This is a genomic window from Streptococcus suis (assembly GCF_002960445.1).
Taxonomy (GTDB): Bacteria; Bacillota; Bacilli; order Lactobacillales; family Streptococcaceae; genus Streptococcus; species Streptococcus hyiners.
The window spans coordinates 230,687-288,197 of sequence record NZ_POJD01000142.1; the positions used below are offsets into that span (position 1 = coordinate 230,687).

Consider the following 57,511-nt stretch of genomic DNA (forward strand, 5'->3'; position numbering starts at 1 on the left):
GGTCAAAAAAGGTCAAGGTAGACAGTTTATTTTGAAACTGTTTCGCCTTCTGCTCAACAGTTGACTTTTGCTTAAAAGACTTGATATCATTAAGTTCATCACGCAAATCATCAAGAAAAAGTGGGTCAATGACCTTATGGATATTTTCGATTGAAGTATAGTGCATACCGCCAGAACGACGAGTTTCTGGGTTAAGGGTACTTTCAAAAACTGATCCAAAAATAGTCGGACTAATATCAGACCAGTCAAAATGTGAGCTGGCGTGTTCTAGTATAAGCTCACGCAAGTCTTCCGTAAAGTTGGGGATTTCAATCCCTTTTTCTGAGAACATACCGCCATTAACATAGGGAAAGGCACTCAGTTTATCATCAAGATAGGGGTCACGTTCCTCAATCGGTGTGTCCAGTACCTCAAAAAGCTGAATCAAGCCAGTTCGGAAAAAACGAGGTGGAAATTGAGCCAGATAATCATGGAAAGCCAGCTTATGTCCGAAAAGACCACTATCTTCTGCGTAAAAACAGAATACCAAACGGACAATCAACTGATTAATAGCGTGCAAACTTTCATGACTTTCCGGATTTTTGTATTGTTTCAGAAGACCGTCATAGATTTCTCCAACAATCACACCAGCCTGCATGGAAATAGCCATTTCACGTTCAAGATGTTCATTGGTCTTGTCAATCAAGAACTCCAAACGATAGCTTTCCTCAGCCAAATCTTCCAGTTTGATAACCGTCGCCTCAGCATTGGGCTGTTCCATATCATAAACATAAAATTCTTTGAAATTACAAGTCACAATCCAGCGTGGCCGCTTGGAATAGGGCAAACTTGCCGAATAACGTTGTGCCTGACGAAAAGGCGTTAAGTAGGTACCATCTGACTGTTTGATTGCCTTATTTAGGTCTTTATGTCTTCCTTTCTGCTCAATCAATACATTCGTTTTCTCTATATAACCATCAATAAAACTTGTATGGTCAAGCATAACCTTATCTTCAAAAGTAATATAGGTTGTAGGGTTTTCAATACCATAGACTGACCCTAACAAATCTAGCCAAAAGGACTGACTATCCTGTCGTTCATTACCACGACCAGACCAACGTTTAATAAATTCTTTAGCTTGTTTTTTCTGCTCCCTGATATTCATGATACGCTCCAAACCGTTAATCTCTTAACACTTATTATATCAGATTATAGACAAAAAAAAGAGACCTTTTACAGCCTCTCTTGTTCAAAAACTTATCCTAAAGATTATATACATAATCTTTTTTTCGGGGATTCCCCCGTTCCCTTTTCATTTGTGAATCTTATTCTTATCATCTACCCTAATTAAATATTAACCATTTTTCCCAAATTGTCAAGTTAAATTTCTGTTACAAAAATTCTTAATTCAAAGATGTAGGAGGTTCGGAGCTTGCTCTGATAATAAGGCTTATGTAAATAAGCCGAAAATAAGACCCCACCAAGAGTAATTCTTGGTGGGGTCTTGGTGGGGTTTCTAATGAAACCACCGATTTATAATCGCCTTAGGCAATGCTTAAACCCTGTAATACTGGGCTTCCGCAATCAAATTGCGATACTCTATTATTTAAGAGTAACTGAAGCGCCTGCTTCTTCCAATTTAGCTTTGATTTCTTCAGCTTGAGCTGTTGGAACACCTTCTTTAACAAGTGCTGGTGCACCGTCAACAAGTTCTTTAGCTTCTTTAAGACCAAGACCTGTGATTTCACGTACAACTTTGATAACGCCAACTTTTTTGTCGCCAGCAGATGTCAATTCAACGTCAAATGAGTCTTTAGCTTCTTCAGCAGCAGCACCAGCTGCAGCAACAGCTACAGGAGCAGCTGCAGTTACACCAAATTCTTCTTCGATAGCTTTAACAAGGTCGTTAAGCTCAAGGATAGTAGCTTCTTTAATTTCAGCAATAATGTTTTCAATGTTCAATGCCATTGTGATATTCCTCCAATTTAGGTTTTTTAAATAGTTTGTAGCACTAAGCAGCTACGCTCTGACACATTAAGCTGCGTCTTCTTTTTCTGCAACAGCTTTGACAGCATATGCAACGTTGCGAACTGGCGCTTGAAGTACAGAAAGCAACATAGAAAGCATGCCTTCGCGGTTTGGCAATGTAGCCAGTGCTTCGATTTCTTCTTTAGAAGAAACTTTGCCTTCTACAGCTCCACCTTTGATTTCAAGAGCGTTTGCAGTTTTTGCGAAATCGTAAATCGTTTTAGCTGGAGCAACTGCATCGTTTGAGAATGCAACTGCAGATGGACCTACAAACAATTCTGCAAGACCTTCAAGACCAGCTTGCTCAGCAGCACGACGCAAGATTGAGTTTTTGATAACTTTGTACTCAACTTCTGCACCACGCAAGTTACGACGAAGAACTGTATCTTGTTCTACTGTCAAACCACGAGCGTCTACAACAACGATAGATGTTGCAGCTTTCATTTGCTCAGCAACGGCATTTACTAATTCCGCTTTTTTAGCGATAATAGCTTCACTCATTTTTTTACCTCCGTTTTTATTTTGGGCTAGGCACAAAAAAATCGCACCTAAACCTAGACACGAAAGTACAAACACGTTTATCTCAATAATCGTTTTGTGCCTCGGTAGGATGTTTATGAGTCCAGCTCCCCTACTGTCTTAGGTCAGTTTTTTCAAACCTTAATCATCATAACACAGTATTTCATAGAATGCAAGACTTTTTTATTATTTTTTTTACTTTTTTTCCTGCTAGGCTAAAAACAACTGCCATTCCCTTGAGAATAGCAGTCTTATCTTATTTAATTTTATCTTCCTCATAGTCACCATTTGGACAGACAACTTGTTTACCACCTCCACGGACTTTTTTCTCGACGAGATAGTGGTCACATTTTGGACAGGCACGACCAACCGGCTTATCCCATGAGGTAAATTCACATTCTGGATAACGGTCACAACCATAAAATAAACGATTGCGTTTGCTCTTACGTTCAATGACCTGGCCTTGTTGACAAACTGGACAAGTCACGCCGATTTCTTTGGTAATTTGTTTGGTGTTGCGGCAATCGGGGAAATTGCTACATGCGTAGAATTTTCCAAAACGACCTAGTTTAATAACCATTTCATGTCCACAAACTTCACAATCAAATCCAGCTGGTTCATCTTTAATTTGGATTTTTTCCATCTGGTCTTCAGCTTTAGAAAGTTCCACTTTAAAGGGTTGATAGAAACCATCGATAACCTTCTGCCACTGCTCCTTACCGATTTCAACATCATCTAGTTTTTGCTCCATTTCAGCCGTAAAGGTGACATTGACAATGTCTGGGAAAAATTCGACAATGAGTTTATTGACAATCTCGCCCAACTCTGTCGGTTCAAACCGTTTAGCTGCAAGCTTAACATAATAGCGTTTCTGAATGGTTTCAATGGTTGGAGCATAGGTTGACGGACGCCCTACACCATTTTCTTCCAAAGTCTTAATCAAAGTAGCTTCAGAATAGCGAGCAGGTGGCTGCGTGAAATGTTGTTCAGGATTTGTTGATGTGCGTACAACTGTATCGCCTTGCTCCATATCTGGCAACATCTTATTCTTGTCAGAATCATTATAGACAGCCATGTAACCATCAAATTTAACTTGGCTACCATTGGCAGCAAAAATCACTCCATTTTGACCAAGACGAACACTCATGGTATCAAAGACCGCTGCTGCCATCTGACTAGCCACAAAACGATTCCAAATCAAGGTATAGAGACGAAGTTGGTCCTTATCCAGATACTTGGCAATGGATTCCGGTGTCAATTGAACATTTGAAGGGCGAATGGCTTCGTGGGCATCTTGGGCACCGGTTGCATTCTTGACCTTGCTTCCATGTTTCGAATACTTTTCCCCAAAACGTTCTGTGATAAACTCTGCTGCCTGTGCTTGTGCAACAGGGCTAATACGGGTCGAATCCGTACGCATATAGGTAATCAAACCTTGTGTACCACCTGTACCAAGACTAACCCCTTCATAGAGCTGTTGAGCAACCATCATTGTTTTACGAGTACGGAAGTTGATTTTATTGGCCGCATCCATCTGCATAGTCGAGGTTGTATAAGGAAGTGGTGCATTACGTTTACGTTCCTTACGCTCTACCTGTTCGACCAAGAAATCATCGCTATTTAAACGAGCCAGAATCTCCTTGACCTGTTCATTGTTTTCAACCTTAACTTTTTTCCCATCTAATCCATAAAAGCTAGCTTGAAATTTCTTTGTACCTTTTTTAAAAGTAGCATCAATTGTCCAATATTCCTCTGGTTTGAAATTGTTGATTTCATTTTCACGGTCAATAATCAGCTTGAGGGCAACGGATTGTACTCGCCCTGCTGACAAGCCTTTTTTGACTTTCTTCCAAAGAATGGGTGAGATTGAATATCCAACAATACGGTCTAAAACACGACGAGCCTGTTGGGCATCGACTAAATCATGATTAATAGCACGAGGTTCCTTGAAGGCATTTTTAACGGCATCCTTGGTGATTTCGTTGAAAACAACCCGGTTTTTATCCTTTTCGTCTAGTCCCAAAATATGAGCCAAATGCCAAGAAATCGCTTCTCCTTCACGGTCCGGGTCACTTGCCAGAAAGACTTGTTTGGCATTTTTTGCCTCTTTCTTCAAGGAATTGATAAGCGGACCTTTTCCGCGGATATTGATATATTCAGGTGCGTAGTTGTTATCGAAGTCAATGGACATACTGGATTTTTTCAAATCACGGATATGACCTACTGAAGCAACAACTCGGTAGTTTTTACCTAGATACTTCTCAATGGTCTTTGCCTTTGCAGGCGACTCTACAATAACAAGATTTTTCTTACTTACTGTTTTTTTCTTACTAACTGATTTTGTAGCCATTCTATTTCCTTACAAATATGTTTAACCTCACAAAGAATATACTATTTTTCAGTCAGTGTCAAGATTTTTATTTTCCTATAGGAGAACTTATTTTATAATTGATAGTCTGAAAGGATGTCCAAGCCTGATGTAATGCACTTTGCCCCTTCTTGAATCAAATGATGGCAACCATCTGATTTCCCATCCAAAATGGAACCAGGAATGGCAAATATTTCCCGCCCTTCTTCCAGGGCACGCTCACAAGTAATCAGGCTGCCCGATCGCATTTTTGCCTCGCAGACCACCAGTCCTTCCACCAAACCAGCTATAATGCGATTACGTTCTGGAAAATGGTATTTGAGTGGCTGAGCACCTGGTTCATATTCAGTCAAAACCAAATGATGTTTACCGATGTAGGTCTGTAATTCTCTATTTTCTTTGGGATAAATCTTATCCAAACCTGTTCCAATAACAGCAATGGTTTGTCCACCATTTTTCAGGCTAGCAATATGGGCAGCTGTATCAATTCCTCTAGCCAAACCACTAACAATGACAAAACGATTACTCAATTCCTTGATAATTTTCTGGACAGACTGAATGCCATTTTTGCTGGCATTTCGTGTCCCAACAACTGCTAGCTTGGATTTTTCTAGCAATTCTAAATCCCCTTGATAAAACAAAAGTACAGGTGGATTGTAAATTTGCTTCAATGCTAGTGGATAGACGTCATCCAAAATCGACAAAGAAGGAAACTTGTTAAATTCTTCCCGACAAGATTTGATATCCAAATTCTTATAGTTTTCCATAAATAACACTGGATTTTTACATTCAGACACTACAGCGACATTTCGTAAGGTCAATTTTTTACCATGTAAATCTTGATAGTCCAAAACTTTATTAATATTAAGATTGGTCAGACCTGCTTTTTTCCATTTAAACAATTCAAAATTATTCATTTTCTTCACCTCACTTACTCTATTCGCAAGGCAAAGAAAAAATTCTCCCGAAGAAGAATTATTTTTTAGGTATTTCTTTGATAACACGCGCAGGATTGCCCACTAAAACGACATTATCACCAAAAGACTTGGTCACAACGGAACCAGCACCAACAACCACGTTGTTGCCCAAGGTCACGCCAGGTAAGATTGTCACACCACCACCAGCCCAGAAATTATCACCAATGGTAATAGGATCTCCATATTCCAAACCAGAATTCCGTTCATCAGGATCCAGTGGATGAAGAGGAGTTAGCAACTGTACATTTGGACCAAGCATGGCATTTTTGCCAATGGTGATGGGACAGACATCCAACATGGTACAGTTGAAATTAGCGTAAAAATCCTCTCCGACATGAATATTACTTCCGTAGTCACAGTAGAAATTTGGCTCCATATAGATACGTTGGCCTGTAGTTCCAAACCAGCTCTTCAATTGCTCCGAACGAACCTTACCATCAAGTTCATCGTTAAATCGTTTCATATTTTGACGAGCTAAAATCCGCATCTGAACCAATTCTGGATCACCAGCCTGATAAAACTGACCTGTAATCATTTTTTCTCTTTCTGTCGACATACCCCTACTCCTATTTTTTAATGATTAGATTGATGGCTTGAGCAAGACGCGCTTCTTGTTCTTCAGGGTTTTCAGACGGATGAGCAATACAGTCTTGGACCTTCTGAGCAATGACCATTCCCATCATACTATTGATACTGGAACGAACAGCACTCAACTGAGTTACGATATCAATACATTCCTGATCTTCTTCAATCATTTTCTGAATGCCACGGAGCTGACCTTCGGCCCGTTTCAAACGGTTAATCATCTTTTTCTTATCAGTATTCATACCCTATATGGTACTGCTTGAAGTGAAAATTGTCAATTTTTTACCTTGACATCTCTCGAATTCCTTGATATATTTTAGATACCCCTAAGGGTATAAAGGAGTAACAATGTTTAAACAATTATTTTCAGGAATGTTTTCAAATACTGACAGTCTTCCGATAACTGATGTAAAACAAGCAATAAAATCTACGAATGCTGTTTTGCTAGATGTTCGCGAAGTCGACGAATTTGCTAGTGGTCATATTCCACAAGCCATCAACCAGCCCTTAAGTCAACTTGACCAATTTAAAGGTGACAAAACCAAGAACTATCTGATCATCTGTCAATCTGGCATGCGTAGCCAACGGGCGACAGAATATCTAAAATCTCAAGGCTATCAAGCAATCAACGTTAAAGGCGGTATGAATTGCCTGGACAGGAGGAATAGCATGAAAATAATTATTGTAGGTGGTGTCGCTGCTGGTATGTCAGCAGCTACTCGCTTGCGTCGTCTGATGGAAAATGCTGAAATCATCGTTTTTGAGAAAGGACCCTATGTTTCCTTTGCCAACTGCGGTTTACCTTATTACATTTCTGGAGAAATAGCAGAGCATGACAGTTTATTGCTTCAAACGCCAGAAAGTTTGAAACAACGCTTCAATCTAGATGTCCGCCCCTTCCATGAAGTCATTAGTATTGATACTGAGCAGCAAACTGTAACAGTCAAAACGCCTACTGGTGAGTTGATTGAAAGCTACGACAAACTTATCCTATCACCCGGCGCCAAGCCTGTCATTCCAAATCTATCTGGTATTGAAGAAGCTGAAAATCTTTTTACACTTCGTAATGTACCTGATTTGGACAAGATTATGAATAAACTAGACCAGATCAAGTCTGGTCATGCTGTGGTAATTGGTGCAGGTTTTATCGGTCTAGAGATGGCTGAAAACTTAGCTTTAAAAGGCTTGAAGGTCACTCTTATCGAACAGGCTCCCCATGTTTTGCCAACATTTGACCTAGAGATGGCTCGATATGTGGAAGCAGAGTTAACAAGTAAGGGTGTCAATGTTATCACTGGGCAGTCTGTCACTGCTTTTCATGAAAAAGGACAGGTTCTAGAATTGTCTAATGGACAAACCTTATCATCTGATGTGACCATTCTCTCAGTTGGAGTTGCCCCAGATAGTCAACTGGCTAAAAATGCTGGGATTGAGTTAGGACTACGAGGAGGTATCCTTGTTGACCAAAACTACCAAACTAGTCAGAAGAATATTTATGCTGTTGGTGATGCTATTGTCGTCAAGCAAGAAATTACTGGTCAAGATGCCTTGATTTCACTGGCTTCTCCTGCCAACCGACAAGGCAGACAGGTGGCGGATGTTATCGCTGGACTTGATAGAAAAAACAAAGGTTCTATTGGAACAGCTATCGTTAAAGTCTTTGACCTGGCTGCTGCCTCAACAGGATTGAGCGAAGGTACTGTCCAATCACTCGGATATGAGCATGCCGTCGTTCATACGACTGGAAAAGACCATGCAGGTTATTATCCTGGTGCGTCTGATATTGTTTTAAAACTTATATTCTCTCCAACTGACGGCAAAATTTTCGGTGCCCAGGCAGTCGGTCAAAAAGGAGTAGATAAGCGGATAGACGTCCTTGCCACTGCTATCAAGGCTGGACTAACGATTTTTGATTTGCCAGAGCTAGAATTGACCTACGCCCCGCCATTTGGTTCAGCCAAAGACCCAGTCAATATGATTGGATATGCTGCCATGAACATCGCAGAAGGGATTAGCCAAAACATCCAGTGGCACCAACTAGACGACGAGTTAGCTACTGGTAAAGTTTTATTAGATGTCCGCAATCCTGGTGAAATCACAAACGGGCAGTTCAAGGAATTCATTCATATTCCTTTAGACCAACTCCGTGAGAGAATTGGAGAACTGGATGCTTCAAAAGAATACATTGTCAGCTGCCATAGTGGACTTCGTTCTTATATTGCCGAACGTATCTTGAAAGAAAAGGGTTTTGACGTTAAAAACCTAGACGGAGCCTATTCACTCTATAAGATGGCATTGCCTGAAAATATAATCCATCCATAAGCAACTAACCTTCTGTGATTTTAGATCCAGAAGGTTTTTTCTTGACTTTTAATAAACAATACCTTACAATCTAGTTATCATTACTAGATATGAGAAAGTTGATAATCTATGAAACATTCCATCCCCTACTGGCATGAATTACCTGATTTAGATTTGTATTTGGACCAAGTTCTGCTCTATGTTAATCAAGTAGTCAATTCTCAGGAAATCCTTGAACAGAAGAGTTTATACTCAATGAAAATCAACAGTAGCCTAGGAAACGAAGCCGATGATAGAACTGGGGTTCATCAAGGCAAGTTGACAACGGATAATGTTGATTTTCGAAGAGTATTGACTGCTGCCATGATCAATAACTATGTCAAACACAAGCAGCTCGAAAAACCTGTTAAGAAAAAATACCAGAAGCAGCAAGTGGCGCGCTTGATTGCCCTCACTATCTTAAAAAATGTCTTTTCCATTCAAGAAATCAGTCAGACCTTACAACTTCTTCTCCAATCAAGTCATTCAGAAACACTCTACAACCATTTTGTTGACTGTATGCGAAACGAGGAAAATGAAGAAACGCCTGAAATCATTCACTACGCTTGTCAATCCGTCAAACTCTACTACAAAACCCGTCAACTCACTGTTGAATTAGAAAGGAAATTTCATGAATCCTAGTTTGAAATTAAGTCTAAAACTTTCCTTTGGTGAAGAAGTCGCAAATAGTGTGACACATGCAGTTGGGGCCTTGCTTATGTTAGTCTTGCTTCCCATTACAGCCATTCATTCTTTTCAAGACTATAACGTGACCGCTGTAATCGGCATGTCCATTTTCGTCATCAGCCTTTTCCTCATGTTCCTATCCTCTTCCATCTACCACTCCATGCCCTATGCTTCTACTCACAAGTACATCCTGAGGATTATCGACCATAGCATGATTTACATTGCCATCGCTGGGAGCTACACACCTGTTGCCCTTTCCTTGGTCGGTGGTTGGTTGGGGTATCTAATTGTTGGTCTACAATGGGGATTAACTATTTTTGGTATTCTATACAAAATATTTGCCAAAAAAATCAATGAGAAATTCAGCCTCTTTCTCTATCTCTTTATGGGCTGGTTGGTTGTCTTTATCTTGCCAGCCATTCTTCAAAAGACTGGACTTGTTTTCGGCATTCTTATGCTGGCTGGTGGATTATCTTATACTATTGGAGCCCTCTTCTACGCCAAGAAAAAGCCCTACTTCCACATGATTTGGCATCTCTTTATTCTACTGGCTTCCGCACTACAATATATGGCCATTGTCTATTTTATGCTATAAGAAAACAGCTTCTAGATTGTTCTAGAGGCTGTTTTTACTACATTAAACTAACTATCATACCAAGCAAGTAAAGGACTGACACGATGCCCAAAAATACCAAATGCGCCTTTCGGCTCATGACCACATAACCTACAAATTCACGAATGAAGGCATTAAGGCTAAAGTAAAATTTGGTTTTGGCGCCATAGCCGATACACTTGATTTTCAATTGTCGGGCCAATAGCAGAGCTCTGAAAACGTGATAGTAATTGGTTACAAGGGCAAATCGGCTGCCTGGTTTCATCAAGGCATAGGAGTATTTCAAATTTTCTTCTGTATTGGTCGATTGGTTTTCAATAATGATATCTCCCGCAGGGATACCCTGTTCCATAGCATAATTTGCCATTGCCTGTCCTTCTGCTATGATTTCATCAGGACCTTGTCCGCCTGACATGATGAGCTTGCTGCCAGGATGTTTCTGGTAAACCGCTATGCCTTTGTCAATCCTCGAAGCCAAAAGTGGCGTCACCTTGTCACCAATCAAACCAGCTCCAAGAACCACCACATAATCAAGTTTTCCAGGGAAAAGATTGACCGTCGCTCCCGGAAATAAAGAAGAGCAAACAATCCGATGGAAGCTAATAAAAGCCAGAAAAATACCGTCACGACGATTTCCCTCCTGCTAGCATTGACTTGATGGGCTCAAAGGTCTTTCGGTGAATGGATGTGATACCTAGCTTGTTCAAGCCTTCCAAATGCTCTGCTGTTCCGTAACCTGCATTCTTGCCAAAACCATAGCCAGAAAACTCCTTGTCATAGTCCGCCATCATCTTGTCCCGCGTCACCTTGGCAACGATTGAGGCTGCTGCGATAGACAGGCTATTGGCATCTCCCTTGATGATGGAAGTTTGCGGTATGGGCGTATCCAACTTCATGGCATCGATGAGCAGGTGGTCAGGTTTCTGGCTTAATTTACCCAAAGCCTCCAGCATGGCTAACTTGGTTGCCTCGTAGATGTTGACCCGATCGATGACAGCTGCATCTTTTATTCCCACACCGACTGCCACCGCCCGCTCCATGACCTCTTGGTAGATGGCTTCATGCTTGGACTTAGGGATTTTCTTGGAGTCGTTGAGGTGGCGGATTTTACAACCCTTGGGCAAGATTACCGCCGCTGCCACTACAGGACCTGCTAGAGGCCCTCGGCCGACTTCGTCGATACCAGCGATGAACTCCACCCCATTTTCATAAAGGGCTTTTTCGTAAGATAGCATAGCTTCTAAGCGGGCATCTTCTGCCGCTTCTTTTTCCAGCTCCTTTTGGCGTTTCTTAATAGCAGCCTGAACCCATGCTCGCTCATCCTGAGATAGTTGGTCCCAGACTGGACTGTCCAGACTGTCTACCTGGGCCAGCAGAGCAGTCACTTCCTTAATCGTTGCCATCTAAGTCACTCACCTTGTCCAATGTATAAGTACCCAAGCGACCGTCCCGAACCTCCTTGACAAAGAGATTGTAAAAACGGTCATAATCATCACGGAAACCTAGTTTTCTTGTCCAGTCCATGATGAGTTCAGGCGTTTCCTGCTCCAAATCCATACCCTTAAACCGCTCTTCTAGGCGTTCTGGATAGTTTGCCTTGAAATAGTCCAGACCAAAAATGGTCACTTCATCCATTGGCAAGAGTTGGTCCTTGATAGCCCCAGTCAGAGCCAACTTGAGACCGACTTCTTGGTCTTCAAACTTAGGCCAGAGAATCCCTGGTGTATCAAGGATTTCGAGGTCTTTGTTGGACTTGAGCCACTGTTGGCCTTTGGTTACACCTGGTTTGTTACCGACAACGGCAATCTTCTTCCCAGCCAGACGGTTCATGAGGGTGGATTTGCCTGCATTTGGAATACCGATAATCATGGTCCGCAAGGTTTCTTTTTGAATACCTCTCTCTCGGAGGCGTTCAATCTTGTCTTTCATCAGACTCTTGGCTGCGTCGGTCACCTTTTTCACCGTCGCTTGTTCCTTTGAGTTGATTGCAAGGGTGCGAATTCCTTGACCTTCAAAGTAGCTCTGCCATTCTTTTGTACGAACAGGATCTGCCAAATCAACCTTATTTAAAATCATAAGCTTGGGCTTATCACCAACAATTTTGGTCAACATGGGGTTTTGGCTGGATAGGGGCAGACGGGCATCGACCAAAATAGTCACGAAATCAACGTGCTTGATATTCTCCTGTACCTGCCTGCGAGCCTTGGACATGTGGCCCGGAAACCATTGAATTGTTGCCATGGGATTAAAACTCCTTTACTTTGGGCTTTTATGAGCCTAACTTGATATTTTTTATAAGAATTGGGCAGTTATTGGGCAAAATCAAGCTTATTAAAATAAGTTGTGATTGCTTGAACTGATTTTTCTTGAGTCCCAACTTCAAGATGTGTATATCCATTAGTTGTCTCTACTTCAACGTGTCCAACTCTTAATTGAATTTCTTTTAATGGTACATCATTATTATTTCTCAAAGCTGAAATATGAATATGACGGAAACTGTGTGGTACAACGTTTTTGTTCCATTTAAAACCATACCGAGCTTCACAGTTTTTTCGTAAATCTTTATTGATTCGTGTCAGAATAGCTCGAAAACTTTGCGAGGTGATTGGTGAACCATACTCTGTCTTAAAAAGATAATCATTTTCCCAAAATGCCTCGGATGGATGGGTTGTCATATGTGTTTGAAAATCTTTATTACGAATGGAAACTCGTTGAACTGCCTCCATAACAAAATCTGGAAGTAAGATTGTCCGCTCACCAGCCGTAGTTTTTGTTGAATCATCATAAAAATCTTCAACTTTCAGGTCATGCGATTGTAGTGACTTTGAAATTTCAACACTTTGTTTATCAAAATCAAAATCTGTCTCACGCAACGCAGAGGCTTCTCCAATTCGACAGCCTGAACCTACCAGAAAAATTGCTAGATCAAAGTAATTTTTATTCCTTCGCTTATTTAGTTCTGAAAACAGAACTTGGACTTCTGCTTCTGTCAAAAACTTTGCTTCTTTACGTTCTTTGCGTTCTTTCTTATCTGAAATTGAAGCATAAAGTTTAATAACTCTGGATGGAGAATAGGGAATAACAGAATGCAGGACTGCATAATCAAAAATTTTATTCAAGGTTGATTTAATATGTTGCATCGTTGAATGACTAGCATTATATTTAACTCGATATTCTTCTAAACTATTTCTTATTAAAAGTGGAGTAATAACTTCTAAAAGTATGTCGTTAGGAAGCATCTCGGAAAGTCTGTTTAATACCAATCTTTCACGTTTAACGGTGTTAGGTTTGACAGTTGTAGACCAAGTTGAAAACCAATGTTCAATTAACTCTCCAAACGTAGTTATTTTTTTCGATTTATATTTTGATTCTAATTCATTGACGATTCTGTCAATTTTGTCCAACAATTCACGTTCTGCTTGTCGAATAGCCTTTGGACTATTCTGTTTAAAGGAAACGGAAGCTCTTTTAATCTTATTTGTAATCGGATCTGTATAACGTTCTATCACAACATAGGTTTCATTTCCATTTTTATCTACTCTCGTTTCTAAATACATATTATTCCTTTCTTTAAAAACGATAAAATAGATAGCTAACCAAACTATTTTACCATTTTTTTCTTTTTTTTGCTTTATCGTTTTATTTTCGTTCGATGTTTATATCTTAGAAATTCTTCAAAGCGATCAATTTTAACAAACATTGTCTTATGTGAAGGATTAATAACGGCATCACGAAATTTTTTACTTGCTCTCATTTCACGTAGCCATCTATTCAAGGTATGTATTGATAATCCAGACCAAATTTTTAAAAGAGTTTGCTTATCAGCCCATCCACTGCCGTTACTGTATTTCATCTCATACAGATTTTTATTATTTTTTGAATTCATATTAAAATCCACTTTCTTTTCTCAAAAGCAATTATGCCACAATCGTATGAAAATCTTGATAAAAAATTTTTTTATTCAAATTTGTAGCAACAAATAGTCTTTCATAATATATGGATTGAATTCTCAATAACTTTAATTATTCATAATAGTTTTTATCGAATTTCATGGGTGATAGTCCAACATTCTTGGAATTTATATATAGAAAAAAATATTTTTAATAAAGCGAAACACATTGATTACACAATAAACTAATATATTATTGTCCTCACAATTTGAAGATAATCGTCTCTTCTCCTGCTACACATAAAACGCTCTAGTAATCAAACTGGAGCGTTTTTGTATTATCATATAAAAGAATAACTGTAATTTATTGATCATTCATTTGAAAAAGCAAGATTAATAAAATCAAGTTGAAATATTAACTAATTTTGTTTTCAAGTAGAAGCAGTTAAGATGATAAAATAGATTTTTTATTTCCTTCCAGAAAATTATCAAATCCCAAAGCTTGAATTGCTGAAATCGCAACATACCAGTTACCATTACAATAATGTGTAAAAATAACTTTCAGAGCATTTAGGAAATGTTGAATATCCTTTTCCATATTTGAAAACGAGAAAGAAGTTATCGATGGGTCATAAGCTGGATAAGTCATTTCAATAATGACAAGCGCATCTGATTCTTCTGTTTCATCAAATACCTTTACCACGATATTGGAACCATCATTTTCTAATTGTAATTCATAGTAATCATCTGTTACGTACGGTATCAAAGAAAAATCTGTTCTTCTCCCATTTTCTGCAGCTTCTTCTTCTGCAGAAAATATTTCGTGTTTTATATGCTTAATGAGTACCTCATTAGATTCTAATAATTTTTTCATACATTACTTTCCTTTCTTTAAATTTCTTAAATCCTCGCTATATTTAGTTATTTTTATCCACTCATAAACTGAACCTCACTTCCTATTTTGACTATATTATGCCACTTTCACGTGAAAATAAAAAAACGTGCAGAACATACTTGCAAGCGAGCGAACATTATCTACTCGTTTTTTTATTTTTTTCAAAAAATGACATAATACTATTGAATAAAATTGATGTAATAGAGATTGGAGGTGGAATACTGTATCATTTGATTATCAACACTGGACTCGGTGAAAAATGAAATTTCAAATGCACAGACTTCTCTTGTTATTGGGTGTCATTGACCATAATGAGAATGTGAAAAAATAGTGAAATAAATGGTTATTCTACGAATGAAATGAGTACAGAATAACCATTTATCAAAAAATATAGTACAGAAAAAAGTGTTTAATACAAAGTAAATTACGAAAGTTCGATATAAAAATAACCAGTTCAATGACTTAACGATAATTTTTGAGATATTCAACGGTGCTACTGAAGAATATTGAAAACGATAGTCCAAAAGGACAGCCTCAACGAAAATTATCGGAGCATACCCAGCTCGTAATTAAAAAGGGTGGGAGGCAATTTAACAGTAACAAGCATTTTTAAGAAAGAAAGGAGAAAGAGAATGCCAAGAAAAAGGAATTCTTTGAAACATGATATATTCGTCTCAGCAACTAAAAATGTTACAAACAATACATCTCGAACTTCATACAAACGTTCTGCTACTCGTTTTTCTAAATGGGCTAAGGTTAATGGAATAAAGAAAATTTCTGATATTACAGAAGAAGTTCTTCAAAAATATCATGATGATCTTCAACAAGATCCAAAACAGTACACTCCCGCAACTATTCATACATACCTCGCTCCAATCGCAAAAGCTTCCGGAATCAACCTCAATCGCATCAAAAAACAAAAACGAACAAGCGATAAAATAGTTAGAGGACGAAAACATGAGGCTAATGAACAAGGGAAAAAACAAGAATTGAACTCTCGCTTCTCTCGCCTTTTAAACTTTCAGAAAGTCGTTGGAATTCGTCGTAACGAACTCAAACACCTTACTGGTTCAGATTTTAAAGAAGATGAATATGGCAATTGTTATGTTTATGTTAAAAGGGGAAAAGGGGGAAAGAAACAGATGCAATATATATTGCCTAAAGACGCTGAAATAGTAAGGAAAACTTTTCAAGGAATCGGGAAAAACGAATTAGTATTCAAAGAAGAAGAGATGAATAACCAGATTAATTTACATGCGCTACGTGCTCAACATTCAAGAGATAGCTACTTCTTCTACCTTAAAAAGATTCAACAAAACCCAAAAATGAAACACACACTTTCAAATTTCCTAATCAAAAAATGGGAAGAAGGACATCAGAAATTAAAAAATGAATCACCAAGTCAATACGAAAAACAGCGTAGAAACTTCATTTATGACCTACGCGACGAACTTTATGTTCTGCGTGGGTCAAATAAATCAAAAGCTATTTCCTCTGGAATGCCAATCGAATATAACCGTTTAGCGCTAATGGCTGTATCTGTTTTAAATTTATCACATTGGCGTTTATCTGTTACTGTAACAAATTACATTTTGTAACAATTTTTTTGATTTATTGTTTCTGACATAATGTATTTGTAGAATATTGAAGTAATGGAGGACATAATATGAGGAATCAAAATAATCTACAAAACATAAACCGAAACACTATTTTCGCAAGAGGAAAAATTATTGAAATTAACGATAAAGATTGCGCACCATCATTTATCTTATTCATTCGAAATGGTGCAGGTCGTAAACATACATATTTAACACTCAGATATGATCCAAATATTTTATATCCAATTAAAGGTACGAATGTTTACATCGAAGGACATTTGAACAATGTTATTAATTCGAATAAATTTAAGAATCAACATTATTTTGCTGATAATCTAACTGTAGTGCAAACGGAAATATCAAATTATTTCAACCTATCAAAGTCGAATGGATTTGCATTCCCAAAGCATTTTGCAAAATTTTTTGTTTATGGAACTGTTATTAATATGAATGTTAATAACAATTCCATCTGGATTGAACTTAAAATTAAAGATGAAAATGATAATGAAGTCAAAATTCAGTACAGCAAAAAAATGAGAGTCAGTGACATAAAATTTAAGGTTGGTGACAAAGTATATGTCTATGCATTACCAATATCCACAGAAAAATTATTAAATGAGGAAATAGTGAACTTTGAAACATTAGTGGCAGAAGATATTGTAATCGAGCAATAAAAAAATAGAAAAAAGTGGAGACTTCGAACGATTGAAGTTTCCACTTTCTTTTGTTAATTTTCGATACTTCGCAATTTTTTAAAAGCATTTTTGTATTGCATATTAGCATATTTTACTATCTCTTCAAAATCCTCCTCACTTATCCCGTTTCCTTCAATTTTATTCGAGATTCCAAATGGTTTATTTAATATATCCACTATTTCATGCCAATAATTTGCAGTCAATTCATCTTCTGGTAGTTGTTCTTCAATTAAGTCACGACGTATTTGTTTAAAAGCCTCATCTAGTTTTTCAATTGAGCAATCGAGGCAGTGAGGTTGTATGTAATCTCTCATGGCAATTTTACAATCCTCAACATTGTTCGTGTGTGAAAATTTTTTCAGAATATCATTCATATCGTTATAAAAATTAGAAGGTAGCTCATTTTTCTTTCTCATAGAACTCTTTCCTATCCTTTATTTAGTCCATTCAATTGAGTGTATTTCTTGTATTTTATCACAATCATCTAAAATACAATACAAATTATTTTACTTATTGCTTTTTTGTCCAAATTTGTTATAATTTTGTTAATCTATAATTTAACAAAGAAGGTTTTTATGTTTTCAAAAGAACGTCTGAAAAATCGAAGAAATGAAAAAAAGTTATCACAATCCGAAATTGCTTCTAAAATTGGAGTTAATAGAACTGCGTTTCATAATTGGGAAAATGGAAAGAGCGTCCCTAACAAAAAAAACCTCATTGCCCTCGCTGCTATCCTTGATGTCCCTGTCACTTATTTTGAATCTGAATACTATATCGTCAATAACTATCTTCAGTTATCTCCTGATAATCAGATAAAGGCAGAAGACTTTGTAGAGGAGCTTCTTCTTTCCCAACAAACCTCTAAAGTAACTCCACTCTTCTCAGTCCAAGTGCTATCAGATATCCAACTCTCAGCTGGTCTCGGAGAAGGATTCTTTGACGAGTTTGAAACTGAAACAGTCTACTCAGATGAGGAACAATACGGTTACGACTTTGCAGCTTGGATTGAGGGAGATTCTATGGAGCCTGTCTATAAGAGTGGTGAAGTCGCGCTTATTCGCTCGAACGGATTCGATTATGATGGAGCTGTCTATGCATTATCATGGAATGACTCAGTTTATATCAAAAAACTCTACCGCGAAGAATATGGGTTCAGAATGGTTTCCCTGAATAAGGACTATCCTGAAAAGTTCATCCCTTATGAAGATGAGCCGAAAATTGTTGGTCTAGTTGTAGGTCACTTTATGCCTGTCGAGGGAGTATAGTCATGAAATTGAAAGATATTTTAGAACTTGGAACATACGGTTTCAATCCTGATTGTAAAGTTGAAATTTTCAATATGGACAACTTTGAAGAGCGGCTAGAAAATGAAGGATTCGATGAAATTCTTATTCCTCAAAATGAGGATGCAAAAATCTATCCTTACGCTTTTTTAATAGAGGATTCTATTTTGATCGCAATGACTGAGGAGGATGACAATTCCAATGAATGTTAAAGAAATGATTTACATAAAGGATGAACGCATTATCTTCACTCCTGATAAGTTCGAATACGACATCACTGATTACATCGGTGAACTTATCGAAGAGCTAGAGAAACTCAAACGGAGATAATCTTATGGGCTATATTGACTACTCTATAGAACCTCAAAGTGACATAGCCTTCCTCGATATGAAGTCCTTCTACGCTTCGGTAGAATGTGTGGATAGAGGTTTGCATCCACTCTACACATCATTATGTGTCATGAGCCGAGCAGATAACTCAGCAGGATTAATACTAGCTTCTTCTCCCATGTTTAAGAAAGTATTTGGAAAAGCAAATGTAGGGCGTTCCTACGACTTGCCATTTGATATAAACACTCGTAAATTCAGCTATCAGAATGCATGGAAGCAGGACATTGAGGTAACACCGAAGTATAAATCTTTCATCGAACACTGGGCAAAGCGTACACTCATCGTTCCTCCTCGAATGGACAGATATATTGAGAAGAATCTAGAGATTCAACATATCTTTCAAGACTATGCTGCTCCAGATGACATTCTCCCCTATTCAATTGATGAAGGTTTTATCGACCTTACTAGCTCACTTTCTTACTTTATTTCTGATAAGTCAATGTCAAGGAAAGATAAGTTAGATAATGTTTCCGCTATGATTCAGAGAGATATTTACCGTAAAACAGGTATTATCTCAACTGTAGGCATGAGCAATTCCAACCCCCTGCTAGCTAAACTAGCTCTAGATAATGAAGCTAAGAAAACTGCTACAATGAGGGCTAACTGGTCATACCAAGATGTAGAAACCAAAGTATGGTCCATACCAAAATTATCAGACTTTTGGGGGATTGGCAATAAAACAGAGATTCATTTACAAAAACTTGGTATTCATTCAATCAAAGAACTGGCCAATTTCAATCCCGATATTCTCAAAAAAGAATTCGGTAAAGTCGGAGTTCAGCTTTGGTTTCACGCAAATGGAGTTGACGAGAGCAACGTCCATGACCCCTATAAACCAAAATCACGAGGATTGGGTAATTCTCAAGTACTTCCTAGAGATTACAGAACCCAAAGAGAAATTGAAATCGTATTAGCTGAAATGGCTGACCAAGTTGCTAACCGTCTTCGCTCGGCACATAAAAAAGCTACTGTCGTTTCTATTCATATTGGCTATTCTAGAACTGAGATGAAAAAATCAATTAATGCTCAGAAAAAAATTGACCCAGCAAATCTTCCAAAAACAATGGTTGGTCATGTACTTGAATTATTCCGAAAGAAATACACCTCTGGTGCAGTGAGGCAAATCGGTGTGTCTTATGGTGGCTTTGTAGATGAAAACTTTACTCTACTGTCACTTTTTGATGATGTAGAACAAATTGAAAAAGAAAATAGACTTCAGACAGCAATTGATGTTGTCAGAGAACAGTTTGGCTTTTTAGCTATTCAAAAAGGAACCGTCCTAACCGAAGGTTCCAGAAATATAGAACGCAGTAAACTTATCGGCGGTCATTCCGCTGGTGGATTGGAGGGATTAAAATGATTGATCGTTCATACTTGCCATTTCAGTCAGCAAGAGAGTACCAGGATACTAAGATGCAAAAATGGATGGGATTTTTCCTATCTGAGCATACATCTGCTCTTTCTGATGATGCAAACAAAGTAACGTATATGTCTGATTTATCACTAGAGAAGAAATTATTACTCCTCAGTCAAGTGTACACTGGGCAATTGCACACACGCATTCATGTCGTTGAAAAAAACAAGCGAGTTTCCTACACTGGGACAATACCAAGTCTGAACAAAGATTTCATTTTGATAAAAACTACAACAGGTCACATCAATTTGAAATTGAACGACATAATTAGTATTGAACTTGTAGAGGAGGTGCTCTATGAATCAGCTTGAGTTTCAGCGTAATCACCTTCAAATGGACTATTACAGCGAGAGCTACCAAGATTTTGAACGTGACTTCTACCGCTACTCCAATATGAATATTCCATTGACCTTCCTGACTGATGATATCATCAAAACAATGGCGACTTCTCGTAAGAATTACTTTGTCCTAAATAAGGAAAAGGCAAGAGATAACCGTGATCACTTCTTCATATTTGAGGTAAGTACCGTAGATGAGAATCCGCTAATCTACCATTATACATATAAGAAAACTACAACATATTTAGCAGAAAAATAGGAGCAGTTCGATTTACTGTTCTTATTTATATGCTTTCATAAATTTCTTCAAGCTCAATGAGGATAATGCCGAAGACAACCGAGATCACTACATTCAATTCAATATTGAGCCTATCGAGAACAATAAGCTCATCAGAAAATATGTTTACCTAAAGACCGTTTACTCAATAAACTAAAAAGGAGCCATACACTCCTTTTCATATTGACGAAAATATCTATTTATTTACCAAAGAAAAGTCAAAAACTGGATTTTTGCTAAAATACGGTTCAACCATTTCTTCCCATCTAGCTCTAGAAAATTTAATGGATTTTAAAGGTGATAAACCATAATTTCCGAGAGCATAACCATCGTTTACTTCAACAACTAATGTACGACCATCCTTAGTAACACCAATATCTAAACCATAAGCCCTAGGTGCACTACCCCAAGCAGCAACCGCTTTGTCAATAACACTGGCATCGTACTGGGCATGATAGTCACCTGTATATGGACGAACATCCAGTACCTCTCCATTAAGTATAAAACAGCGCCACTCTGCAACAAATTCTACAATATCACTAATCCAAATAGGATAGTCAAATGGTAATCCAATACCAACCAAATCTCGGGTCCCATTAACTACTCTTCCTGTAAAAACCTTTGAACCAGCTTTGGGCTTAATAAATTTGCCCCAATTATCAGGAATATTGACAATCTCTCCCATAAGTCCCTCTCGGATAGTGCGACCATAAAATTCAGAAAGCTCCTCTGGGTAGTCAATAACTGGTATATCTATTCCCATCCAAGACAACAATAATCTCGTCTCAGCAATATAGTCAATAATGAGATCTTCACGGGTTAAAGTTTCTAATTCACTAAAATCACTATATAACACTACTTCTTCTCCTAATAAATGAGCGCCTACTTGAGCATTATACTTATTAATAGATACTTCACTTAATCTACTGCTATCTTTTATATAAACAACCATTTCTACACCTTTTTATCACTAGTGCAACACCAATATTCAAAAAAATAAAATATATTTTATTTTTTTGAATAGATTGCTCCCATAATATCATCAAAATAATCAACTGTATTCAGTAATAGTTCAATAATCTGCGATTTTGTCAATCTCATACCTCGCCTATCACGAGCATCTTCAATGAGCAATTCCAATTTCTCAAGATTCTTATCATCTAAACTAATCATAATACGATTTTTATCTGTAGCCACATCTATCACCTCTCATTCATATTAACACAAGTGTTACACCTCTGTCAACTATACGTTCTGAAAAACTTTAATTTATAAATTGAGTGAGTTACTATCTGATTGCCACGTCAAGCAGAAACGGCTTAAAGCTTGAGCTTCTACTGTAAAATTAAAAAGACAACTTTCACACCATTCCTCAAGTAATTTGTCACAATAAAGACAAAGCTACTCTACAAACTAAAAAGGAGTCTTATGCTCCTTTTAGTTTGTACCACTTTCAATACCAAGCTCTCATGCCATTCTCTGGTGGATTACCTTTTTCTAAACCGTCTATAATACCAGAGATAGCCTGATCTGCATAAAATCTTCTGGTGTACCCCTCAGAAACATATTCTTCAAAATCATTACCGCCTTCCTCAGCAATCATATCATTGAGAGATTTTATCAGGCTATTTCTTTCCTCGGCAGTAACATACCGTTCAAAGTCCCTATCAGCTAACTTAACTAGATAGATACTCTCATTTTTTAAATTTAATTCAATGACACCTGGCTCTGATATAAAATCACCTTCAGGATAATAATGATAAGTATAGGTGCCATTTTCTGATGTAACAAGTTCAAATTTTACCATATTCTCTCCCACTAACTTGCTATTGCTCGGTCTTCAATATCAAACCTACCTTTTTGAAGCAGGTCATTTCCCTAAATTAAGTGCCTCATCTTTTGGTATCTGTACTACTTTAGAAAAGTTACCATTGATACTAGGTCTCCTCTTTAAATCAAATATATTTCAAAATATTACTCCGACTCATCATATTCTCTATGATTGCAAAATTTTTTGCTATAAATCTAGACAGATTTATAGCAGATAAACTGACATTTTCATGAATATTTAATGTACCTCCTTGTATGATAATAAATGTGTTATCAAACATAAAGATTCTATAAAGCAATACCTCTTGTACACGATTCATTCGAAAAAATGTATATAGTTACAATATATTATAACATGAAATCCCTTACAAAAATATGAAAATGGCAGGAATACAATAGTTGTACTCCCACCAATAATTTTTATCTTCGTTCCTTACTATTTATTGTCGTTTTTACGAAAGTCAGATAGTTCCTCAAAATCCTTTAATTCAAAAACAAATGCCTTATCTTCAGGAATGTGAATCCCCTCTACCCTATAACACTTATCAGATTTCCATTCACTCATGATTGTTAAGAGTGTTTCTTTTAAATTTTTATGACCTACCTGAACAATACCTTTTTGCTCCCCAACAGGTTTTGAAAAAGAAAATGCTCCCCTAGTTTTTGCCCGACAAACTTGTATACCCATTACCTTTGTATCCTTATTAAAAGCAACAAGTACATGTGCAGGGTATTCTAAAGCTTGGACAATTCCTTTACTAAATGTAACAAAGTTCTCGTTCACCGTCATGCTATAATCTGATGAGTAACGTATTACGAATTATTTCTTCAAATCTGTAATCAACATTCCAAATACGAAGCTATCTGTCCATTCACCCTTATTCCAATAATCCTTTATGAAATGTGCTTCCTGTCTCATCCCAAGGTTTTGACATAATTTTTTAGAGGCTATGTTTCTAGCATCTAAATTTGCTTGAATTCTATGAATATTATATTCAGCAAATAATTTTTTTATTACGGCTTCAACCGATTCATTTGCATAACCTTTCCCAGAAAATTTTGGGTTAAATACAAATCCAATCTCTACAGTTTGTTTCATGCCTGTATACCAAACGGATATATCACCAATAACCTTTTTATCCAATACTACAGCAAGATTTAAGCTCGAGTTCTCCTCTAATTTGTTATTTTTAGTTTTCTTTTCGAACTCTTCTTTATCTTTAGTATTCCATTCATCTTCTAAAAGGTATCTACATACATCTGCATCAGTATAAATCTCAAAAGTATCTTCGATATCATCTGATCTAAACGGTCGTATATTTAATCGCTTTGTGTTCAATATCATTTATCTTCTCCTGCTGTTTTCCCATTAATTTTCTACATCTTAATTATACTAAAATTCTGCGCTATTATATCATACCCTCAAAGTCTTTTACCAATCACAAAAAGCCATATCAAATCTTTCAAAAGTACTTTGTTTTCCGCAATTAGTGCAGTTTGTTTTTGTTAAAAAAATTGTTGTCATTCTACTTTTCCTCTTCATCATTAATAAGTAAGCAACTTGCTCTCACTTATTATATTCGCAATGCAAAATAAATTTTGGAATTTTTTTCAAAAAAAGTTAAATTGTATTGTATCAATTTCAGAACTCACACTTCAATCGACCATTAAGGCGATATTAGAGGTGGGTACGTTTCTATTCCCAAAAACTCCTTGTCAATGGAAACAAACACGTACCCACAGGGTAAATGGAAATAGATTTTGATAATTCCTGCTATCACTTCTACTCACTCCAAAAAATTTCTCACTCTAATACTTCCCCCATACGACAAAAAGCCTTGCAATCAAGGCTTTTCATTATCCCTTTCGTTCAAAGGTTTCTAGGCTTTTACGAGCAGAGCAACACACTCAACTTGTTCATCATTGTCCAAACCTATATTTAAATCTTCATCGATGATAGGAAGTTTAAATGTAATTGATTTTAGCCATTGTCCATTCGGTTGCTTTTCTTCGTAAATTTGAATTTCAGAAATCAAAGCTGTAATTAACTGTCTACGCTCTAATTTATCAATATACGCTTATATTAAAACAAATTTTCCAGTCTTAAAAATGACTGTTTCCAAACCTTTTCAAACCATAAACGTGCCTGTTCCCATTTTTCTCCCTCTCCCCAACCACTATGAATCAAATGAATTTCCGTCTTATTTTCTTTTTCTGCAAAGAATGTAATACATACATGAGTCAGTGGTTTTGCAACATTCATTACATCCGCATATTGTACCGGACCTTTCCAATTGAAGCATAATAGTTTATTCAATTCAAATGCTGTTACTTTGCACCCTAAAGTACTATTATTTTCATTATCATTTTTATCCCAAAAAAGTTCATATTTCCCACCAACCCAAGGTTCTATTTCTGATTTTTCTGTTAGCCAAGTTATAATCTCTTCATTCTTAGTGAATAAACAAAATGCTCTTTCTGATGAACAGTTTAAGAGTGCCTTGCAATGGATTATTTTATTCATAATTTCTCCTTTCGCTTATATTCATTTTAATCTTTCCACCCACAATTATCCCACGCAATAAAAGTATATATCTCAAATGATTGCCCTCCTTAAATTTTACATTGCTTTCGTCTTAATTCTAATTTTTCTCTCTGAATAATCAACAACATTATACCATTTTTAAGCCATTTTTTCTATTGTCAAATTTCCTATTTTCTCCCACATGCAGCACGGATAAAAAGGAACCTAAATGATATATACAAAATTTCTGTTTTCACTATTTCCGTTCCGCTTTCACTACCTTAAACAATTTATCTTGAAATGTATCTTTGCTCTTTTTGTCAAAATATATCTCTGTTATAAAGGTTTTTCCGTTTATCTTTTTTGTTATAACACCATCAGGCTTTTGATGTTGTTCTTTCTGTAAAATGCCTTAACGCATCCATGATAGCTTCTTCTTTCTCAGGTGTACATTGTGGAATAACTTGTTTTTCTTTTTTTGACTTATTATAATTTTCTCTCAACTCTATTCCACATTTCTTTTTAATCTGGGCAATATAGAGTGCTGAAACTTTCAAACCAAATTTTTCTAATATATATTCCTTAATCTGAGCATAAGTAGCTTTGCTCTCCGCACTTGTCAAATCAAGTTCATCTAGCTCTACTTCAACACTTATATGCTTATCGACATTAAGTTTGGACAATAATGCTACCGTCTCGACGTGGATTGAGGTTATAGAAAAAGAAACATACAGCTTTATACCAAAGTGGAGTATTGCTCCAAGTACATATAAATTACATAAAATTCAATTGCGGATATTAATTTAATTATCGATAGCAAAAGAATAATTTGTTAGAGAGGATTTGACAATATTGAAACTTTGGTTATTGAATAAATTTCAGATAACAATTAGATAGAATATAAAAATAACACTGTTCTTATTTAAATAGAATCATATTTTTTATGTTGTCATTTCTATAATATCTCTTTAGATTACAAATGCCTATACCAAAAATTTAATTATATCATACCGAAATATCTCAGTGCATCTTTGATTGTTTCTTCTTTTTCTTTTGGACAATTTGTGACATGTTGGTCGCCATCTGCTTTTCTAGATATATTATAATTTTCTCGTTCAATTAAATCATACTTGCGTTTTACTTGTGCAATGTACAGACTTGAAACTTTAAAACCAAACATTTTCAAAACATATTCTTTTATCTCTGGATATGTTGCGTTTTTTTTATTAATGGACCTAAAATCTTCCTCATCAATTTCAATGTTTATATGATGCTCAACATAAAGTTTGGACAATAGTGCAACAGTCTCAAGATTATTAATTATCTGATGGGAAAAAGGCCATCAGAAATTGAAAATCGAACCAATTAAGCAATACGAAAGAAAGCGTAGAATTTTATTTATGATCTACGTAATGAATTATATATTCTACGCAGCACAAACAAATCCAAAGCATTAGCGTCAGGAATGCCAATTTTTTATAATCGCTTGGCTTTAATGGCTGTCTCTGTACTTAATTTTCGCTTTGGCGTTTGACAGTAACTGTAACGAATTACATTTTATAATGAGAAACAAATAATAATTTAGAATAATTTGATGATTTACTTAAAATCGGCAAGAATACTCTTTACGATGTCATATTCTGTCATAATATTATTTGAGAAAAGAAAAGAGTTAACAATGATTTATAGAAATTCAGAAAAATACACTAGGAATGACCAAATAATAAAACAATGTTTTCAAGAAAATCCAGGATTTTTAGGTATAGATGGAATTGACATAAAATTTGAGACGGAAGTGACAAACGTAGATAGTATTACGACTACAACTATTGCTGAGAACTTTTTTGAATTAGATATCAATTCATCTTATAATAAAGATGGCAGAATAAAAGAAATTGAAATACTATCTCCAACTTTTGGGAAAATCATTTTTAGTTTTAATAACCCAAATTTTGATATGAAATGTAATTGTTTCGTTCGACTAATTGTAGGTGATTTGAATGTAAAAACTTCTACAATGAAACAAATAATGTCAAGATTGAAAAACGTATTAACCTGTATTACTCTCTTTTCAAATATTGACATTATCCATCCAACAGAAGAAGATATCATAATTCAAGGAATTGAGATTGCTTACACCTTTTCTACATTAGAAAAAATTTCATATCAGACAAGACTACTTCTACTAAGAATCTTCTCAAAAGTTGAACAACCAAATAAATCAAGGTATGTGGGAATAGATGACGATCCATTTGAACATCACATCATTTCAGCAAAGTTAGGATACAACTATTCGATAGTTTTATATGATAAAACAGCCAAGGCACAATCGGACAATCATTTAGAGAATATTAAAAATCATGGTTATAGAATTTATAGACTTGAATTTGTAATAAAAAAAGGGAAAATTACGGAGTTGCTTGGTTCACGAATCCTATCAAACATTACTGACGAGACCATAAAAAATTTTTTTAAAGAACAGATCAATCTAGCTGTCAACAATCTCATTCTTGAAATAAAAAAATCAGTACAATTAACTGACCGGACATTGAATTACTATTTTAATGAGTTTGGCAATCGTTATTATATTCATCGTTTCTTCTCTGGTATTCTAACTCCTGCACTAGAAAAATCCATGTCAATTGCCTTAGATGAGGAAATTTTTTGTCATTTAAAACTACCGTTTATCAAATCTCATAAAAATAAAAGTAGGATTAGAAGACAATTGATTAATGAGTGCATTATTCAAAGTAAGGACAAGAAGTACATACTTTCAAAAATGATAACGTGGCAAACTTTAATAATATTAAAAATTATGGACCAATTCATTTATTGTGACAAAATTCAATCAACAACTCCTAAGCAAAATTTCAGTGAAATGGGAATGAAAATGATTTCTCTACAACCATTTGGCAGCAAAACTAGGATAGCTATCTATAACGACCTTCTCTCTTCGAGAACTAAAAGCACTACCATTGAAAAAATAATACTTGATCGATGGAAAAAAATAGATTATAAAAAGTATATAATTAATAAATTTATTGATTAGGTTAAGTATGATGTATTGCAATTTACAATACATCTTTTATTTTAATCTCCAATTGGGCAGAATTTTGGGCAAATTTTGATTATCATTGCACATTATTGCATAGCAAAGAAAAATATCATAAAAAATAGAATTGTATTAAAAATTATAAAAAGCCTTATTAATCAAGGCTTTACATGGTTAGCAACTCTATTTTATCGTCAATTTACTTTGTCTCTCACACCATGGTAATTATTCAACCATTGAATAATTGCCATGTAAAACCTCCTTTGTATTACTTCATTGAAAAAAGCCGTCAAACGGCTTGTTTTGTCCTATTATAGCAAAATTAAGACAGTTTGTCATATTCATTGATAAATGAATATGAATAGTTGCTTATTAGGGGAACAAAAATAAAAATACCTACAATCTTCGTTTACATACTTAATTGTAGGTATTTAAATTCTAAAATCTATTGATTAAAACAATTCTTTATAAAAAGCGATGGTTTCTTCCAATGTTGGCATGAATGGGTTACCCGGTGCGCAGGCATCAATCAAGGCATTCTTAGATAGGTATTCAAAGTCAAACTCTTCTTCCTTGATGTCCAACTCTGTCAATTTCTTAGGAATACCAACTTTAGCCGACAATTCTTCAATTTGTGCAATAGCGTAGTCTGCACATTCCTCATCAGATTTACCTGCAATATCAAGTCCCAGTGCTTTAGCAACATCACGGAAGGCTGCAGGCACACGTTTGGCATTCTCACGTTCGATGATTGGCAAAATCATAGCGCAGCAAACACCATGCGGCAGGTCATAAACAGCACCCAACTGGTGAGCCATTGAATGAACATAGCCTAAGCCAGCATTATTGAAACTCATACCTCCAAGGAAAATAGCATGAACCATAGCTTCTCGAGCTTCGATATCCTGTCCATTCTCAACTGCACGAGGTAAGTACTCTTTGATAAGCTCAATCGCACCCATAGAGAGTTTCTTAGTCACGCCATAAGCACCCGGTGTTACCAAAGCTTCAATAGCATGAGTTAGAGCATCCATACCTGTCGCTGCTGTCAGAGCCGCTGGTTTAGAGAGCATCAGTTCAGGGTCATTGACTGACATGACAGCCAAGCTATTTTTGTCTACCATAACCATTTTTACCTTGCGTTCTTCATCGGTAATAACATAGTTAATGGTAATTTCAGCAGAGGTGCCCGCTGTTGTGTTGATAGCCACAACAGGCAAGCCAAGTTTTTCAGACTTATGAAGACCTTCATAGTCCTGTGGTTTGCCACCATTGGTTGCCATGATAGAAATACAGCTTGCCGCATCTTGAGGCGATCCGCCACCAACTGAGATGATGAAATCACAGTCATTTTCTTGAAGAGTAGCTAGTCCATCATAAACATTTTTACAGGTTGGGTTTGGATCAACCTGACTGAATACTACATAGTTTACTCCTGCTTCATCCAGAGGCTTGGTTACCTTAGGAAGAATATCGCTAGTGCGGATAAATTCATCCGTCACAAGCAGAGCCTTCTTGTAGCCCAAATCCTTAACGTAACCACCGATTTCATTGACACAACCGCGACCAATCAAGTTGACCGCTGGGACGTAAAATGTTGCCATAGACAACCTCCTGTAAGATTTATAGTAGTTAATGACTTTATTTTTCTTTATGTTATTATACTATAAATCTTGGATATATTCAACTATTATGTGACGTTTTTAACAAAATAAAATGATATAAAAACTCCTAATCTTGCTTGCAATCATATTAAATTTCATTCTGATTTACTCAGCTGGCAATTTGAAATATCCCTGTCCAGTTTGCAAAGGCTTCCTTACGCATTTTTTCAATTTCTACTCGGAAAGCTTGGGCAAGACTGGCACGATTGAAGGATGGAGCTATTTTGTGTCTATCTGTCATCACTTTTTGAACTAGAATTTCTACCTCTTCCCCATCCCTAATTCCTATATTCCAAAGTTCTTGTAGAACACTTGTATGAAACTGTTTCTCGTATTCTTTCATGGCCTCAATGGTCCAGTAATATTCACTACTTTCATCTTTTAACCATTTCCAAACAACATCAGCTTGCTTGGACTTTGGCTTTTCTACTTCACAGGCCTGACACAGCAATAACTGGTTGGATAAGCTTTCTACATGAAACCATTTCCCTGAAACAATCGGAACATTTTTTACTCCACAAGTGCTGTGGCAGCGCCAGCAAAAAGGGCTTAATGTTTCAGTATTCTTTAAAATACCTAAGTCCAGCAATTGGTCCGACCAATATTCTACAACTGACAAGAGGTTGGTCGTTTTCTTATTCCAAATAAACATGTTCATATCTACCTTTCTACATTCTTTCAAGCATCTGGGCTTGAACTAAACTAGCTTGTATCATTGCTAATTCTACAAGACAAGCAAGATTGGTTAGGTCTACATTTTCAAACATTCGGTGAGAGATAAATAACTTTGGTTGTAATCTCGTGAGCGGTTTTGCCCAGGCTTGAACACAGACATCAAACTGTTTGACCGACTGAAAATAAACTTGACTAACCAACATATAGGCTCGGCTATTTAACAAATAAGCATAATCCTGCATTAAATCACGACAAAATGAGGCTAGCCATACTGCTGCATACTTTTCTTCATCCTCTAGATAATGATTTAATAGCTGAAAAGTTAGCAGACTACCTCTGCTCATTTCAGGACTAACTACTTGAAACTTGCTTTCCTTGCTCATCAAGGGATGCAAATGGAAATGTTCTGCATAGACTTCCCATTCTCTGTAAATATCTGCCCAAGTAATCTCAAGATTATTTTTCATTTTTACACGCTCCAACTAGGATTTGATACCATCATAACACCATTTTTTATTTTTGTCAAACATGTTAAACAATATTTGTCAAAAAAATAGTCTTATGGTATAATATGTTAAACAAAGCGAGGTACAAGCATGATTTTGGGTGATATCTTAAAAGAATTTCGAACTAAAAACAAACTATCTATGGATAGGTTTGCAGAACTTTCTGGTTTAACAAAGGGATATATTTCTATGTTAGAAAAAAATCAGCATCCTAAAACAAAAAAAGCTCTTCTTCCTACCATGGAAACACTGGAGAAGGTTGCAAAAGGCATGAACATAGCTGTTTCTGATTTGGTTCAGAAGCTTGATGACGACCAAGCTATAGCCCTGACGCTTACCCCTGCCCAATTTGGACAATTTAAGCAATCTATTTCTCAGCAAGCACAGGTTTTAGATCAGACACTAGAGGGTGAATTTCATGACAGGTGGATTGCTTTCGGGCAAGAACAAGTAGCAGCAATGCAAACCTCTAATTCTAAATCAGCAACTGTACTTCATCTAGATGACTACCGTGAACGAACGGAATTGGCTGTTCCTGGCAAGGTTTCAGCTGGTACTGGCTACTGGCAGGATACAGACTTTGACAACCTAGTATCCTTTTATAGCGAGGATATCCCTGATAGTCGGCAATACGATACCATCGCTCAGGTTGTCGGAGATTCCATGGCACCTAGTATTCAGGATGGGGACTACCTCTTTATTCGTCTGACACCAGACATTCCTCTGAACTCAATTGGAATTTTCTCAGTTAATGGGGAAAATTTTGTTAAAAAATACAAGGGTTCTTACTTACAATCCCTCAACCCTGACTATGAGGATATTGATTTAAACCAGGAAGATGACATCCGTCCTATCGGTAGAGTAATTGATGTCTATAGTCAATCCTAACATATAGGAAAGCCAAACATAACAATAGCGAAAAGGAGGCCTTTCAGCCTCCCTTTTGTCTTTTAAATTGGAAAAGTCCATTACCAAAGTTGCACGACAAATAGTTAATGATTAAGTAATTATTCTGCTACCCTTATGTCTTTGATTGTCCTCTTATTTTGTTGTCTAAGTGTGGAGATTGCTTATTATGATGAAAATCACTAGAGGTTTTCTGATTTTCTTGGTTGCTAGCCAAGGATCTATCTTGACCATACAGTATTTACGACACGAATAAGGATTAGCCTACTTTTGATTGAACTGGGTAGCAAGGCTAAGTGTGAGTGAATGCTAAGCATTTTGCCAACAGATGCCTTCAGGCACCAAAGTAGGGATAACGGACTTTTCCCCTATTAGCCATCGTCCTTTGGAGAAAATGGCTAGTAGTTAGCTTGATTAAATGAACGCTTGAATACTCCTTTCAACCAGGATAGATGGCGTTCAACATCTCAACTTCATTATCTGATTTCTTCTAAGAATAGTATACCACTTTTAGAAAACGCTATCAAACAATTATGTGCTCGAATGTTATTTTTTATTGCTCCATTTTTTTAACATATGCTTCCCACATCTTCTGCTGGGGTTTGGCAAAGGGATAGATAGGAAAGTCTTCTACGGAAACCCATTTTAATTCTTTGGTTCCTAGAAGTTTGGTTGTTTCTGCAACTCCTTCGACCAATTCTATCTGCCATTTGCGGTGACTGAAAATGTGCTGAACGGTATCAAATTCTTGCTTCTGCCAATCAACAGCCATATCATAATATTCTGTAAAGCTCTGTCGTATATCTAGCTGAACAACTTCTTCTGCAACTTCAAAGAGCGAAACTTGTTTGTCAACGACTGCCCCTTTTTCCAAAAGCGGAAAGGACCAAAAACCTGATAAGAGTCCCGCTTCATTATTTTTTTCCAATAAAAATTGATTATCTTTATTGCGGATAATAAAGCCTTGATAGGCAACTGGAACTGGCTTTTTCTTTGGTGCTTTGATAGGGTATTTGTCCATGGTGCCATTTAAATAAGCTGCGCTAAAGTCTTTGACTGGACTGTCCTGGGGGCGTGGGTTGACTGGTGATTCTATATCAGAACCCAAATCCATCAGGGCTTGGTTGAAATCTCCGGGTCTATCTGGGTCAATCAAAATCTCCATCATGGCTTGAAAAATCTTGCGATTAGTCGGTAAGCCTATGTCATAATCCACTTCAAATAGACGACTGAGAACACGCATAACGTTGCCATCTACTGCTGGCTCTGGCAAATTAAAGGCTATACTTGAAATGGCTCCTGCAGTATAGGGGCCTATGCCTTTCAAACTGGAAATTTCCGCATGCGTGGTCGGAAATTGCCCTGCAAAGTCGTCCACCATTTGTTGAGCTGCCTGTTGCATATTGCGAACACGGGAATAATAACCCAGTCCTTCCCATAGTTTGAGAATGACCTCCTCTGGAGCTTTAGCCAAATCAGCAATAGTCGGCAAGTGATGAAGAAAACGTTCGTAGTAAGGAATAACAGTATCCACCCGTGTCTGTTGGAGCATGATTTCGGACACCCAAATTGCATACGGATCCCTGGTTCTTCTCCACGGTAAATCTCTTTTATTGGCATCATACCAGTCCAAAAGTGCCTTACGAAAAGCTTGAACCTTTTCTTTCGGCCACATATCAATTCCATATTCTTTCAAATCTAACATGAATCTAGTATAACACAAAGAAAAGGGAGTGAGAAAGAACTCATCTGATAAAAAGAGTTCGTCAACAAGTCCTTATTTCCAGTTGTTGATACGAACTCTGAGAAATGGCGTTGGACTTTTTATACGAAAACTCAAAAGAATGCAAAAACTCTCTCCCTATGATATAATCAAAGCGAAAAATTTTTTATGTTAGGCTACTAGCTCGTCCCTAGTAGTCTTTTTCTGTGCTAAAAATTCAGGATACGTTATCTGCTCTTGTAAGAGGATATAAGCTATTTTTAATAATTGATGTGCGAGTGCAATTGTTGCTTTTTGTGAACCACGCCGACTTTGAATCTGACAAAATCGTTCAGCTAGAGGACTACCTTTTTGGTTCCTGGCGGCGAAAGCGGCTTGGCATAAACATTTCTTCAAATAAGAATTTCCGTGTCGAATCTTGGTACTTCGTTTTTTGCCCGCACTCTCATTATTACCTGGACAAAGTCCAGCCCAAGAAGCTAAATGTCCAGCAGTAGGAAACTGACTCATGTCAACACCAACCTCAGAAATAATAACGGAGGCTGTAATGACATCAATGCCTGGGATGGAATCCAATATTTCTACATGGTTTTCATATTGTGATAGATAGACATTCATTCGCTCTTCCAACAACCCAATCTGCTTCTGATAAAAATCATAAATCTCCAATGACTGCTTTAACATAAAGCGGTGATGGTCAGAAAAATAGCCATCCAAGGCTTCCATAAGCTGCGGTACTTTCTTCTTCAAGCTGGTGTAAACTGATTGATGGACAATGCGAGGTGTGATAGGCGTCCCATCAACCAGTAGCTGAAGGAGATTGCGACCAGATAGTCCCATTATATCTTCGATATAGGTTGTTAGCTTGATACCACCTGATTGAAGAATTTTATGGATACGGTTTGTTTCTCGATTGCGACTTTCCACATAATGTTTTCGTTGTCTGGTCAACTCCCTCAATTCTTGAATGGTTTCATCGGGAACGAAACTCCGAGGAAGCAGACCAATTCGTGTTAATTTGGCAATCCAGTGAGCATCCTTCTTGTCGGTTTTCTGACCTGGAATAGCCTTCATGTGGGCTGGTTGAGCGAGTATCAACTTGAAGTCATCACATAGAGCATGCCAGACAGGTCGCCAATAAACACCTGTACTTTCCATACCAACAGCTTCCACATGAAATTGACTGAGAAAATCGTGGCAAGCACGTAGGCCTTTAGTCGTTGTATCAAACGTAGCCATCTCACGCTTTGGACGAGTTGAGGTGAGTGGTCCGTGTAGGATACAGACAACGATATTGGCTTGATGGACATCAATACCTGCACAAGATTGATAGAGAACATCCATGATAATTCCCTCCTTCTAAAAATTAGAGAGCTTATCTACCGAATTTTTGTCGTATTTTTATACTCATGCCTATCGCATATTTTGGGGTGCTCGTCAGTAGAGTGGATCAGTTTTGCCCTCGATTATTAGAATCATTAAGTCGTCAACCACAAAGCCCTCACTAAGATTATACACCTAGTGAGGGCTTTATGTTCGTTTTCATTATTCTGTGGGTGAGGGCGGAGCCATCATGGATGTATTGCCCAGCCTCCTAAATAATATCAACTAAGGATCCTATATTTGTTAATCAAACTAGATAAGGCTTTCCATACTCATCTTTCTAGCTATTTTGCATTTGGTAATAGATACCTTGTTTAGTCATTAAATCAACATGCTTTCCTTGTTCAACAATTTTTCCATCCACCATAACTAAAATCAAGTCAGCTGATTGAATGGTTGACAATCGGTGGGCAATGATGAAACTGGTCCGCCCTTCCATCAACTTGCCAAAGGCTTCTTGTACCAAGAGTTCCGTCCGTGTATCAATGGATGAGGTTGCTTCATCTAATATCAGGATTTTAGGGATTTTAACAAAGACACGCGCAATGGACAAGAGCTGACGTTGGCCTTGTGATAAGGATGCACCTCCGTCTGTCAATACCGTATCATACCCATCTGGCAACTGGCGAATAAAGAAGTCTGCATTGGCTGCCTGAGCGGCTTCAATGACCAATTCTCTTGTGGCATTGGGATAGCCATAGGCAATATTGTCATGAATGGTTCCAGATCTTATCCAAGTTTCCTGTAAGACCATGCCGATCTGTCTACGAAGGTCCTCTCGACTATACTGGCTAATCGGAACACCGTCCAAAACAATCTGACCAGCCGTCACATCATAGAAGCGCATAAGTAGGTTAATCATAGTTGATTTCCCAGCTCCTGTTGGTCCAACAATGGCAATTTTTTGACCGGATTTGACATCAATATTCAGGTCTTCAATCAAAGATTGCTCATCTCTATAAGTGAAAGACACATTTTCAAAGGAAATAGCTCCCTTTAACTCCTCTGAATCGATTTTCCGCTCTGCCTGATCGTCAATACTAGCTTGAGCCAAGATAACAAACAGCCTGTCTGCACAAGCTAAAGCGCTTTGCAATTCCGAAAGGACCGAAGAAATATCATTAAAGGGCTTACTGTACTGACTAGCATAATTGAGAAAAGTTGTCAGCGAGCCAACGGTAAAATTGCCAGCCATAATCCTCATGGCCCCCAGACCAGCTAGCAAGGCATAGATGAGTGCATTGACAAAGCGGGTACTTGGATTGACCGTTGATGAGGAAAAAATGGCTTTTTGAGAATAGGTCGCATACTGGTCATTGACTGCTTGAAAATGTGCTGTAAATTGCTCCTGAGCATTGAAAGACTGAATCAAGGTCAACTGACTGATGGATTCCTCAAGCAACTGGGACTGTTGACCACGCGCCTGAGTTTGCTTTCTATAATAACCATAGGACTTCTTGGCGATATAGCGTGCTATAATCAGCGAAAGCGGGGTCAAGGCTACGACGACCAACATCATGGTCATATCTAGCCTAGCCATTGTAAAAATGGTTAGGAATATGGTTAACAGACCAATGAAAAATTGGTTAAAAATCATTAGCAAGCCATTGGTCAACTGCTCACTATCACTAGAAAAACGAGCGACCAAGTCACCAACAGACTGACGGTCTAAATAAGATAAGGGCAGCTGATGCAACTTAATATAAACCTGCTCACGCAAATCTGCAACCATTCCATAGACCAAGCGATTGGTTAGGAGTGGGAGATACCATTGTGCCAGCGTATTAAGCAAGATAACCATGACCATTTTTCCTAGAATACCAAGCAAGACCTGGCCATCTGCTATCAATACTGCATCAACTGCCTGACCTATCAAAATCGGTAGATAGACTGTCAGAAGCACTTGCGCTAAACTTCCCACCAACATTAAGGACATTCGGAGAGGCTGTTTGAAAACCAATTTGACCAGTGCCTTCAAACTAGATTGTTTCATGGCTGCCCTCCTCCCTATGTTGAGATTGGTCGATTTCTTGGTAAATAGCAGAGCTTCTTAGCAAATCTTCATGTCGACCAAGTCCAACTTGGTGACCTTGATCCAAAACCAAAATCTGATCTGCCCTACGCAAACTATTGGTTCTTTGTGACACCATAATCAAGGTCTGTTCAGGAAATTCTTGACGAATTGCTGCCAATAAGCGACTTTCCGTCAAATAATCCAGAGCGGATGTTGCATCGTCCAAAATCAATATTGGAGCCTTCTGTAAAATAGCACGCGCAATGGTCAAGCGTTGTCTTTGTCCGCCAGAAAAATTCTTCCCAAAAGCTTCTACAGGACTATCCAGACCACCTTTTTCCTCAACGAAAGATTTAGCCTGTGCAATTTCCAATGCAGACCAGAAGTCGCTATCCGCCACAGTGTCTAATCCCAATGAGAGATTGGAACGAACAGTTCCAGCAAAGAGTTGCGCCTGTTGAGGGATGATAGTAATTTGTTCTCGCCATTCTTTTAAGTTCTTAGGACTTTTCCCATCAATATAAAGAGAAAGTTGATTGGTCGGCATAGCATAAAGTGCTTGCAGCAAATCCACTAAGGTCGATTTACCAGACCCCGTACCACCGATTATTCCCATAAACTGACCCTTAGACAGTTCAAAGGTTATATCCAATAGAGCCTTCTCTGCAGATTTAGGATAAGCGAAAGAAAGATGGTTGACTGAAAAAATCAGCTCTTTATCCTTACTAAGTCCTTCTGGCAAATCAGCTTCCACATCCTCAGATTCTTGATCAAAAACCTCTTGGATACGCTGGGCTGAAATATAGGTCTGATTAAGGGTAGAAACAACCATAATCATCTTAACCAGTTCAACTAGAATTTGCAAAAGATAGTTGATGAGGGCAACCAACATCCCTTGTTCAAGTAAGTTTTGCGAAACTGCACCATTTCCCTGCCAGATGAGAATGAGCAAGGTGGTATTAACAACAAGAAAAGTCAGGGGAGATAGGAGGCTAGACCAAAAACCAGCCTGCAACTGGTGTTTCTTGTAGGTCTGATTGATGCCCTGGAAAGTCTTGATTTCACGCGCTTTTTGTCCGAATGCACGAATAACCCTCCAACCCATAACCGTTTCTCCTACCTGCCCTACCAGACTATCTACATCCTTGCGGATGGATTGATACATGCGGCTAGTAATAATGGAAATTCCTGTCACTATGATAAGTAAGAGGATAATCATTCCTAGAAAATAGACAGACAAACTAGGACTAATGTAGAAGGCCATCATCAGCGAACCAAATACAACAATCGGCGCCCGTAAAAATAAGCGTAAAAATGTATTGATTCCTGTCTGAATTTGCAAGGTATCACTGGTCAGTCTGGTCAATAGACTTGAAGACGAAAGAATATCCCGACTAGATTTTGGAAGCGAAAGAACCTTCTGGTACAAGTCATTGGTCAAAGCTTTTGTCACTCCAACTGCCGCCTTAGCTGAGAAATACTGGGCAGTAAGTGAAACGAGAATACCGACACAAGCTAGACCAACCAATAATAAAAGCATGGCAACCAGGTCCCCCTGATTGCCATTTGGAATGATTGTATCAACAATGAAAGCGATAATTAAAGGGACTAGGAGCTCAAAACTAGCTTCTAATAGTTTAAAAACCGGACCTAGAATCGCTTCCTTCTGATAGGGTTTAAAATATCTAAAAAATCTTTTCATCCGTTTATTCAGCAGCAATTGCTTGTGCAGCTGTGATGATACCAAGCTTGTAAACATCTTCTGAACTGCATCCACGTGAAAGATCGTTCACAGGCTTATTCAAACCTTGCAAGACCGGACCTACCGCTTCGTAACCACCAAGACGCTCAACTACTTTGTAAGTAATGTTGCCTGCTTCAATAGCTGGGAAGACAAAGACATTGGCTTGACCTGCTACTGGACTTCCAGGTGCTTTCAAACGTGCTGTATCAGGAACCAAGGCAGCATCCATCTGCAGTTCACCGTCAATCAAGAGGTCCGGACGAAGTTCTTGAGCCAAGCGAGTTGCTTCTACAACCTTGTCAACGCGCGGACCTGAACCTGAACCTTTTGTTGAGTATGAAATCATAGCTACTTTTGGATCGATACCAAATGTTTTAGCAGTTTCTGCTGATTGGATTGCAATCTCTGCCAAGGTTTCTGCATCTGGTTCAATGTTGATTGCACAGTCACCAAAGACAAACTTGTGCTGGTCTTTAACCATCAAGAAGACACCTGAAGTACGTTTTACACCTGGTTTTGTCTTAATAATTTGAAGGGCAGGACGTACAGTATCTGCTGTTGAGTGGATAGCACCTGACACCATACCTTCTGCTAATCCCATTTGCACCAACATAACACCAAAGTAGTTGACATCACGCAAAATTTCATCTGCCTGCGCCTCATCAACCTTGCCTTTACGAAGAGTAACAAATTCATGTTTCATGGCATCAAAGTTTCCGTAGTTATTAGGGTCAATAACTGTGATACCAGGGTTTGAGAAACCAAAATCTGTCAACAAAGTATGGACAGCTTCCGGCACACCGAGGATAATTGGCTCTACCAAACCTTCAAATTTCAAACGAGCTGCTGCACGCACGACGCGCTCATCTGTACCTTCTGGGAAAACGATACGTAGTTTTTTACCTACGATTTTTTGCTTCATTTCACCAAATAAATTCCGAATTTCCATCTAAATTCTCCTTAAAATTTTATTTATTAGTTAACATTTTGATAACAGCCTGAAAATCGTCTGGAAGACCTGCTTCCAAGTCAATCCTTTGGGCTGAGAAAGGATTGTCAAAGGCCAAGTTGTGACAATGCAAGGCCTGACGTTGAATACCACACTCTAAACTGCCACCATACATATCATCTCCCAATAAAGGAAAACCAATATGTGAAAAATGAACACGAATCTGGTGGGTTCGACCTGTGTGCAACTGAATATCCACTAGATGAATATTGCCCCAAGACTGAACAAGTCGATAGGAAGTATGGGCATATTTACCCGTCTTGGTCACACAGCGTGTGATGATACTATCTTCTGGACGACCAATTGGAGCAATGATATCTCCCTCAGCTTCCAAAACCCCCTCTCCCTTAACCAGAGCATAATAGCGTTTGTGAATGAGCTTGGCCTGCAACTGCTTGTCCAGTCGAGCATGGGCATAGCCATGCTTAGCAAAGAGCATGACCCCCGAAGTATCCCTATCTAGGCGCGTGACAATATGAACCTGTTTGTTTTCATAAGCCTGATCGACCAGATAGCCCTTGACAAAATTGGCAATGGTAGAAGAATGGAGTGCTGAGGGTATCGAAGCATATCCAACTGGCTTATTGATAGCAAGAAAGTGGGCATCTTCATAGATAATATCCAGCGGAAAAGAAATCGGTTTCAAACTTCCAGTCAAATCCTCCTCAGCTGGTATGTCAATTGTAACCCTATCTCCAATATCAAGCAAGTAAGTTGCATTACGTTCTATATCATTAACCCAAATATTGCCACCTGTGTACTTGATTTTTGCCAACAAACCCTTGGAAACACCGTGTTTCTTCAGAAAGGTTTTAATCTTGGTATGCTGGTCAGCTATAAATTCAAACCGCATTACTCCACCTCTCCAATGAAGGCATCTTTGACCCGATTCCAGAAACTGGTGTGGCTAGGGGTAGCAAGAAAATGAATTTTATGCTGGTCAATCTGGTACTCTATCTTTTCGATATTATCATAAACATAGGTCTTATTATCAACGGCAATAGAATAGCGGTCACTATGTTTGGGCTCAATGACTATCTTGTCTTTTTTGGGAACCACAATAGAAGAACCCAAGGTCCGATAAACGCGGTTATTTAGACTGGCTACTTCTGCAATCTGCAAGGCCTCAATGGTCGGATGCAAGACAGCTCCACCTAAGGATTTATTGTAGGCCGTCGAACCAGTTGGAGTAGATACTGAGATGCCATCTCCCCTAAAGCGTTCAAACGGTACATTGTTGATAATGACGTCTGCCACCATGGTTTTGGATAAACGCTTGATAGTCGCCTCATTCAGAGCACGCGCCTCCACTACACGACCATCTGCCAACTTGACTTTAACATTTAAAATCGGATAGGATACCTTGGCACCTGTATCAAGCTTGAGGTTCTCGATCAGTTTGTCCACCTCAAAGTCACGGTAATCCGTATAAAATCCTAGATGGCCTGTATGAATACCGACAAAACGCACACGGTCAATCAACTTTTCATACTTATGAAAGGCCGACAGGAGCATACCATCACCACCGATTGAAATCACAATATCAGGATTTTTAGGTGTCAGTATGAAATTTGCTTCTTTCAATTTTGTCCAAAGTTCTTTGGAAACTGCCTCACTCTTTGGATTTCGGCTAGCGAGCAGAGCGATTTTTTTTCTACCTGTATTCTTCATCTGTGTCATCACTATTTCCGACACCGTCATTCAGCTTCCTATGTGCAGGATCGAATAAGGCCTGGGCCTCCTGAATGTCGTTACGGATTTTTCGCATCTCCTCATCTAATTCATAGGCAATCTTTGCTGTCACTTCCAAGCGTTTCTTGATTTCTTCAGGAAAATTTCCTTTGTACTTGTAATTTAGGGAATGCTCAATGGTCGCCCAGAAGTTCATAGAAAGAGTACGGATTTGGATTTCTGCAAGAACCGTTTCATTGCCATTTATGGTGTCCACGGGGTATGAAATAACTACATGATAGGACCGGTAGCCAGAAGCCTTTCGGTAGTTAATATAATCCCTTTCGTGGACAATTTGCATATCCTTGCGCTTGCGTAAAATCGCCAAGACTTCCTCAATATCATCCACAAATTGAACCATAATTCGAAGCCCAGCAATATCCTGCATATCTTGAGCAAGATTTTCTAACTTAATCTGTCGTAGGGCCATCTTTTCCTTAATGGATTCAATAGGCTTTACCCGACCAGTCACGAACTCTATAGGAGAGTGCCGATTGGCTTTCCGGTACTGCTTGCGAATACCACGCAGTTTGATCTTCAACTCACCTACTGTCTGGATATAGGGGTCTAAAAATTCTTCCCAGTTAAAGTCCATACTGCCCCTTTCTTGTCAAAATTTTTAAATTGTATTAGAATAACACAAAGACTATTCTATTATAACACATTGAAAGGGTTTACTGCATGAAAAACCACCTTGAAATTGAGTATAAAACCTTATTAACCAAATCCGAGTACCTACGCCTTCTCTCTGATTTTTCAGACGTAAGCCCTGTTCTTCAAACCAACCACTATATTGACACTCCTGATTTAGATATGAAGAACCACCGTTTTTCACTCCGTATACGGACTTTTAAAGAAATAGCAGAGCTGACCCTAAAAATTCCCCAGGAAATTGGCAATCAAGAGTACAATCAAGTTCTAGACATCCAGACTGCTCATCAGTTAATCGAAAACTTCCAACTGCCCGCAGGACACATTGCCGACATCATCTCAGCCACAGATGTTCCGATTGACAAACTGGCTGTCTGGGGGAGCCTGACTACCAAACGACACGAGAAAGAAACTTCCATTGGTCTTATGGCCCTAGATGAAAATGAATATGCCGGGCAAGTGGATTACGAACTGGAAGTTGAAGTAACTGATGCCCACCAAGGAAAAATTCTCTTTGAAGACTTTCTCAAGAAGAACTCCATCCAATTTAAATATGCCCGTAGTAAGGTTGCACGAACTGCTAGCCATCGAAAATCAGTCCAATAAGGCTGATTTTTTTACTTGAATACTGAAAAAATTTCTTTTTTTTGATAGAATAGAACCATCTATTGTAAAATTTTCTTTTATGTTTCTCATAAAAGCTTAGTGTGTAAAAGGAGTTACTTGAAAATGGGTCAACCACTCGGTGAAAATAACATTAAAATCTTCTCACTCAATAGCAATCGTGCCATCGCTGAAAAAATTGCCGCATCAGCTGGTCTTCCACTAGGAAAATTATCCTCACGCCAATTCTCAGACGGTGAAATCCAAATCAACATTGAAGAATCTGTCCGCGGTGTAGATGTTTATATCATCCAATCTACTAGCTACCCAGTCAACAACCACTTGTGGGAATTGCTGATTATGATTGATGCCTGCAAACGTGCAAGTGCAAACACTATTACTGCTGTTATGCCTTATTTTGGCTATGCTCGTCAGGACCGTACCGCATCTCCACGCGAACCAATCACTGCTAAACTTGTTGCCAATATGTTGGTCAAAGCAGGTGTTGACCGTGTCCTAACACTCGATTTACACGCTTCTCAAATTCAAGGTTTCTTTGATATTCCAGTTGATAATCTTCTTACAGAACCTCTTTTCGCGTCTTATTACATGGAAAAAGGACTCTGTGGTGAAGACGTTGTCATCGTTAGTCCAAAAAATTCTGGTATCAAACGTGCGCGTAATATCGCGGAATTCTTGAATGCTCCTATTGCTATTATCGACTACGCTCAAGATGATTCTGAGCGTTCAGAAGGTTACATCATCGGGGATGTTGCTGGTAAAAAAGCTATCTTGGTTGATGATATCCTAAATACTGGTCGGACCTTCTCACAAGCCTCAAAAATCGTTCAAGAGGGCGGAGCTACTGAAATTTACGCTGTTGCCAGCCATGGTCTGTTCGCGGGTAGTGCGGCGGAACTTCTGGACGCTTCTCCAATCAAAGAAATCCTTGTAACCGATTCAGTCGCAAGTAAGGAACAAGAGCCTAAAAATATCGCCTTCATCACTGCTAGTGACTTGATTGCTGATGCCATCCATCGTATTCAAGAACACCAACCACTTAGCCCACTCTTTAAGTTTACAAATCCTGAAAAAAATAACTAGGAGTACCTTATTTGATTTATTTAGATAATGCAGCCACCACTGCCCTATCTCCCACTGCTCTCCAACGGATGTTGGAAGTAGCGCAAGAAACCTATGGCAACCCTTCCAGTATTCACCAGGCTGGTCGCAAAGCCAACCAAATTTTACGCCAAGCCAGACAGGATATCGCCCAAGTTCTCGATGTCCCAGCAGATCATATCATTTTTACAGCTGGAGGGTCTGAGGCTGATAATTTGGCTATTCAGGGCTATGCCCTTGCCAATCAAGCCAAAGGCAAGCACCTGATTACTACTGCTATCGAGCACCATGCAGTTCTTCATACCATGCAGTATCTTGAGGAGCGTTTTGGATTTGAAGTAACCTATATTCAGCCGATCAATCATGTCATCACTGCCCAGCAAATCCAAGAAGCCCTACGCCCAGATACCATCTTGGTTAGCACCATGTTTGCCAACAATGAAACTGGTCAACTGCTTCCCATTAAAGAAATTGGTCAACTATTGGCCGACCATCAGGCAGTCTTCCATGTAGATGCTGTGCAGGCAATCGGAAAAATGGATGTGAAGCCCGCTGACTATGGGATTGATTTTCTAGCTGCTTCTGCCCATAAATTCCACGGACCAAAGGGAGTTGGTTTTCTATATAGTCGCTTGCAAGGATTTGACGCACTTATTCATGGAGGTAAGCAAGAGCGACAACACCGAGCAGGCACAGAGAACCTACCAGGAATAGCTGCCATGGCACTTGCCCTCAAGGAACAAATCCAGTTACTTGAGCTACATACAGCCCATATCGAAAGTTTGAAAGAACATCTCATTTCCGGACTAGATGGGGCTACATTTTATATCAATCAAGCTGGTTCCCATCTCCCTCATGTCATCAACATAGGTTTCCCAGACAAGCTCAATGAGCAAGTTCTGATGAGATTAGACCTGGCTGGAATTGCAGTTTCAAGTGGGTCAGCTTGTACTGCTGGCGTTGTTCAGAACAGTCATGTACTTGAAGCCATGTACGGAACAAATTCCCATCGGCTAAAAGAATCCATCCGTATCAGCCTATCTGAAACAAATACTCTAGAAGAGATTGATATTCTTCTTACAGAATTACAAAAAATCATTGGAGGATAAAATGGCCTTTCAACAATCAGTTAACCTAAAAGATTGCGCATTTACCTATCACATTAGCTCTAACATCAAAAAATACACCCTGAGAGATACCACTTTTGAACAAACAAAAGCAGGGCACTACCAACTCACGCGCCTCTTGGAAGAAGTTCCTAACTCAAATCAGGGTTTTCTTTTAAAGATTATTGTCAATAAAGAGTTGAACGGTTTTAAAATCAACATCACAGACAAATCTGGCTTGCACTTGGTCAATATCTTTAAAGAAAATGGAAACAAGGTCATCCAGGAAAAATTCTACTTCTTGATGGATAGCTTAGTCGACCGTGACCTATTTACCAAGGAAGGTTAAGCATGATTATTGTTCACTATCAAGATGCTTACAAAATAGATAGAAAACAGGAGTTTGACAATCTGGATGCAGCCAAACTGGCCTTCTCAGGTTGCCTCACTCTTCCTGATTACTATCCTGTAACCAAACTAACACGAGATGGTCACCAGTTAGATTATAAAGGAACCATTGGTGACCTCTACCGCTACTTTCAAACACTAGACTAGGCAAGATTTCATGCTTAGTCTTTTTCAATCCAATCTGTTGATTTTTTCACAATCTTGGACTAGAATAGAAGAAAGAATTGAAAATGAATGAAAAATTGGTAGGCCTATACTCAAGTAAAATAAGCATTAGACCAGTCAGCTAGTATAGTATTGTCGCCAACCATATTTAAGGAGGTCATTGTGAAAAACGAAAAAAAAGCAGATATCCCGCGCGCAACTGCCAAGCGCCTTTCGCTCTACTATCGTATCTTTAAACGCTTTTATGCTGGAAATATTGAAAAAGCTAGCTCTAAGGAAATCGCTGAAGCAATCGGTATCGACTCCGCAACCGTGCGCCGTGACTTCTCCTACTTCGGTGAACTAGGTCGTCGTGGCTTTGGCTACAATGTAAAAGAATTGATGGATTTCTTTGCGGAAATTCTCAATGACAATTCGATTACAAATGTTATGCTTGTCGGTGTCGGAAATATGGGCCGTGCCCTACTCCACTACCGCTTCCATGAGCGCAATAAAATGAAAATTGTCATGGCCTTTGAAGCGGATGACAATCCAGCGGTTGGAACCGTTGATGAAAATATTCCCATCCATGCTATTTCTGAAATCAAGGAACGTATTTTGGAAGCAGGTGCCCAAACAGCTATTCTGACTGTCCCAAGTATCAAGGCTCAAGAGGTAACCGATATATTAGTAGAAGCTGGTGTCAAAGGCATTCTCAGTTTCTCTCCGGTCAATTTATCGGTTCCCAAAGATGTAGTCGTTCAGTATGTTGACCTGACCAGCGAGTTGCAAACCCTTCTCTATTTCATGCGCAAGGGTGAATAATGAACAGAGGAACCGAATTCCCGGCTCCTCTCTTTTTATCCTCTAAAATAGCTCACTTTCTTCCCTAAAAGAATAATAATCCTTATTGCCTACAATCAAATGATCCAACAAGACCAGTCCTAGTGTTTCGCAGGACTTTTTTAAATTCTCGGTAAACAATAAATCGTTCCTACTTGGCTCAACGGATCCCGATGGATGATTATGAACAATGATAATGGATGTTGCCATGCATTTTACCGCATAATGTAGGATTTCTCTTGGCTCAGCAATACTCCGGTTGACACTTCCTATAAAAATAGTCTTTTGACTGATAATCTGGTTTTGTGTATTTAGATAAAGAGCAACCAAGTGTTCTTGCTTTTTATCTCCAAGTTCTTGGATCATCTTCCTTCCCAATTTCTCACTGCCTAAAATACGTTCATTCAAGAGTAATTCTGACTGGTTAATCCGTTTTCCTAGCTCAATCATGGCCTTGATTTCAATTGCTTTAACACGACCGATGCCCGTCAAGCTCTGCAATTCTTCAATAGACAGCTCCCTTAGGGCAGCCAAACTTTCCAAGCGATTGAGTAGATTATTGGACAAGATAGAAACAGGCTCATTTTTGGTTCCAGTTCGGATGAAAATAGCCAATAATTCCTGATTGCTCAATCTTTCTGCCCCAACTTCTAACAATCTTTCACGTGGCAAAAGTGCCTCTTCCTTAAAATCAATTTGGTACATAAAATCCTCCTCACTTATTTTATTCGTAAACAAGCAAGAAAATGAAAAAAGACTGAGAAAATTCTCAGTCCTAAACCTTACTGACCATAATCATATTGATTATATGATTTATTAAATGAATCAAGTATATCTTGTGAGGTTTCAGTATAAGGCGTTGTTGATTCTAGCACACCTTTTACGATAATCCGTGCAGTCGCATCATAGTCTGTACAAGTTACCAATGTTACTTCTGTACGTCCTTCTACATCATCAATGACATAGACACTCTCAGGTGTAACTGTCTGCACACTGTCAATCACATAAGTATAGACATTGGTCTTGTCAGTGATATAGATTTTCATACCATTCTGGGCCCTATCCAATGGAGAGAAGAGAACATCCGCCGCACCGGCTACACCAAAAATGTGGTGACTAGCCAAAGCATAATTCCCTTTCCCCATTTCCTGGGTTTCCTTCATGGTTCCAGCACCGTACATTAGAGATGTGTTCCCCACACCTTTGAAAATAGGTAAATTGATTCCAAGTTCTGGGATTGAAATACCACCAATTACTGGTAAACGTTGGGCTTCCCACTGGGCAGCCAATATAGCTTCGGTCGAAATGGCCTGCACCTGTTCAAAATCAAAAGTTGTTTCTGCCTCTTTGTTCTTTTCGATGTCTTCAGCAGTCACTTTTGAAATCTGATATTTATTGGTATTCCATCCAATTATAAAATTACGGATAGAGGTGTTAAAGATGAGAGCTAGAGAAATCAAGACCAGCAGCAAAGCTAGAAGATTACGCCAAATCCCACTTTTTCCTTTTTTACTTTTAGCACGTTTTGACATAGAATTCTACTCCTGCTCTTCTTCATTCTTGACATCTGCAGCATCAACGAGTGCAAATGTCATAATTTTTGCCTCATCGTTTAGACGCATGACCTTGACACCCATGGTTGAACGACCAGTTTGGGAAATATTGGCAACACTTGTACGAATAATCACACCTGTATCGGTAATGACCATAATGTCCTCATCACCAGATACCGTTGTCAAACCAGCCAGAGATCCATTTTTCTCAGCAACTTTGAGGGTCTTAATCCCCTTACCACCACGGCCTTTGGTAGGATATTCGCTGGCTGGTGTTCGCTTACCAAAACCTTTTTCTGTCAAGACAAGGACTTCTTGATCATCTGAAATCATGGTCGCACCAACCAACTGATCTCCCTCACGTAAATTGATACCACGAACACCCGTTGCAGTACGCCCCATATTTCGAACATCTGTTTCTGTAAAGCGAACAGAGTAACCAAATTTGGTTCCCATGATAATATCCGCCTGACCATTTGTCAAGAAGACGTTAATTAATTCATCATCTTCTTTCAAGTTCAAGGCCTTAAGACCACTTTGACGGATATTGGCAAATTCTGAAACACTGGTCCGTTTGACAACACCTTGACGGGTTGCGAAGAAGAGATAACTATCTGCTTCCTGGTCCTTGGTCACGTTGATGATAGTCTGGATTGCTTCATTTTCTTCCAACTTGAGCAAGTTGACAACTGGCAATCCTTTAGCCGTACGACCATACTCAGGGATTTCATACCCCTTCAAACGATAAACACGACCTTTATTGGTAAAGAACAAGAGGCGGTCATGTGTGCTAGTCGAAACCAACTCACGCACAAAATCATCATCCTTAACCCCAGTACCTTGGACTCCACGTCCTCCACGCTTCTGAGCTTGGAATTCATCCTGAGCCAAACGTTTTATGTATCCTTGATTTGACAAGGTAATCAAGACATCTGTTTCCTCAATCAAGTCCTCATCTTCAAGAGAAAGAACTTCTCCGACCATCAATTCTGTACGACGTGGGTCAGCGTACTTGCGCTTAACCTCATCCAATTCTTCCTTGATAATCGTGACAACACGCTCAGGTTTAGCCAAAATATCAGCCAAATCAGCAATCAAGGCAATCAGCTCATCATATTCAGACTGAATCTTGTCACGTTCCAAGCCTGTCAAACGACGCAAACGCATATCAAGAATAGCCTGACTCTGACGTTCAGAAAGCTCAAATTTCTCCATCAACTCAGCCTGGGCAATAGCGTCGGTTTCTGAATTACGGATAATGCGAATGACCTCATCAATGTGGTCAAGGGCAATCAGCAAGCCTGCCAAGATATGAGCACGCGCTTCTGCTTTTTCCTTATCGAATTGCGTGCGACGAGTGACTACTTCCTTCTGGTGTTCAATATAAGATTCTAAAATTTGGCGGACAGAAAGAATTTTCGGCACCCCGTTTTGGATGGCCAACATATTAAAACTAAAGTTGGTCTGCAACTGGGTTTGCTTGAAGAGATTGTTCAAAATAACATTGGCAGAAGCATCGCGGCGAACTTCGATGACAAAACGCACACCCTCGCGGTTGGATTCATCACGAACAGCTGTAATCCCATCGATACGCTTCTCTTGCACCAATTTGACAATGTGCTCTTGAACCTTAGACTTGTTAACCATGTATGGAAACTCAGTAACGACAATACGCTCACGGCCGTTTCCATACTCTTCAATCTCCGTACGAGAACGAAGGGTAATAGAGCCATTACCTGTCTCATAGGCACGGTGGATACCTGATTTCCCCATGACCAAGGCACCAGTTGGAAAGTCTGGCCCAGGAAGGACTTCCATGATTTCCCGAGTTGTTACCTCTGGATTGTCCATGACCAGCTTCACAGCTTCGATGGTTTCGCCCAAGTTATGTGGCGGAATGTTGGTCGCCATACCAACGGCAATACCAGTCGTACCATTAACCAAAAGATTAGGGAAGCGAGCCGGTAGAACTTCTGGCTCACGCTCACTAGCATCATAGTTGTCCGCATAGTTTACCGTGTTCTTGTTAATATCACGGAGCATTTCCAGAGCAATCTTGCTCATACGGGCCTCTGTATAACGCTGGGCAGCAGCTCCATCACCATCCATAGAACCGAAGTTTCCGTGGCCATCAACTAGCATATGGCGATAGCTCCACCACTGCGCCATACGAACCATGGCGTCATAAATGGCCTTATCCCCGTGCGGATGGTATTTACCCATAACATCCCCTGTGATACGGGCAGATTTCTTATGGGGTTTATCTGGTGTAATCCCTAACTCATTCATTCCGTACAAAATACGGCGATGAACAGGCTTGAGACCATCACGCACATCTGGCAAAGCACGTGAAACGATAACACTCATCGCATAGTCGATGAAGGAAGATTTCATCTCATTGGTCAGGTTTACCGTTACTAAGTTTTTATCTTGCATCTTATGCCTCTTTCAACAGTCATTGTGCCTCTATTATACCATATTTTACGACAAAACTCTTTATTGAAAACTATCATGTAAACATTTTCAAAGTCCCTTTCACAAGTGACAAAATGTATAAAAAGTGCTAGAATGGTAGATGGTTGGGATGATATCATCCCCAAATAAAACTAAGGAGATGTTTAGAATGACTGCAACTAAACAACACAAAAAAGTTATCCTTGTCGGTGATGGTGCCGTAGGTTCAGCTTATGCTTATGCCCTTGTTAACCAAGGTATCGGTCAAGAATTGGGTATCATCGATATCAACAAAGACCGTACACAAGGTGACGCAGAAGATTTGAGCCACGCATTGGCCTTCACTTCACCTAAAAAAATCTACTCTGCTGAGTATTCAGATGCTCACGATGCAGACCTAGTTGTTTTGACAGCTGGTTTGCCACAAAAACCAGGTGAAACTCGCCTTGAATTGGTAGAGAAAAACCTTCGTATCAACCAACAAATCGTTTCTGAAATCGTTAAATCTGGTTTCAACGGAATCTTCCTTGTTGCTGCTAACCCAGTTGACGTATTGACTTACTCAACTTGGAAATTCTCAGGTTTCCCTAAAGAACGCGTTATCGGTTCAGGTACTTCTCTTGACTCAGCTCGATTCCGTCATGCTTTGGCTGAAAAAATCGGTATCGACGCACGTTCTGTTCACGCCTACATCATGGGTGAGCACGGTGACTCTGAATTTGCGGTATGGTCACACGCTAACGTTGCTGGTGTGAAATTGTATGACTGGTTGCAAGACAACCGCGACATCGACGAACAAGGTCTTGTTGACTTGTTTGTATCCGTTCGTGACGCTGCTTACTCTATCATTAACAAAAAAGGTGCTACTTACTACGGTATCGGTGTTGCCCTTGCTCGTATCACAAAAGCAATCTTTGACGATGAAAATGCAGTTCTTCCATTGTCAGTTTACCAAGCTGGTCAATATAAAGGAGTTGAAGATGTCTTTATCGGTCAACCAGCTATCATCGGTGCACACGGTATCGTTCGTCCAGTAAACATCCCATTGAACGATTCTGAATTGCAAAAAATGCAAGCTTCAGCTAAGCAGTTGAAAGACATCATCGACGATGCTTTCGCTAATCCAGAAATTGCTGCTGGTGTTAAAAACTAAGATATATAGAAAAGGTGAACCCATTGCGGTCCACCTTTTTTAATTCCGAACGTCATAACGCAACATAGCAATGCCATCTGTAACTGTAGTTTCTACCAAGGTCAACTTCTGCTCATCTGAAAGCTTATCAAAAAGAGAAATCCCTTCTCCTAAGATTGTTGGAATAATACCAATAATGAAATGGTCAATCAACTTGGCTTCCAAACAAGTCTGTACCAACCCTGCACCACCAAAAAGCCAAATGTCACCACCTTCTTCAGCTCGCAGTCGCTCAATTTCTGCAACAATGTCCTGCACAAATCGAACATTTTCATAATCCGTCTGTTCAGCACGGCTGGCAATGATAAACTCTTTAGCCTGATATCCCTCAATCATCTCCAAGGGGCAATCCTCTAACGATTTTCGCCCCATGATGACTGTATCACAGCTACTGAAAAATGCGGGATTATCGAATTGCAAGGTCGTGTCATATTTATCTGTACCATGCCCCTCTATCCAATCATAACTCCCGTCTGTTCGAGCGATATAACCGTCTAAACTCATTGCAATATTCAAAACTAGGCGTCTAGCCATAACTTTCCTCCTCACATATTCTCGAGTAACCAAGTATAACATAAAAATCTATATTAGGCAGAAGATGGATTTTAATTTCGAGCAAAAAGTGTCACCTATGCTGCCAGACTAGTTTGCCTTCTGATTTTCAAGCTCATGATAAAAAGGTCCACTGGACCTTTACTCGCCTTCGAATTTTCATGCTCGTGAAAAAACAACCCGTCGGGGTTGTTATTCGCTCTCCAGTTTTCAAGCTCATGATAAAAAGGTCCACTGGACCTTTTTATTACTTAGATTTAATATAGTTAACACCATCAGCTTTTGGTGCGACTGCTTTTCCGAAGAAGGCAGAGAGGGCAACTACTGTGATAAGATATGGTGCGATTTGAAGATAGACGGTTGGGATATCTTTCAAACCTGGAAGTTGGCTACCTACTACCGCTAAACTTTGTGATAGACCAAAGAAGAGGCTGGCTAACATGGCACCAATTGGGTTCCACTTACCAAAGATAACGGCAGCCAAGGCAATGAAACCTGAGCCAACAATTGTTGTTGCTGAGAAGTTAATGTTTACGGATTGGGCACTTACTGCACCACCAACACCTCCAAGGAAACCAGCAATCAATACACCGGCGTAACGCATAGCATAAACATTGATACCAAGTGTATCCGCTGCTTGAGGATGCTCACCAACTGAACGAAGACGAAGTCCAAACTTAGTTTTATAAAGAATAAACCAAGCAAGGAATGCAGTTGCAATAGCAACATAACCCATCAAACTCGTATTCTTAAAGAAAATATCTCCAATAACTGGAATATCAGCCAATACTGGGAATGAAAACTTACCGAATGACTGAGTGATGCTGTCAGTTTGTCCCTTGTTATAGATAACTTTGACAAGGAAGACACCCAAGGCTGGAGCTAGAAGGTTCAACACTGTACCAGATACGACGTGGTCTGCACGGAAGTTAATGGTAGCCATAGCATGAACTGCTGCAAATAGAACTCCAGCTAAACCACCAACTAGAATTGCTAACAAAGGAGTTGCTTTACCAAAGGTTTCAGCAAATTCAATGTTGAAGACAACGCCAGCAAAGGCACCGATAACCATAATTCCTTCCAAACCAACGTTTACGATACCGCCACGTTCGGAAAATACGCCACCAAGACTGGTAAAAATTAGGGGTGCTGAGTAGATTAACATCTGCGAAATGAGTAAGGCAAGAATGGAAATATTCATCTTATTTCGCTCCTTTCGCTTTATTTTTTGCTTTAAGCAATTGCTCAAAGATAAATTTCACACCGATAAAGAAGATGATAGACGCTGTTACAACGTTTATCAATTCAGGTGGAATTTGGGCACGAACCATACCTGGTGCCCCAACAGAGAGAACACCAAATAGGAAGGCTGCCAATGGGATACCGAGCGGTGAGTTTGAAGCCAAGAGGGCAACAGACATACCGTTGAAACCAATATCCAAGTTACCACTTTGAATGTAGACATTTTGGAAGGTACCTAGACCCTGGATAGCACCAGCAAGACCCGCAAGGGCACCTGAGATAACCATTGAAAGAATGATAGTACGTTTAGCTGACATACCTGCGTAGTCGGATGCCGTTGGGTTCAAACCAACTGAACGGATTTCAAAACCAAGTGTTGTTTTAGTTAACAAGAACCAGATGACCAAGACAGCTATAATTGCAAAGAAGATACCCAAGTTCATCCGTGAATTGTCTGTCAAAGCGCGGAGCCATTCTGTTTGGTAGGAAGCATTGGCTGAAACGTTGATGGTCGAATCCGTATTCTTCATCAAATCATCAGCAAATACTTCACGAATGATATAGTTACATGAGTAAAGCAAGATGTAGTTCATCATGATCGTGACGATAACTTCACTGGTACCAAGATAGGCACGCAAGATACCTGGAATAGAACCAGCTATACCACCAGCAATCATGGCAATAACTACTGTCGCTAAAATAAGAACTGGACGGGGCAAATCTGGATTTGACAAGGCAAACCAGCCTGCGAATACCCAGCCCACATAGGCTTGACCAGGCAAACCGACGTTGAAGAAACCAGCACGGCTAGCCACTGCGAAACCTAAAGCGGTAAAAATCAGTGGTGCCATAGCACGGAAAATTTCACCGATTGATTTTACATTACCAAAAGCTGAATAGAATAGTTCTTCGTAGCCCCAAATTGGGTCATAACCGAAGACAAGCATGATAATGGCACCTAACAACAGACCAGAAAATACTGCCAAAAATGGAAGGGCCACATTGTGATATTTCTTAGGCATGACTTTCTCCCTTCTCTAATTTTCCACCTGCCATCAAGACACCCAACTCCTGCTTATTTGTCGTCGCAGGATCGACGATACCATGGATAGTACCGTCATGGATAACAGCAATGCGGTCTGAAACATCCAAAATTTCATCCAATTCAAAGCTGACAACAAGAACTGCCTTGCCCTTGTCACGCTCTGCAATCAAACGTTTACGAATGTACTCGATAGCGCCAACGTCCAAACCACGAGTTGGTTGGCTAACGATGAGAAGATCTGGGTTACGGTCAATTTCACGGGCGATAATGGCTTTCTGCTGGTTACCACCTGACAAGGCCTTAGAAGGAACTAACTCACTGGCACCACGCACATCAAACTCTTCCATTAGCTGACGTGCCTTTTCATTGATAATATTGTAATTCAGAATACCATTCTTAGAGTTGGGCTCTTTATAGTATGTCTGCAAAGCAATATTTTCTGCAACAGACATTTGCAAAACCAAACCATCACGGTGACGGTCTTCAGGAACGTGGCTGACCTGCATCTCAGTGATTTTACGAGGTGTTTTACCAACAACTTCCTCACCCTTGATGGTAATGGAACCTGATTTAACCTTACGCAAACCTGTAATGGCTTGGATAAGCTCACTCTGTCCATTTCCATCGATACCAGCAATACCAACTACTTCTCCAGCTCGAACATCAAGATTAAGACCTTTAACTGCCGGAATGCCACGGTTTTCGTTTACTACCAAATCCTTGATAGACAGAATAACTTCCTTAGGATTTGAGGCAATTTTTTCTGTTTTGAAAGATACAGAACGTCCAACCATCCACTCAGCCAAGTCTTCATTGGTTGCACCCGCGACATCAACTGTTTCAATAGATTTACCACGACGAATAACGGTTACACGATCCGCAACGGCACGAATTTCATCCAGTTTGTGAGTAATCAGGATGATGGACTTGCCTTCTTCAATCAATTTCTTCATGATTTTGAGAAGCTCTGCTATTTCCGCAGGAGTCAAAACAGCCGTTGGCTCGTCAAAAATCAAGAGGTCTGCACCACGATAGAGGGTCTTCAAAATCTCTACGCGCTGTTGAGCTCCGACAGAAATATCTGCTACTTTAGCTGTCGGATCAACTTCTAGGCCGTAACGCTCGGACAATTCTTTGATTTCAGCAATGGCTTTTTTGAGGTCAATCACACCTGCCTTGGTTGTTTCTGAACCAAGAATGATATTTTCAGCAACTGTGAAAGCATCAACCAGCATAAAGTGCTGGTGCACCATACCAATACCTAAATGGGCAGCTTTAGAAGGTGAGTCAATGGATACAACCTCACCGTTAATTGCAATTTCTCCGCTGGTAGGCTCCAAAAGACCTGCCAACATATTCATAAGAGTTGATTTACCAGCGCCATTTTCACCAAGAAGGGCGTGGATTTCACCTCGTCTGACATGTAAGTTGATGTGGTCATTTGCTACAAATTCACCAAAAATCTTGGTAATATTGCGCATTTCAATGACATTATCCCTAGTCATAATCTTCTTCCTTTCTGACTATCATTTTTGTCAGTAAAACCTACCAGCTTCTGATAGGCTTTACTGAGAAAAATTCTCAGCTCCGAAAAGGGCGACCGATTTCAGCCGCCGCTTCGGAAAATTCTAATTCAAAAGATTAGTTTTCTGGAGTTTCTGGAACTTCAACCTTACCATCGATGATTGCTTGTTTCGCTTCAGCGATAGCTTTTGAAGCATCTTCTGAAAGGTTGGTTTCAGCCAATTCTACACCTTTATCTTTCAATGAGAATTGAACTACAGTACCACCAGGGAATTCTCCTGCAACAGCTTTTGTTGCGATATCTTTAACAGCAGTACCAACCTCTTTGATTGTAGAAGCCAATACGAAGTTAGAAGCTTTACCATCTTTAGATGTGTACTCACCTTCTGCAGATTGGTCACGGTCAACACCGATTACCCAAACTTTATCAGCTTCGTTACGAGTTTCGTTTTCAGCTTTTGCAGCAGCAAATACACCGTTACCTGTACCACCTGATGCGTGGAAGATTACATCAGCACCTGCAGCGTATTGAGCAGCAGCAAGTGTTTGACCCTTAGCAGCATCACCAAATGAGCCAGCGTAGTCAACTGTTACTTTGATAGATGGGTTAACAGATTTAGCACCTGCTACGAAACCAGCTTCAAAGCGGTCGATTACGACACCTTCCATACCACCGATGAAACCAACGTGGTTAGATTTTGTTGATTTAGCAGCTGCAACACCTGCCAAGTATGATGCTTGGTGGTCAGCAAAACCAACGCTAACAACGTTGTCAAGGTCTGGTACAACAGAGTCAACGATTACATAATGAGTATCTGTGTTGTTTGGAGCAACTTCAGCAATTGCAGACTCCAAGGCAAAACCGATACCAAATACAAGGTTGTATCCACCTGAAACAGCTGAATCAAGGTTCGTTACATAGTCAGATTCGCTAGCTGATTGGAAGTAGTCATAGCCATTACCTTTTTCAAGACCAGCTTCTTTACCCCAGGCAGTCAAACCTTCCCAAGCTGATTGGTTGAATGAACGGTCATCAACACCACCGATATCAGTAACGATCGCAGCTTTTACTGATGACTCAGCAGTTTCGCTACTTGATGAGCTATTTGATGTACGGCTACCGCAGGCAGCAAGAGTAAGTGCTGCAAGTGATACAACACCCAAACCAACAAGTTTCTTGTTCATTTCTGAACCCTCCTAAAAAATTCTTTGGCAACATTTCGTTGCAATGATAAATGGTTTCAGTCTAACGACTGGCTTACAAACTTAGGTCAAGTCTGTAAAAGAATATGGAAGTAATTCCCCGACTGTCATCTCGACTGTCGATTTATCTTTAGCGACCAAGGTCACTTTTAGATCCTGTTCAAAAAATTCTGCCATCACTTGACGACAAGCCCCACAAGGGGAGATTGGCTTTTCTGTTTCACCATAAATGA

The 57,511-nt window shown here is 39.0% G+C and carries 62 protein-coding genes, 3 pseudogenes and 1 other annotated feature (2 of these 66 cut by a window edge); of the genes and pseudogenes, 21 read left to right on the forward strand and 44 right to left on the reverse strand.

Annotation, left to right across the window (positions count from 1 at the left end; translation table 11 throughout):
- From C1G53_RS04935 to C1G53_RS04965, 7 genes are all read right to left on the reverse strand, one after another.
- Window positions 1–1,144, reverse strand: the 5' end (the start) of a protein-coding gene (locus C1G53_RS04935) for a DNA methyltransferase (protein WP_105117899.1). The gene continues 1,643 nt to the left of window position 1, outside the view; 1,144 of the gene's 2,787 nt are visible here — the first part of the coding sequence; the start codon lies at window positions 1,142–1,144; the stop codon falls past the left edge of the window.
- Window positions 1,145–1,581: 437 nt separating this feature from the next.
- Window positions 1,582–1,947, reverse strand: coding sequence for a 50S ribosomal protein L7/L12 (gene rplL, locus C1G53_RS04940; RefSeq protein ID WP_105117900.1), 366 nt, complete (start codon window positions 1,945–1,947; stop codon window positions 1,582–1,584).
- A gap of 66 nt (window positions 1,948–2,013) precedes the next feature.
- Complete coding sequence (gene rplJ, locus C1G53_RS04945; RefSeq protein ID WP_105117901.1) at window positions 2,014–2,508, reverse strand: 50S ribosomal protein L10; 495 nt, start codon at window positions 2,506–2,508, stop codon at window positions 2,014–2,016.
- Between the two features lie 26 nt (window positions 2,509–2,534).
- Window positions 2,535–2,669 (reverse strand) — a sequence feature (ribosomal protein L10 leader region).
- A 113-nt stretch (window positions 2,670–2,782) separates the two neighbouring features.
- The gene (gene topA / locus C1G53_RS04950) at window positions 2,783–4,876 is read right to left on the reverse strand and encodes a type I DNA topoisomerase (protein ID WP_105117902.1); all 2,094 of its coding nucleotides are present in this window, start codon (window positions 4,874–4,876) and stop codon (window positions 2,783–2,785) included.
- Between the two features lie 92 nt (window positions 4,877–4,968).
- Window positions 4,969–5,811 carry a DNA-processing protein DprA gene (dprA, locus tag C1G53_RS04955; protein ID WP_105117903.1) on the reverse strand — a complete coding sequence of 281 codons (843 nt, stop codon included), beginning with the start codon at window positions 5,809–5,811 and terminating at the stop codon, window positions 4,969–4,971.
- 58 nt (window positions 5,812–5,869) lie between these two features.
- Entirely contained in the window at window positions 5,870–6,427 is a 558-nt protein-coding gene (locus tag C1G53_RS04960) for a sugar O-acetyltransferase (protein ID WP_105117904.1), read from the reverse strand.
- Between the two features lie 10 nt (window positions 6,428–6,437).
- A complete protein-coding gene (locus tag C1G53_RS04965) occupies window positions 6,438–6,698 on the reverse strand; it encodes a metal-sensitive transcriptional regulator (RefSeq protein WP_023370330.1) in 261 nt (86 codons plus the stop codon).
- A gap of 106 nt (window positions 6,699–6,804) precedes the next feature.
- Here C1G53_RS04965 and C1G53_RS04975 point away from each other — a divergent pair, with 106 nt between their 5' ends.
- The 3 genes from C1G53_RS04975 to trhA all read left to right on the forward strand — a co-directional run bounded on the left by C1G53_RS04975 (window position 6,805) and on the right by trhA (window position 10,078).
- Window positions 6,805–8,778 carry an FAD-dependent oxidoreductase gene (locus C1G53_RS04975; RefSeq protein ID WP_161941375.1) on the forward strand — a complete coding sequence of 658 codons (1,974 nt, stop codon included), beginning with the start codon at window positions 6,805–6,807 and terminating at the stop codon, window positions 8,776–8,778.
- A gap of 108 nt (window positions 8,779–8,886) precedes the next feature.
- A complete protein-coding gene (locus tag C1G53_RS04980) occupies window positions 8,887–9,438 on the forward strand; it encodes a DUF1836 domain-containing protein (protein ID WP_105117906.1) in 552 nt (183 codons plus the stop codon).
- Entirely contained in the window at window positions 9,428–10,078 is a 651-nt protein-coding gene (trhA, locus tag C1G53_RS04985) for a PAQR family membrane homeostasis protein TrhA (protein WP_105117907.1), read from the forward strand. The genes C1G53_RS04980 and trhA overlap by 11 nt, the downstream gene beginning before the upstream one ends.
- Before the next feature lie 37 nt (window positions 10,079–10,115).
- On the opposite strand, the pseudogene C1G53_RS04990 reads toward trhA, so the two are convergent.
- The 6 genes and pseudogenes from C1G53_RS04990 to C1G53_RS05015 all read right to left on the reverse strand — a co-directional run.
- Window positions 10,116–10,652: pseudogene (locus tag C1G53_RS04990) on the reverse strand (YdcF family protein); the annotation flags it as partial.
- A 67-nt stretch (window positions 10,653–10,719) separates the two neighbouring features.
- Window positions 10,720–11,499, reverse strand: coding sequence for a ribonuclease HII (locus tag C1G53_RS04995; protein ID WP_105117908.1), 780 nt, complete (start codon window positions 11,497–11,499; stop codon window positions 10,720–10,722).
- Complete coding sequence (gene ylqF, locus C1G53_RS05000; RefSeq protein ID WP_105117909.1) at window positions 11,486–12,337, reverse strand: ribosome biogenesis GTPase YlqF; 852 nt, start codon at window positions 12,335–12,337, stop codon at window positions 11,486–11,488. The genes C1G53_RS04995 and ylqF overlap by 14 nt, the downstream gene beginning before the upstream one ends.
- A gap of 68 nt (window positions 12,338–12,405) precedes the next feature.
- Complete coding sequence (locus C1G53_RS05005; protein WP_044678221.1) at window positions 12,406–13,653, reverse strand: tyrosine-type recombinase/integrase; 1,248 nt, start codon at window positions 13,651–13,653, stop codon at window positions 12,406–12,408.
- A gap of 74 nt (window positions 13,654–13,727) precedes the next feature.
- The gene (locus C1G53_RS05010) at window positions 13,728–13,982 is read right to left on the reverse strand and encodes a hypothetical protein (protein WP_044678220.1); all 255 of its coding nucleotides are present in this window, start codon (window positions 13,980–13,982) and stop codon (window positions 13,728–13,730) included.
- Between the two features lie 448 nt (window positions 13,983–14,430).
- Window positions 14,431–14,859: a hypothetical protein gene (locus tag C1G53_RS05015; protein WP_044678218.1), complete on the reverse strand. Its 429-nt coding sequence runs from the start codon at window positions 14,857–14,859 to the stop codon at window positions 14,431–14,433.
- Window positions 14,860–15,512: 653 nt separating this feature from the next.
- Between C1G53_RS05015 and C1G53_RS05020 the strand changes: the two genes are divergently transcribed.
- Both C1G53_RS05020 and C1G53_RS05025 read left to right on the forward strand, forming a co-directional pair.
- A complete protein-coding gene (locus tag C1G53_RS05020; RefSeq protein ID WP_044678215.1) occupies window positions 15,513–16,478 on the forward strand; it encodes a site-specific integrase in 966 nt (321 codons plus the stop codon).
- A gap of 68 nt (window positions 16,479–16,546) precedes the next feature.
- The gene (locus C1G53_RS05025; RefSeq protein ID WP_044678214.1) at window positions 16,547–17,152 is read left to right on the forward strand and encodes a hypothetical protein; all 606 of its coding nucleotides are present in this window, start codon (window positions 16,547–16,549) and stop codon (window positions 17,150–17,152) included.
- A gap of 53 nt (window positions 17,153–17,205) precedes the next feature.
- Here C1G53_RS05025 and C1G53_RS05030 read toward each other — a convergent pair whose 3' ends face one another.
- Window positions 17,206–17,589: a hypothetical protein gene (locus C1G53_RS05030; protein ID WP_044678212.1), complete on the reverse strand. Its 384-nt coding sequence runs from the start codon at window positions 17,587–17,589 to the stop codon at window positions 17,206–17,208.
- Window positions 17,590–17,748: 159 nt separating this feature from the next.
- Between C1G53_RS05030 and C1G53_RS05035 the strand changes: the two genes are divergently transcribed.
- From C1G53_RS05035 to C1G53_RS13315, 7 genes are read left to right on the forward strand one after another with little or no spacing between them, the layout of a single operon-like run.
- Complete coding sequence (locus C1G53_RS05035; protein WP_029170896.1) at window positions 17,749–18,438, forward strand: XRE family transcriptional regulator; 690 nt, start codon at window positions 17,749–17,751, stop codon at window positions 18,436–18,438.
- 2 nt (window positions 18,439–18,440) lie between these two features.
- A complete protein-coding gene (locus C1G53_RS05040) occupies window positions 18,441–18,668 on the forward strand; it encodes a hypothetical protein (protein ID WP_044678207.1) in 228 nt (75 codons plus the stop codon).
- Complete coding sequence (locus tag C1G53_RS13530) at window positions 18,658–18,786, forward strand: hypothetical protein (RefSeq protein ID WP_014636309.1); 129 nt, start codon at window positions 18,658–18,660, stop codon at window positions 18,784–18,786. Before C1G53_RS05040 ends, C1G53_RS13530 begins: the two co-directional genes overlap by 11 nt.
- Before the next feature lie 4 nt (window positions 18,787–18,790).
- Window positions 18,791–20,206, forward strand: coding sequence for a Y-family DNA polymerase (locus C1G53_RS05045; RefSeq protein ID WP_105117910.1), 1,416 nt, complete (start codon window positions 18,791–18,793; stop codon window positions 20,204–20,206).
- Window positions 20,203–20,571, forward strand: coding sequence for a hypothetical protein (locus C1G53_RS05050; RefSeq protein ID WP_024052924.1), 369 nt, complete (start codon window positions 20,203–20,205; stop codon window positions 20,569–20,571). The genes C1G53_RS05045 and C1G53_RS05050 overlap by 4 nt, the downstream gene beginning before the upstream one ends.
- Entirely contained in the window at window positions 20,558–20,857 is a 300-nt protein-coding gene (locus C1G53_RS05055) for a DUF5960 family protein (protein WP_024052923.1), read from the forward strand. Before C1G53_RS05050 ends, C1G53_RS05055 begins: the two co-directional genes overlap by 14 nt.
- A gap of 37 nt (window positions 20,858–20,894) precedes the next feature.
- Complete coding sequence (locus C1G53_RS13315) at window positions 20,895–21,032, forward strand: DUF5960 family protein (RefSeq protein ID WP_419579790.1); 138 nt, start codon at window positions 20,895–20,897, stop codon at window positions 21,030–21,032.
- A gap of 39 nt (window positions 21,033–21,071) precedes the next feature.
- On the opposite strand, the gene C1G53_RS05060 is transcribed toward C1G53_RS13315, so the two are convergent.
- The 10 genes and pseudogenes from C1G53_RS05060 to C1G53_RS05105 all read right to left on the reverse strand — a co-directional run bounded on the left by C1G53_RS05060 (window position 21,072) and on the right by C1G53_RS05105 (window position 26,523).
- Window positions 21,072–21,827, reverse strand: a complete 756-nt coding sequence (locus C1G53_RS05060; protein ID WP_044678204.1) for an ATP-grasp domain-containing protein — start codon at window positions 21,825–21,827, stop codon at window positions 21,072–21,074.
- A gap of 56 nt (window positions 21,828–21,883) precedes the next feature.
- Window positions 21,884–22,072 (reverse strand): hypothetical protein, encoded by a 189-nt coding sequence (locus C1G53_RS05065; protein ID WP_044678202.1) that lies wholly within the window; start codon window positions 22,070–22,072, stop codon window positions 21,884–21,886.
- Window positions 22,073–22,328: 256 nt separating this feature from the next.
- Window positions 22,329–22,682, reverse strand: coding sequence for a hypothetical protein (locus C1G53_RS05070; RefSeq protein WP_044678199.1), 354 nt, complete (start codon window positions 22,680–22,682; stop codon window positions 22,329–22,331).
- Between the two features lie 459 nt (window positions 22,683–23,141).
- On the reverse strand, window positions 23,142–23,495 hold the full coding sequence (locus tag C1G53_RS05075; protein WP_052502438.1) for a hypothetical protein: 354 nt from the start codon (window positions 23,493–23,495) through the stop codon (window positions 23,142–23,144).
- A 30-nt stretch (window positions 23,496–23,525) separates the two neighbouring features.
- A complete protein-coding gene (locus C1G53_RS05080; RefSeq protein WP_044678196.1) occupies window positions 23,526–24,050 on the reverse strand; it encodes a GNAT family N-acetyltransferase in 525 nt (174 codons plus the stop codon).
- A 535-nt stretch (window positions 24,051–24,585) separates the two neighbouring features.
- Window positions 24,586–24,765 (reverse strand): annotated as a pseudogene (locus C1G53_RS05085) (recombinase family protein); the annotation flags it as partial.
- A 23-nt stretch (window positions 24,766–24,788) separates the two neighbouring features.
- A complete protein-coding gene (locus C1G53_RS05090) occupies window positions 24,789–25,229 on the reverse strand; it encodes an SRPBCC family protein (RefSeq protein WP_044678192.1) in 441 nt (146 codons plus the stop codon).
- 256 nt (window positions 25,230–25,485) lie between these two features.
- Window positions 25,486–25,638, reverse strand: coding sequence for a transposon-encoded TnpW family protein (locus C1G53_RS13665; protein ID WP_079394206.1), 153 nt, complete (start codon window positions 25,636–25,638; stop codon window positions 25,486–25,488).
- A pseudogene (locus tag C1G53_RS05100) lies at window positions 25,607–25,933 on the reverse strand (23S rRNA (uracil-5-)-methyltransferase RumA); the annotation flags it as partial. The pseudogene C1G53_RS05100 and the gene C1G53_RS13665, both read right to left, overlap by 32 nt.
- Window positions 25,934–26,229: 296 nt before the next feature.
- Window positions 26,230–26,523 carry an RNA methyltransferase gene (locus C1G53_RS05105; protein WP_105117911.1) on the reverse strand — a complete coding sequence of 98 codons (294 nt, stop codon included), beginning with the start codon at window positions 26,521–26,523 and terminating at the stop codon, window positions 26,230–26,232.
- A gap of 384 nt (window positions 26,524–26,907) precedes the next feature.
- Here C1G53_RS05105 and C1G53_RS05110 point away from each other — a divergent pair, with 384 nt between their 5' ends.
- Entirely contained in the window at window positions 26,908–28,278 is a 1,371-nt protein-coding gene (locus C1G53_RS05110) for a hypothetical protein (protein ID WP_044678187.1), read from the forward strand.
- A gap of 455 nt (window positions 28,279–28,733) precedes the next feature.
- On the opposite strand, the gene C1G53_RS05115 is transcribed toward C1G53_RS05110, so the two are convergent.
- The 3 genes from C1G53_RS05115 to C1G53_RS05125 all read right to left on the reverse strand — a co-directional run bounded on the left by C1G53_RS05115 (window position 28,734) and on the right by C1G53_RS05125 (window position 31,087).
- Window positions 28,734–29,885, reverse strand: a complete 1,152-nt coding sequence (locus C1G53_RS05115; protein ID WP_105117912.1) for an iron-containing alcohol dehydrogenase — start codon at window positions 29,883–29,885, stop codon at window positions 28,734–28,736.
- A 169-nt stretch (window positions 29,886–30,054) separates the two neighbouring features.
- Window positions 30,055–30,564, reverse strand: coding sequence for a hypothetical protein (locus C1G53_RS05120; RefSeq protein WP_238139107.1), 510 nt, complete (start codon window positions 30,562–30,564; stop codon window positions 30,055–30,057).
- 49 nt (window positions 30,565–30,613) lie between these two features.
- Entirely contained in the window at window positions 30,614–31,087 is a 474-nt protein-coding gene (locus tag C1G53_RS05125; protein WP_105117913.1) for a hypothetical protein, read from the reverse strand.
- Window positions 31,088–31,216: 129 nt separating this feature from the next.
- Here C1G53_RS05125 and C1G53_RS05130 point away from each other — a divergent pair, with 129 nt between their 5' ends.
- A complete protein-coding gene (locus C1G53_RS05130; RefSeq protein ID WP_105117914.1) occupies window positions 31,217–32,014 on the forward strand; it encodes an XRE family transcriptional regulator in 798 nt (265 codons plus the stop codon).
- Window positions 32,015–32,585: 571 nt separating this feature from the next.
- On the opposite strand, the gene mutY is transcribed toward C1G53_RS05130, so the two are convergent.
- From mutY to C1G53_RS05170, 8 genes are all read right to left on the reverse strand, one after another.
- The gene (gene mutY / locus C1G53_RS05135; protein ID WP_161941376.1) at window positions 32,586–33,737 is read right to left on the reverse strand and encodes an A/G-specific adenine glycosylase; all 1,152 of its coding nucleotides are present in this window, start codon (window positions 33,735–33,737) and stop codon (window positions 32,586–32,588) included.
- 189 nt (window positions 33,738–33,926) lie between these two features.
- A complete protein-coding gene (locus tag C1G53_RS05140; RefSeq protein WP_105117916.1) occupies window positions 33,927–35,099 on the reverse strand; it encodes an IS110 family transposase in 1,173 nt (390 codons plus the stop codon).
- A 319-nt stretch (window positions 35,100–35,418) separates the two neighbouring features.
- On the reverse strand, window positions 35,419–37,131 hold the full coding sequence (locus C1G53_RS05145; RefSeq protein ID WP_105117917.1) for an ABC transporter ATP-binding protein: 1,713 nt from the start codon (window positions 37,129–37,131) through the stop codon (window positions 35,419–35,421).
- Window positions 37,118–38,854, reverse strand: coding sequence for an ABC transporter ATP-binding protein (locus tag C1G53_RS05150; RefSeq protein ID WP_105117918.1), 1,737 nt, complete (start codon window positions 38,852–38,854; stop codon window positions 37,118–37,120). The genes C1G53_RS05145 and C1G53_RS05150 overlap by 14 nt, the downstream gene beginning before the upstream one ends.
- A gap of 4 nt (window positions 38,855–38,858) precedes the next feature.
- Window positions 38,859–39,845, reverse strand: a complete 987-nt coding sequence (gene pta, locus C1G53_RS05155) for a phosphate acetyltransferase (protein WP_105117919.1) — start codon at window positions 39,843–39,845, stop codon at window positions 38,859–38,861.
- A gap of 19 nt (window positions 39,846–39,864) precedes the next feature.
- Complete coding sequence (locus tag C1G53_RS05160) at window positions 39,865–40,758, reverse strand: RluA family pseudouridine synthase (protein ID WP_105117920.1); 894 nt, start codon at window positions 40,756–40,758, stop codon at window positions 39,865–39,867.
- On the reverse strand, window positions 40,758–41,576 hold the full coding sequence (locus C1G53_RS05165) for an NAD kinase (RefSeq protein ID WP_105117921.1): 819 nt from the start codon (window positions 41,574–41,576) through the stop codon (window positions 40,758–40,760). The genes C1G53_RS05160 and C1G53_RS05165 overlap by 1 nt, the downstream gene beginning before the upstream one ends.
- Window positions 41,560–42,231, reverse strand: a complete 672-nt coding sequence (locus C1G53_RS05170) for a GTP pyrophosphokinase (RefSeq protein WP_105114800.1) — start codon at window positions 42,229–42,231, stop codon at window positions 41,560–41,562. The genes C1G53_RS05165 and C1G53_RS05170 overlap by 17 nt, the downstream gene beginning before the upstream one ends.
- Window positions 42,232–42,317: 86 nt before the next feature.
- Between C1G53_RS05170 and C1G53_RS05175 the strand changes: the two genes are divergently transcribed.
- From C1G53_RS05175 to C1G53_RS05200, 6 genes are all read left to right on the forward strand, one after another.
- On the forward strand, window positions 42,318–42,893 hold the full coding sequence (locus C1G53_RS05175; RefSeq protein ID WP_105117922.1) for a CYTH domain-containing protein: 576 nt from the start codon (window positions 42,318–42,320) through the stop codon (window positions 42,891–42,893).
- Window positions 42,894–43,016: 123 nt separating this feature from the next.
- Window positions 43,017–43,994, forward strand: a complete 978-nt coding sequence (locus C1G53_RS05180; protein WP_105117923.1) for a ribose-phosphate diphosphokinase — start codon at window positions 43,017–43,019, stop codon at window positions 43,992–43,994.
- A gap of 11 nt (window positions 43,995–44,005) precedes the next feature.
- Window positions 44,006–45,121, forward strand: a complete 1,116-nt coding sequence (locus C1G53_RS05185; RefSeq protein ID WP_105117924.1) for a cysteine desulfurase family protein — start codon at window positions 44,006–44,008, stop codon at window positions 45,119–45,121.
- Window position 45,122: 1 nt separating this feature from the next.
- Window positions 45,123–45,467, forward strand: a complete 345-nt coding sequence (locus C1G53_RS05190; protein ID WP_105117925.1) for a DUF1831 domain-containing protein — start codon at window positions 45,123–45,125, stop codon at window positions 45,465–45,467.
- A gap of 2 nt (window positions 45,468–45,469) precedes the next feature.
- A complete protein-coding gene (locus tag C1G53_RS05195) occupies window positions 45,470–45,673 on the forward strand; it encodes a DUF4649 family protein (RefSeq protein WP_105117926.1) in 204 nt (67 codons plus the stop codon).
- 180 nt (window positions 45,674–45,853) lie between these two features.
- Entirely contained in the window at window positions 45,854–46,495 is a 642-nt protein-coding gene (locus C1G53_RS05200; protein ID WP_105117927.1) for a redox-sensing transcriptional repressor Rex, read from the forward strand.
- 42 nt (window positions 46,496–46,537) lie between these two features.
- Here the strand turns inward: C1G53_RS05200 and radC are convergent, their stop codons facing one another.
- The 3 genes from radC to gyrA form a co-directional block, all read right to left on the reverse strand.
- Window positions 46,538–47,218, reverse strand: coding sequence for a RadC family protein (radC, locus tag C1G53_RS05205; protein WP_105117928.1), 681 nt, complete (start codon window positions 47,216–47,218; stop codon window positions 46,538–46,540).
- A gap of 77 nt (window positions 47,219–47,295) precedes the next feature.
- Complete coding sequence (locus C1G53_RS05210; RefSeq protein WP_105117929.1) at window positions 47,296–48,045, reverse strand: class A sortase; 750 nt, start codon at window positions 48,043–48,045, stop codon at window positions 47,296–47,298.
- A gap of 6 nt (window positions 48,046–48,051) precedes the next feature.
- Complete coding sequence (gene gyrA, locus C1G53_RS05215) at window positions 48,052–50,502, reverse strand: DNA gyrase subunit A (protein WP_105117930.1); 2,451 nt, start codon at window positions 50,500–50,502, stop codon at window positions 48,052–48,054.
- Between the two features lie 187 nt (window positions 50,503–50,689).
- Here gyrA and C1G53_RS05220 point away from each other — a divergent pair, with 187 nt between their 5' ends.
- Window positions 50,690–51,673 carry an L-lactate dehydrogenase gene (locus C1G53_RS05220; protein WP_105117931.1) on the forward strand — a complete coding sequence of 328 codons (984 nt, stop codon included), beginning with the start codon at window positions 50,690–50,692 and terminating at the stop codon, window positions 51,671–51,673.
- Between the two features lie 39 nt (window positions 51,674–51,712).
- On the opposite strand, the gene C1G53_RS05225 is transcribed toward C1G53_RS05220, so the two are convergent.
- From C1G53_RS05225 to C1G53_RS05250, 6 genes are all read right to left on the reverse strand, one after another.
- Window positions 51,713–52,246, reverse strand: coding sequence for a dihydrofolate reductase family protein (locus C1G53_RS05225; protein WP_105117932.1), 534 nt, complete (start codon window positions 52,244–52,246; stop codon window positions 51,713–51,715).
- A gap of 265 nt (window positions 52,247–52,511) precedes the next feature.
- Complete coding sequence (locus C1G53_RS05230; RefSeq protein ID WP_105117933.1) at window positions 52,512–53,465, reverse strand: ABC transporter permease; 954 nt, start codon at window positions 53,463–53,465, stop codon at window positions 52,512–52,514.
- A gap of 1 nt (window position 53,466) precedes the next feature.
- A complete protein-coding gene (locus C1G53_RS05235; protein ID WP_105109423.1) occupies window positions 53,467–54,528 on the reverse strand; it encodes an ABC transporter permease in 1,062 nt (353 codons plus the stop codon).
- Complete coding sequence (locus C1G53_RS05240) at window positions 54,521–56,056, reverse strand: ABC transporter ATP-binding protein (protein ID WP_105117934.1); 1,536 nt, start codon at window positions 56,054–56,056, stop codon at window positions 54,521–54,523. Before C1G53_RS05240 ends, C1G53_RS05235 begins: the two co-directional genes overlap by 8 nt.
- 136 nt (window positions 56,057–56,192) lie before the next feature.
- Complete coding sequence (locus tag C1G53_RS05245; RefSeq protein WP_105117935.1) at window positions 56,193–57,260, reverse strand: BMP family lipoprotein; 1,068 nt, start codon at window positions 57,258–57,260, stop codon at window positions 56,193–56,195.
- A gap of 81 nt (window positions 57,261–57,341) precedes the next feature.
- A protein-coding gene (locus C1G53_RS05250) for a cytidine deaminase (RefSeq protein ID WP_105117936.1) crosses the window boundary here: on the reverse strand, window positions 57,342–57,511 show its 3' portion. It continues 220 nt past the right edge of the window; the window shows 170 of its 390 coding nt (coding positions 221–390); its start codon lies beyond the right edge, outside the window; the stop codon is at window positions 57,342–57,344.

Excerpts from the sequence above, each read along its gene's own strand:
- ylqF (WP_105117909.1), bottom strand. The coding sequence starts at position 12,337 with ATGGCAACAATTCAATGGTTTCCGGGCCACATGTCCAAGGCTCGCAGG.
- C1G53_RS13530 (WP_014636309.1), top strand. The coding sequence starts at position 18,658 with ATGAATGTTAAAGAAATGATTTACATAAAGGATGAACGCATTATCTTC.
- C1G53_RS05145 (WP_105117917.1), bottom strand. The coding sequence starts at position 37,131 with ATGAAACAATCTAGTTTGAAGGCACTGGTCAAATTGGTTTTCAAACAG.
- radC (WP_105117928.1), bottom strand. The coding sequence starts at position 47,218 with ATGTACCAAATTGATTTTAAGGAAGAGGCACTTTTGCCACGTGAAAGA.
- C1G53_RS05025 (WP_044678214.1), top strand. The coding sequence starts at position 16,547 with ATGAGGAATCAAAATAATCTACAAAACATAAACCGAAACACTATTTTC.
- C1G53_RS05150 (WP_105117918.1), bottom strand. The coding sequence starts at position 38,854 with ATGAAAAGATTTTTTAGATATTTTAAACCCTATCAGAAGGAAGCGATT.
- C1G53_RS05175 (WP_105117922.1), top strand. The coding sequence starts at position 42,318 with ATGAAAAACCACCTTGAAATTGAGTATAAAACCTTATTAACCAAATCC.
- C1G53_RS05190 (WP_105117925.1), top strand. The coding sequence starts at position 45,123 with ATGGCCTTTCAACAATCAGTTAACCTAAAAGATTGCGCATTTACCTAT.
- C1G53_RS05080 (WP_044678196.1), bottom strand. The coding sequence starts at position 24,050 with ATGATATTGAACACAAAGCGATTAAATATACGACCGTTTAGATCAGAT.
- C1G53_RS05195 (WP_105117926.1), top strand. The coding sequence starts at position 45,470 with ATGATTATTGTTCACTATCAAGATGCTTACAAAATAGATAGAAAACAG.
- C1G53_RS05060 (WP_044678204.1), bottom strand. The coding sequence starts at position 21,827 with ATGGTTGTTTATATAAAAGATAGCAGTAGATTAAGTGAAGTATCTATT.
- C1G53_RS04980 (WP_105117906.1), top strand. The coding sequence starts at position 8,887 with ATGAAACATTCCATCCCCTACTGGCATGAATTACCTGATTTAGATTTG.
- C1G53_RS05050 (WP_024052924.1), top strand. The coding sequence starts at position 20,203 with ATGATTGATCGTTCATACTTGCCATTTCAGTCAGCAAGAGAGTACCAG.
- C1G53_RS05040 (WP_044678207.1), top strand. The coding sequence starts at position 18,441 with ATGAAATTGAAAGATATTTTAGAACTTGGAACATACGGTTTCAATCCT.
- C1G53_RS04965 (WP_023370330.1), bottom strand. The coding sequence starts at position 6,698 with ATGAATACTGATAAGAAAAAGATGATTAACCGTTTGAAACGGGCCGAA.
- C1G53_RS05165 (WP_105117921.1), bottom strand. The coding sequence starts at position 41,576 with ATGAAGAATACAGGTAGAAAAAAAATCGCTCTGCTCGCTAGCCGAAAT.
- C1G53_RS05160 (WP_105117920.1), bottom strand. The coding sequence starts at position 40,758 with ATGCGGTTTGAATTTATAGCTGACCAGCATACCAAGATTAAAACCTTT.
- C1G53_RS05180 (WP_105117923.1), top strand. The coding sequence starts at position 43,017 with ATGGGTCAACCACTCGGTGAAAATAACATTAAAATCTTCTCACTCAAT.
- C1G53_RS05035 (WP_029170896.1), top strand. The coding sequence starts at position 17,749 with ATGTTTTCAAAAGAACGTCTGAAAAATCGAAGAAATGAAAAAAAGTTA.
- C1G53_RS05115 (WP_105117912.1), bottom strand. The coding sequence starts at position 29,885 with ATGGCAACATTTTACGTCCCAGCGGTCAACTTGATTGGTCGCGGTTGT.
- C1G53_RS05130 (WP_105117914.1), top strand. The coding sequence starts at position 31,217 with ATGATTTTGGGTGATATCTTAAAAGAATTTCGAACTAAAAACAAACTA.
- C1G53_RS04975 (WP_161941375.1), top strand. The coding sequence starts at position 6,805 with ATGTTTAAACAATTATTTTCAGGAATGTTTTCAAATACTGACAGTCTT.
- C1G53_RS05225 (WP_105117932.1), bottom strand. The coding sequence starts at position 52,246 with ATGGCTAGACGCCTAGTTTTGAATATTGCAATGAGTTTAGACGGTTAT.
- C1G53_RS05055 (WP_024052923.1), top strand. The coding sequence starts at position 20,558 with ATGAATCAGCTTGAGTTTCAGCGTAATCACCTTCAAATGGACTATTAC.
- C1G53_RS05140 (WP_105117916.1), bottom strand. The coding sequence starts at position 35,099 with ATGGATGTTCTCTATCAATCTTGTGCAGGTATTGATGTCCATCAAGCC.
- C1G53_RS05015 (WP_044678218.1), bottom strand. The coding sequence starts at position 14,859 with ATGAAAAAATTATTAGAATCTAATGAGGTACTCATTAAGCATATAAAA.
- gyrA (WP_105117930.1), bottom strand. The coding sequence starts at position 50,502 with ATGCAAGATAAAAACTTAGTAACGGTAAACCTGACCAATGAGATGAAA.
- C1G53_RS05240 (WP_105117934.1), bottom strand. The coding sequence starts at position 56,056 with ATGACTAGGGATAATGTCATTGAAATGCGCAATATTACCAAGATTTTT.
- C1G53_RS05030 (WP_044678212.1), bottom strand. The coding sequence starts at position 17,589 with ATGAGAAAGAAAAATGAGCTACCTTCTAATTTTTATAACGATATGAAT.
- C1G53_RS05010 (WP_044678220.1), bottom strand. The coding sequence starts at position 13,982 with ATGAATTCAAAAAATAATAAAAATCTGTATGAGATGAAATACAGTAAC.
- C1G53_RS05110 (WP_044678187.1), top strand. The coding sequence starts at position 26,908 with ATGATTTATAGAAATTCAGAAAAATACACTAGGAATGACCAAATAATA.
- pta (WP_105117919.1), bottom strand. The coding sequence starts at position 39,845 with ATGGAAATTCGGAATTTATTTGGTGAAATGAAGCAAAAAATCGTAGGT.
- C1G53_RS04960 (WP_105117904.1), bottom strand. The coding sequence starts at position 6,427 with ATGTCGACAGAAAGAGAAAAAATGATTACAGGTCAGTTTTATCAGGCT.
- trhA (WP_105117907.1), top strand. The coding sequence starts at position 9,428 with ATGAATCCTAGTTTGAAATTAAGTCTAAAACTTTCCTTTGGTGAAGAA.
- topA (WP_105117902.1), bottom strand. The coding sequence starts at position 4,876 with ATGGCTACAAAATCAGTTAGTAAGAAAAAAACAGTAAGTAAGAAAAAT.
- C1G53_RS05020 (WP_044678215.1), top strand. The coding sequence starts at position 15,513 with ATGCCAAGAAAAAGGAATTCTTTGAAACATGATATATTCGTCTCAGCA.
- C1G53_RS05070 (WP_044678199.1), bottom strand. The coding sequence starts at position 22,682 with ATGGTAAAATTTGAACTTGTTACATCAGAAAATGGCACCTATACTTAT.
- C1G53_RS05125 (WP_105117913.1), bottom strand. The coding sequence starts at position 31,087 with ATGAAAAATAATCTTGAGATTACTTGGGCAGATATTTACAGAGAATGG.
- mutY (WP_161941376.1), bottom strand. The coding sequence starts at position 33,737 with ATGTTAGATTTGAAAGAATATGGAATTGATATGTGGCCGAAAGAAAAG.
- C1G53_RS05230 (WP_105117933.1), bottom strand. The coding sequence starts at position 53,465 with ATGAATATTTCCATTCTTGCCTTACTCATTTCGCAGATGTTAATCTAC.
- C1G53_RS05245 (WP_105117935.1), bottom strand. The coding sequence starts at position 57,260 with ATGAACAAGAAACTTGTTGGTTTGGGTGTTGTATCACTTGCAGCACTT.
- C1G53_RS05005 (WP_044678221.1), bottom strand. The coding sequence starts at position 13,653 with ATGTATTTAGAAACGAGAGTAGATAAAAATGGAAATGAAACCTATGTT.
- C1G53_RS05045 (WP_105117910.1), top strand. The coding sequence starts at position 18,791 with ATGGGCTATATTGACTACTCTATAGAACCTCAAAGTGACATAGCCTTC.
- C1G53_RS05075 (WP_052502438.1), bottom strand. The coding sequence starts at position 23,495 with ATGACGGTGAACGAGAACTTTGTTACATTTAGTAAAGGAATTGTCCAA.
- dprA (WP_105117903.1), bottom strand. The coding sequence starts at position 5,811 with ATGAATAATTTTGAATTGTTTAAATGGAAAAAAGCAGGTCTGACCAAT.
- C1G53_RS05235 (WP_105109423.1), bottom strand. The coding sequence starts at position 54,528 with ATGCCTAAGAAATATCACAATGTGGCCCTTCCATTTTTGGCAGTATTT.
- rplJ (WP_105117901.1), bottom strand. The coding sequence starts at position 2,508 with ATGAGTGAAGCTATTATCGCTAAAAAAGCGGAATTAGTAAATGCCGTT.
- C1G53_RS05210 (WP_105117929.1), bottom strand. The coding sequence starts at position 48,045 with ATGTCAAAACGTGCTAAAAGTAAAAAAGGAAAAAGTGGGATTTGGCGT.
- C1G53_RS05220 (WP_105117931.1), top strand. The coding sequence starts at position 50,690 with ATGACTGCAACTAAACAACACAAAAAAGTTATCCTTGTCGGTGATGGT.
- C1G53_RS04995 (WP_105117908.1), bottom strand. The coding sequence starts at position 11,499 with ATGGCAACGATTAAGGAAGTGACTGCTCTGCTGGCCCAGGTAGACAGT.
- C1G53_RS05170 (WP_105114800.1), bottom strand. The coding sequence starts at position 42,231 with ATGGACTTTAACTGGGAAGAATTTTTAGACCCCTATATCCAGACAGTA.
- rplL (WP_105117900.1), bottom strand. The coding sequence starts at position 1,947 with ATGGCATTGAACATTGAAAACATTATTGCTGAAATTAAAGAAGCTACT.
- C1G53_RS05090 (WP_044678192.1), bottom strand. The coding sequence starts at position 25,229 with ATGAATAAAATAATCCATTGCAAGGCACTCTTAAACTGTTCATCAGAA.